At 41.1% G+C, this 44,355-nt stretch carries 43 protein-coding genes and 2 tRNA genes; 13 read left to right on the forward strand and 32 right to left on the reverse strand.

Going from position 1 to position 44,355, the window contains the following annotated elements; all coding sequences use genetic code 11:
* Both QZZ35_RS00690 and ileS read right to left on the reverse strand, forming a co-directional pair.
* Nucleotides 1–822: glycogen/starch/alpha-glucan phosphorylase (locus QZZ35_RS00690; RefSeq protein WP_291235695.1), on the reverse strand; the 822-nt coding region annotated here is incomplete at its 3' end.
* Between the two features lie 36 nt (nucleotides 823–858).
* Nucleotides 859–4,044, reverse strand: a complete 3,186-nt coding sequence (gene ileS, locus QZZ35_RS00695; protein WP_291235696.1) for an isoleucine--tRNA ligase — start codon at nucleotides 4,042–4,044, stop codon at nucleotides 859–861.
* A 462-nt stretch (nucleotides 4,045–4,506) separates the two neighbouring features.
* On the opposite strand from ileS, the gene QZZ35_RS00700 reads away from it, so the two are divergent.
* Genes QZZ35_RS00700 through QZZ35_RS00715 form a run of 4 tightly spaced genes read left to right on the forward strand, consistent with a single transcriptional unit; the run spans nucleotide 4,507 to nucleotide 9,241 of the window.
* The gene (locus tag QZZ35_RS00700; protein ID WP_291235697.1) at nucleotides 4,507–5,724 is read left to right on the forward strand and encodes an efflux RND transporter periplasmic adaptor subunit; all 1,218 of its coding nucleotides are present in this window, start codon (nucleotides 4,507–4,509) and stop codon (nucleotides 5,722–5,724) included.
* Nucleotides 5,721–6,428 carry an ABC transporter ATP-binding protein gene (locus QZZ35_RS00705; RefSeq protein ID WP_291235698.1) on the forward strand — a complete coding sequence of 236 codons (708 nt, stop codon included), beginning with the start codon at nucleotides 5,721–5,723 and terminating at the stop codon, nucleotides 6,426–6,428. Before QZZ35_RS00700 ends, QZZ35_RS00705 begins: the two co-directional genes overlap by 4 nt.
* Nucleotides 6,400–7,974, forward strand: a complete 1,575-nt coding sequence (locus QZZ35_RS00710; protein ID WP_291235699.1) for an efflux RND transporter periplasmic adaptor subunit — start codon at nucleotides 6,400–6,402, stop codon at nucleotides 7,972–7,974. Before QZZ35_RS00705 ends, QZZ35_RS00710 begins: the two co-directional genes overlap by 29 nt.
* Before the next feature lie 13 nt (nucleotides 7,975–7,987).
* Nucleotides 7,988–9,241 (forward strand): ABC transporter permease, encoded by a 1,254-nt coding sequence (locus QZZ35_RS00715; RefSeq protein ID WP_291235700.1) that lies wholly within the window; start codon nucleotides 7,988–7,990, stop codon nucleotides 9,239–9,241.
* Nucleotides 9,242–9,290: 49 nt separating this feature from the next.
* Here the strand turns inward: QZZ35_RS00715 and selD are convergent, their stop codons facing one another.
* From selD to yedE, 4 genes are read right to left on the reverse strand one after another with little or no spacing between them, the layout of a single operon-like run.
* Entirely contained in the window at nucleotides 9,291–10,328 is a 1,038-nt protein-coding gene (gene selD, locus QZZ35_RS00720) for a selenide, water dikinase SelD (RefSeq protein ID WP_291235701.1), read from the reverse strand.
* Nucleotides 10,329–10,343: 15 nt separating this feature from the next.
* Nucleotides 10,344–10,622, reverse strand: coding sequence for a DUF3343 domain-containing protein (locus QZZ35_RS00725; RefSeq protein WP_330635418.1), 279 nt, complete (start codon nucleotides 10,620–10,622; stop codon nucleotides 10,344–10,346).
* Complete coding sequence (locus QZZ35_RS00730; RefSeq protein ID WP_291235702.1) at nucleotides 10,591–10,797, reverse strand: sulfurtransferase TusA family protein; 207 nt, start codon at nucleotides 10,795–10,797, stop codon at nucleotides 10,591–10,593. Before QZZ35_RS00730 ends, QZZ35_RS00725 begins: the two co-directional genes overlap by 32 nt.
* A 13-nt stretch (nucleotides 10,798–10,810) precedes the next feature.
* Entirely contained in the window at nucleotides 10,811–11,899 is a 1,089-nt protein-coding gene (yedE, locus tag QZZ35_RS00735; RefSeq protein ID WP_291235703.1) for a YedE family putative selenium transporter, read from the reverse strand.
* A 162-nt stretch (nucleotides 11,900–12,061) separates the two neighbouring features.
* Between yedE and QZZ35_RS00740 the strand changes: the two genes are divergently transcribed.
* Both QZZ35_RS00740 and QZZ35_RS00745 read left to right on the forward strand, forming a co-directional pair.
* Complete coding sequence (locus tag QZZ35_RS00740) at nucleotides 12,062–13,225, forward strand: aminotransferase class V-fold PLP-dependent enzyme (RefSeq protein WP_291235704.1); 1,164 nt, start codon at nucleotides 12,062–12,064, stop codon at nucleotides 13,223–13,225.
* Complete coding sequence (locus QZZ35_RS00745; RefSeq protein WP_291235705.1) at nucleotides 13,215–14,111, forward strand: selenium metabolism-associated LysR family transcriptional regulator; 897 nt, start codon at nucleotides 13,215–13,217, stop codon at nucleotides 14,109–14,111. Before QZZ35_RS00740 ends, QZZ35_RS00745 begins: the two co-directional genes overlap by 11 nt.
* Nucleotides 14,112–14,180: 69 nt before the next feature.
* Here QZZ35_RS00745 and QZZ35_RS00750 read toward each other — a convergent pair whose 3' ends face one another.
* Complete coding sequence (locus QZZ35_RS00750; protein WP_291235706.1) at nucleotides 14,181–15,890, reverse strand: glycosyl hydrolase family 18 protein; 1,710 nt, start codon at nucleotides 15,888–15,890, stop codon at nucleotides 14,181–14,183.
* A gap of 25 nt (nucleotides 15,891–15,915) precedes the next feature.
* A complete protein-coding gene (locus QZZ35_RS00755; protein ID WP_291235707.1) occupies nucleotides 15,916–16,509 on the reverse strand; it encodes a hypothetical protein in 594 nt (197 codons plus the stop codon).
* A 399-nt stretch (nucleotides 16,510–16,908) separates the two neighbouring features.
* On the opposite strand from QZZ35_RS00755, the gene QZZ35_RS00760 reads away from it, so the two are divergent.
* Nucleotides 16,909–17,685, forward strand: coding sequence for an adaptor protein MecA (locus QZZ35_RS00760; protein WP_291235708.1), 777 nt, complete (start codon nucleotides 16,909–16,911; stop codon nucleotides 17,683–17,685).
* A gap of 51 nt (nucleotides 17,686–17,736) precedes the next feature.
* Here QZZ35_RS00760 and QZZ35_RS00765 read toward each other — a convergent pair whose 3' ends face one another.
* Nucleotides 17,737–17,943, reverse strand: a complete 207-nt coding sequence (locus tag QZZ35_RS00765) for a DUF1858 domain-containing protein (protein WP_291234383.1) — start codon at nucleotides 17,941–17,943, stop codon at nucleotides 17,737–17,739.
* 195 nt (nucleotides 17,944–18,138) lie between these two features.
* Here QZZ35_RS00765 and QZZ35_RS00770 point away from each other — a divergent pair, with 195 nt between their 5' ends.
* Nucleotides 18,139–18,312: a DUF362 domain-containing protein gene (locus QZZ35_RS00770; RefSeq protein WP_291235709.1), complete on the forward strand. Its 174-nt coding sequence runs from the start codon at nucleotides 18,139–18,141 to the stop codon at nucleotides 18,310–18,312.
* Between the two features lie 119 nt (nucleotides 18,313–18,431).
* Here the strand turns inward: QZZ35_RS00770 and QZZ35_RS00775 are convergent, their stop codons facing one another.
* From QZZ35_RS00775 to QZZ35_RS00790, 4 genes are all read right to left on the reverse strand, one after another.
* Entirely contained in the window at nucleotides 18,432–19,109 is a 678-nt protein-coding gene (locus QZZ35_RS00775; RefSeq protein ID WP_291235710.1) for a helix-turn-helix domain-containing protein, read from the reverse strand.
* Nucleotides 19,110–19,277: 168 nt separating this feature from the next.
* A complete protein-coding gene (gene dnaB, locus QZZ35_RS00780; protein ID WP_291234393.1) occupies nucleotides 19,278–20,612 on the reverse strand; it encodes a replicative DNA helicase in 1,335 nt (444 codons plus the stop codon).
* 7 nt (nucleotides 20,613–20,619) lie between these two features.
* Nucleotides 20,620–21,066, reverse strand: a complete 447-nt coding sequence (rplI, locus tag QZZ35_RS00785; RefSeq protein ID WP_291234380.1) for a 50S ribosomal protein L9 — start codon at nucleotides 21,064–21,066, stop codon at nucleotides 20,620–20,622.
* Nucleotides 21,067–23,115 (reverse strand): DHH family phosphoesterase, encoded by a 2,049-nt coding sequence (locus tag QZZ35_RS00790; protein ID WP_291235711.1) that lies wholly within the window; start codon nucleotides 23,113–23,115, stop codon nucleotides 21,067–21,069.
* A gap of 192 nt (nucleotides 23,116–23,307) precedes the next feature.
* On the opposite strand from QZZ35_RS00790, the gene QZZ35_RS00795 reads away from it, so the two are divergent.
* Both QZZ35_RS00795 and QZZ35_RS00800 read left to right on the forward strand, forming a co-directional pair.
* Nucleotides 23,308–23,859 (forward strand): DJ-1 family glyoxalase III, encoded by a 552-nt coding sequence (locus QZZ35_RS00795; RefSeq protein WP_291235712.1) that lies wholly within the window; start codon nucleotides 23,308–23,310, stop codon nucleotides 23,857–23,859.
* Nucleotides 23,860–23,889: 30 nt separating this feature from the next.
* Entirely contained in the window at nucleotides 23,890–24,300 is a 411-nt protein-coding gene (locus QZZ35_RS00800; protein ID WP_291235713.1) for a C-GCAxxG-C-C family protein, read from the forward strand.
* A gap of 91 nt (nucleotides 24,301–24,391) precedes the next feature.
* Here the strand turns inward: QZZ35_RS00800 and QZZ35_RS00805 are convergent, their stop codons facing one another.
* From QZZ35_RS00805 to QZZ35_RS00850, 10 genes are all read right to left on the reverse strand, one after another.
* On the reverse strand, nucleotides 24,392–25,279 hold the full coding sequence (locus tag QZZ35_RS00805; protein ID WP_291235714.1) for a MetQ/NlpA family ABC transporter substrate-binding protein: 888 nt from the start codon (nucleotides 25,277–25,279) through the stop codon (nucleotides 24,392–24,394).
* Nucleotides 25,280–25,484: 205 nt separating this feature from the next.
* Nucleotides 25,485–27,167, reverse strand: a complete 1,683-nt coding sequence (locus tag QZZ35_RS00810; protein WP_291235715.1) for an L-lactate permease — start codon at nucleotides 27,165–27,167, stop codon at nucleotides 25,485–25,487.
* Between the two features lie 455 nt (nucleotides 27,168–27,622).
* Nucleotides 27,623–27,886, reverse strand: coding sequence for a 30S ribosomal protein S18 (gene rpsR / locus QZZ35_RS00815; RefSeq protein ID WP_291234610.1), 264 nt, complete (start codon nucleotides 27,884–27,886; stop codon nucleotides 27,623–27,625).
* A gap of 45 nt (nucleotides 27,887–27,931) precedes the next feature.
* Complete coding sequence (locus QZZ35_RS00820; RefSeq protein WP_291234611.1) at nucleotides 27,932–28,372, reverse strand: single-stranded DNA-binding protein; 441 nt, start codon at nucleotides 28,370–28,372, stop codon at nucleotides 27,932–27,934.
* A gap of 24 nt (nucleotides 28,373–28,396) precedes the next feature.
* On the reverse strand, nucleotides 28,397–28,684 hold the full coding sequence (gene rpsF / locus QZZ35_RS00825) for a 30S ribosomal protein S6 (RefSeq protein WP_291234612.1): 288 nt from the start codon (nucleotides 28,682–28,684) through the stop codon (nucleotides 28,397–28,399).
* 105 nt (nucleotides 28,685–28,789) lie between these two features.
* Nucleotides 28,790–28,972: a DUF951 domain-containing protein gene (locus tag QZZ35_RS00830; protein WP_291235716.1), complete on the reverse strand. Its 183-nt coding sequence runs from the start codon at nucleotides 28,970–28,972 to the stop codon at nucleotides 28,790–28,792.
* A gap of 65 nt (nucleotides 28,973–29,037) precedes the next feature.
* Nucleotides 29,038–29,110 (reverse strand) — tRNA-Thr (locus tag QZZ35_RS00835).
* 75 nt (nucleotides 29,111–29,185) lie between these two features.
* Nucleotides 29,186–30,484 carry a pyrimidine-nucleoside phosphorylase gene (locus tag QZZ35_RS00840; RefSeq protein WP_291235717.1) on the reverse strand — a complete coding sequence of 433 codons (1,299 nt, stop codon included), beginning with the start codon at nucleotides 30,482–30,484 and terminating at the stop codon, nucleotides 29,186–29,188.
* 15 nt (nucleotides 30,485–30,499) lie between these two features.
* A complete protein-coding gene (locus QZZ35_RS00845) occupies nucleotides 30,500–31,102 on the reverse strand; it encodes a GDSL-type esterase/lipase family protein (protein WP_291235718.1) in 603 nt (200 codons plus the stop codon).
* Nucleotides 31,103–31,226: 124 nt separating this feature from the next.
* On the reverse strand, nucleotides 31,227–32,438 hold the full coding sequence (locus QZZ35_RS00850) for a L,D-transpeptidase family protein (RefSeq protein WP_291235719.1): 1,212 nt from the start codon (nucleotides 32,436–32,438) through the stop codon (nucleotides 31,227–31,229).
* A 289-nt stretch (nucleotides 32,439–32,727) separates the two neighbouring features.
* On the opposite strand from QZZ35_RS00850, the gene QZZ35_RS00855 reads away from it, so the two are divergent.
* Nucleotides 32,728–32,889, forward strand: a complete 162-nt coding sequence (locus QZZ35_RS00855; RefSeq protein WP_291235720.1) for a DUF1540 domain-containing protein — start codon at nucleotides 32,728–32,730, stop codon at nucleotides 32,887–32,889.
* Nucleotides 32,890–32,933: 44 nt separating this feature from the next.
* Here the strand turns inward: QZZ35_RS00855 and QZZ35_RS00860 are convergent, their stop codons facing one another.
* The 9 genes from QZZ35_RS00860 to QZZ35_RS00900 form a co-directional block, all read right to left on the reverse strand.
* Nucleotides 32,934–33,842: an aldose 1-epimerase family protein gene (locus QZZ35_RS00860; RefSeq protein WP_291235721.1), complete on the reverse strand. Its 909-nt coding sequence runs from the start codon at nucleotides 33,840–33,842 to the stop codon at nucleotides 32,934–32,936.
* A 324-nt stretch (nucleotides 33,843–34,166) separates the two neighbouring features.
* A complete protein-coding gene (locus QZZ35_RS00865) occupies nucleotides 34,167–35,189 on the reverse strand; it encodes a LysR family transcriptional regulator (RefSeq protein ID WP_291235722.1) in 1,023 nt (340 codons plus the stop codon).
* A 39-nt stretch (nucleotides 35,190–35,228) separates the two neighbouring features.
* Complete coding sequence (glf, locus tag QZZ35_RS00870) at nucleotides 35,229–36,326, reverse strand: UDP-galactopyranose mutase (RefSeq protein WP_291235723.1); 1,098 nt, start codon at nucleotides 36,324–36,326, stop codon at nucleotides 35,229–35,231.
* A gap of 21 nt (nucleotides 36,327–36,347) precedes the next feature.
* Complete coding sequence (locus tag QZZ35_RS00875; RefSeq protein ID WP_291235724.1) at nucleotides 36,348–37,313, reverse strand: glycosyltransferase family 2 protein; 966 nt, start codon at nucleotides 37,311–37,313, stop codon at nucleotides 36,348–36,350.
* Nucleotides 37,286–38,485, reverse strand: coding sequence for a glycosyltransferase (locus QZZ35_RS00880; RefSeq protein ID WP_291235725.1), 1,200 nt, complete (start codon nucleotides 38,483–38,485; stop codon nucleotides 37,286–37,288). Before QZZ35_RS00880 ends, QZZ35_RS00875 begins: the two co-directional genes overlap by 28 nt.
* A gap of 1 nt (nucleotide 38,486) precedes the next feature.
* Nucleotides 38,487–40,283: a glycosyltransferase gene (locus QZZ35_RS00885; protein ID WP_291235726.1), complete on the reverse strand. Its 1,797-nt coding sequence runs from the start codon at nucleotides 40,281–40,283 to the stop codon at nucleotides 38,487–38,489.
* Between the two features lie 17 nt (nucleotides 40,284–40,300).
* Nucleotides 40,301–41,041: an ABC transporter ATP-binding protein gene (locus QZZ35_RS00890; RefSeq protein ID WP_291235727.1), complete on the reverse strand. Its 741-nt coding sequence runs from the start codon at nucleotides 41,039–41,041 to the stop codon at nucleotides 40,301–40,303.
* A gap of 11 nt (nucleotides 41,042–41,052) precedes the next feature.
* Complete coding sequence (locus tag QZZ35_RS00895) at nucleotides 41,053–41,841, reverse strand: ABC transporter permease (protein WP_291235728.1); 789 nt, start codon at nucleotides 41,839–41,841, stop codon at nucleotides 41,053–41,055.
* A 44-nt stretch (nucleotides 41,842–41,885) separates the two neighbouring features.
* Nucleotides 41,886–42,890, reverse strand: coding sequence for a glycosyltransferase family 2 protein (locus QZZ35_RS00900; RefSeq protein ID WP_291235729.1), 1,005 nt, complete (start codon nucleotides 42,888–42,890; stop codon nucleotides 41,886–41,888).
* A gap of 173 nt (nucleotides 42,891–43,063) precedes the next feature.
* Here QZZ35_RS00900 and QZZ35_RS00905 point away from each other — a divergent pair, with 173 nt between their 5' ends.
* A complete protein-coding gene (locus QZZ35_RS00905; protein WP_291235730.1) occupies nucleotides 43,064–44,080 on the forward strand; it encodes a glycosyltransferase family 2 protein in 1,017 nt (338 codons plus the stop codon).
* A gap of 95 nt (nucleotides 44,081–44,175) precedes the next feature.
* Nucleotides 44,176–44,249 (forward strand) — tRNA-Pro (locus QZZ35_RS00910).
* Nucleotides 44,250–44,355 lie beyond the last annotated feature (106 nt).

Consider the following 44,355-nt stretch of genomic DNA (forward strand, 5'->3'; position numbering starts at 1 on the left):
TCTGGCCAGATTCTCCTGCTCAACGGACTGACGATAATCACCCATGCCAAACTTTTCAAGATTAAATTCCTGAATCGGCTTCGCATCCCAGATTCTCAATGCATTTACCACATTATTGCCATATCCAACAACAGGAATATCATATGGCACCGCACGAATAGCATTATAACCGTCATGAATAAAATTATTTCTGTTTTTCTGAGCATCCCATTCGATACGTACATATCCTCCGAATTTAACTATCTGAGTATATTCTCCACGTTTTATTTCAAAAGGATTGCCGTTTTCAAGCCAGTTATCCGGCTCCTCCTCCTGATAACCATTACGGATCACCTGTTTAAACATACCATATTTATAACGAATACCGCAGCCATAAACCGGATAATTTAATGTAGATAAGGATTCGATAAAGCAGGCTGCCAGACGACCAAGACCGCCATTTCCGAGAGCTGCATCCGGTTCTTCATCCTCAATGACATTCAGGTCAAATCCAAGTTCCTCAAGAACCTCTGCTACTTCGTTGTAGCAGCAAAGGTTGATGAGATTATTTCCTAAGGCTCTTCCCATTAAAAATTCCATGGACAGATAATAAACATATTTTGGATCCTGCTTTTTGTATGCATCCTGTGTAGCGATCCAACGGTCAACGATAAAATCTTTTGCAGCCAGTGCAACTGCCTGAAAAACTTCCTGCTTTGTCGCTTTATCAAGGGTCTTACGAAACATTACTTTAAGATTACTCAAAATTTCTTTTTTTAAAGTTTCTTTATCGAAGCTTCGACCTTCCTGTGTCTGAATAGCACTTACCATTCTTTCTTCCATCTTAAATTCCCTCCTTTGTTTAAAAAACAGATAACATCAGGCTTTTTTTACACCCATCGTCACTGCTTCGCCATTAATATTCCATTCTTTGATATAACCATCTGTACTTCCGAAGACAATATCTTCAGCAAGTACATCTTTCTTTACATCTTCTGAATTCTTCTCTGCGATGGCTTTAAGTTTATCATTGCCTTCCATGAAAACAATAATGTGATCTGTCACTTCAAAGTCTGCCTCTTTACGCATTGTCTGAACCTTTGAAATAATTTCACGGACAAATCCTTCTTCGATCAGCTCTTCTGTGAGATTTGTATCCAGAACAACTGTCACATTTCTGTCGTTGACAGATACATAGCCTTCTGTCTGAGCAGCATCAATAAGAAGGTCTTCCTCTGCCAGAACAACATTTTCTCCATTGACTTCAAAGGAAATATGTCCTTCAGATTTTAATTCTGCCATTGCTTTATTGCCATCAACGTTTCCAAGATACTGTTTAATGCCACCAAGCAGCTTACCGTATTTTGGTCCCACAGTACGAAGCTGTGGTTTAAATGTATAAGATGTAAATGCACTGACATCCTGAGTGAATTCCATACGCTTAACGTTCAGCTCTTCTTCAACGATCTCCTGATAGAATTCCGGAAGCTCTACTTCTGATTTTACATACATCTTGCCGATTGGCTGACGGTTTTTAATATTCGCTGTATTACGTCCCGCACGACCGGCAACAACAATCTGAAGTACCAGTTCCATGTTCGCTTCCAGTTCAGCATCAATAAATGCCTCATTTGCCACAGGAAAATCACAAAGATGAATACTTTCCGGTGCGGAGTCATCAATGCTGCGAACAAGATTCTGATAAATATCTTCTGTCATAAACGGAATCATCGGCGCAGCCACTTTACATACTGTCACAAGGGCAGTGTATAAGGTCATATAAGCATTGATCTTATCCTGAAGCATACCTTTTGCCCAGAAACGTTCACGGCTGCGGCGTACATACCAGTTACTCATATCGTCGACAAACTCCTGAAGTGCACGGCCTGCTTCCGGAATGCGATAGTTTCCGAGATCTTCATCTACTTCTTTGATAAGAGAATTTAATTTTGACAGAAGCCATTTATCCATAACGGATAATTTATCATACTCTAAAGTATATTTTGTTGCGTCAAATTCATCAATATTTGCGTAAAGAACAAAAAATGCATAGGTATTCCATAATGTACCCATAAATTTACGCTGACCTTCCATAACCGCTTTGCCATGGAAACGGTTTGGCAGCCATGGTGCGGAGTTTACATAGAAATACCAGCGGATCGCATCTGCACCGTAAGTTTCAAGTGCTTTAAACGGATCAACCGCATTACCTTTGGATTTACTCATCTTCTGTCCGTTTTCATCCTGAACATGACCAAGCACGATAACATTCTTATATGGTGCCTGATTAAAAAGCAGTGTAGAAATTGCCAGCAGTGAATAGAACCATCCACGTGTCTGGTCAACAGCCTCGGAAATAAAGTCAGCAGGGAACTGGGCTTTGAATTTATCCTCATTTTCAAACGGATAATGATGCTGTGCAAATGGCATGGAACCGGAATCAAACCAGCAGTCAATAACTTCCGGAACACGTTTCATCTGTTTGCCGCAGTGTGGACATGTGATCGTGATCTCATCAATATACGGGCGGTGTAATTCCACTGTCTTTGCCGCCTCATTGCCGCTCATCTCAAAAAGTTCCTGACGGCTTCCGATCGAATGCATATGTCCGCATTCACATTCCCATACATTTAATGGTGTTCCCCAGTAACGGTTACGGCTGATACCCCAGTCCTGAACGTTTTCAAGCCAGTCACCAAAACGGCCTTTACCAATGCTTTCCGGAATCCAGTTGATCGTATTATTGTTGCGGATCAGGTCATCTTTAACCTTTGTCATCTCGATAAACCAGGATTCTCTTGCATAATAGATAAGCGGTGTATCGCATCTCCAGCAATGTGGATAGTCGTGTTCAAATTTTGGCGCTTCAAACAGAAGTGTTCTTGCTTCAAGATCTTTTAACACTTCCGGATCCGCACTGATCGCTCCGGCCGCCATCTCTTTCTCTGTTGGTTTTGCACGCATGCCGGCAAATGGTGTTTCATCTGTCATGCAGCCTTTTTCATCAACAAATTTAACAACAGGAAGATTATATTTACGTCCGACACGACCGTCGTCTTCACCAAATGCAGGTGCGATATGAACGATACCTGTACCATCTGACATCGTAACATAACTGTCACATACAACGTAGTGTGCTTTTTTGCGCTGTTTTGCAGCCTCTGCTGCTGTACATTCATATAATGCAACATATTCTTTGCCTTCAAGATCTGTTCCTTTAAATGTATCAAGAACTTCATAGGCCGGTGTGTCCTCTGCCGCAAGTTTGCCAAGAACTTTTTCAAGCAGTGCTTCTGCCATATAATAAGTATATCCGTCTGCTGCTTTTACTTTGCAGTAAGTATCATCCGGATTCACACAAAGTGCCACGTTAGAAGGCAGTGTCCAAGGTGTTGTTGTCCATGCCAGGAAATAAGCATCCTCTCCAACAACCTGGAAACGAACAACTGCTGAACGTTCTTTTACTGTCTTGTAACCCTGAGCTACTTCCTGAGCCGAAAGCGGTGTACCGCAGCGCGGACAATAAGGCACAACTTTGTAACCCTTATATAAAAGGCCTCTATCCCAGATCGTCTTTAATGCCCACCATTCAGATTCGATATAATCATCATGATATGTGACATATGGATTTTCCATATCTGCCCAGAATCCAACGGTTCCTGAGAAGTCTTCCCACATACCTTTATATTTCCATACACTTTCCTTACACTTATCAATAAAAGGAATGAGTCCATATTCTTCAATCTGTTCTTTGCCGTCGAGTCCAAGCATCTTCTCAACTTCCAGCTCTACCGGAAGACCATGTGTATCCCATCCGGCCTTTCTAGGCACCTGGTATCCTTTCATTGTCCGGTATCTCGGAATCATATCTTTAATAACACGTGTCAGCACATGTCCGATATGAGGTTTTCCGTTGGCTGTAGGCGGTCCGTCATAAAATGTATATTCCGGTGCCTTTTTACGAGAATCAATACTTTTCTCAAAAATATTATTGTCATTCCAGAACTTCTCAACTTTTTTTTCTCTTTCTACAAAGTTCATATTAGTAGAAACCTTTTCGTACACAACTATTCCTCCATTTCTTTCGCTGCATCTGGTAATCTAACACTTGATCCTGATAAAGAAAAAGACCCTCACCCGCAAAGGATGAAAGCCTGAAAAAACAATCATTATACCACCTGTGCAACATACTATCATATGCTCTCCCGATAACGGCGGGATGCCGGTTTTCTTACTTGCCTGAAAGCTTTGGGTCCACAACTCCAGAGTGATATTCATTCTGATCTACTGATATCCGTTTTCCACCATCCCGGACTCTCTGTGAATCTTCAAACAGAACTACTGTCTCCTTCTTCGTATTTAGCATTTTTTATCATATTATAAATTTTTTCGACTGTCAACTCTCCAATTTCATATTCTTCAGAAATTCTTAAGTTTTTCTTTTCTTTTTCTTAGTGTAAAAGCCTTCATCTTAGTGTATGATGGAATATATGATGCTATCTAAAATAAAATCAGGAGGATTTACACATGACTCGAAAGAAAACAATTATTCTTGCCATCATTGCCGCAGTCATCCTGCTCTTTGGCATATTGATGTGGATGCTTTTTAAGAAGCCTTCCAATACAGCTTCTGATCCGGAAGTTTACACAACCCGTGTTTCACTTTTATCCACATCCTCTTCAGGTATTGTCAACCGGTTTGCCGGTGTTGTCGAACCTCAAAAAACAGTAAAAATACAAAAAGCCACAGATCGTCAGGTAAAAGAACTCTTTGTCAAAGAGGGAGATACTGTCTCTAAAGGTACCCCCTTATTTTCCTATGATGTGGATGAGATGCAATTAAAGCTCAGCAGTGCCGAACTTGAATTCGAGCGTATTACCAACGAGATTGCGACTCTGAATGATCAGATCAAGCTCCTTCAAAGTGAAAAGGAGAAGGCTCCGGAGAGTGAAATATTCTCATACACGACTCAGATTCTGACAGCACAAAATGACGTTAAACGTGCAGAATATAATCAGAAGAGTAAAGCTGTTGAAATTGAACAGATCCGCAAGTCTATGGATAACACGACTGTCACCAGTGAAATTGACGGTGTTGTTAAATCCATCAATGACGGCTCATCCACAAATTACTATGACGACGGAACAGACACTGCTTACATAACCATTCTGTCCAACAATGAATACCGGATCAAAGGAACGATCAATGAACAGAATATGTCCTCCATCAGTGTGGGACAACCAATGATCATCCACTCAAGAGTCGATGAAACGCTTGCATGGACAGGCACTGTCACAGAGATTGATACAGAATCTCCGGTCAACAGTAACTCAAACATGTATATGAGCAGCAATGACAACAGCACGGTCTCCTCATCCTATAATTTTTATGTTGAGATCAATGAAACTGCTCCGCTGATGCTCGGACAACATGTATTTATGGAACCGGATGTGGGCCAGAATACGGTCAAAGAAGGACTATGGCTTCCTTCCTATTATATTTGTCTTGATGAAAAAGAACCTTATGTATGGGCAGCCGACAAAAAAGAACGTTTAGAAAAACGGACCATCTCTCTCGGAAACTACGACGAAACTACAGATGAGTATGAAATTGTTTCCGGACTGAGCCCGGAAGACTTCATTGCCTTTCCTGAAGAAACTCTGGAAGAAGGCATGAACTGCAGCATGTTTTCCGGTTCTTCAGAGGACATGAGTGATGGTGCCTCGGGGGATATGATACAATGATCATGGAATTAAAACATATTTATAAAGACTATCTTCAGGGAAAAATGACAGTTCCTATTCTTAAGGATATCTCCCTCTCCGTGGAAAAAGGGGAATATCTGGCCATCATGGGACCATCCGGATCCGGCAAGACAACTCTGATGAACGTGATCGGATGCCTGGACAAACCGACTTCCGGCTCTTATTTCTTAAATGGAAAAGATATTTTTTCCTGCTCAGAGAATGAATTATCCGATACACGGCTTTATAATATCGGTTTTGTCTTTCAGAGCTTTAACCTTCTTCCGAAGCAAAGTGCATTGGAAAATGTTTATCTGCCTCTGATCTACGCCGGCATTTCAAAAAAAGAACGTATTGAACTTGCCACAAAAGCACTGGAAAGAGTCGGTCTTGGTGATCGGATCCATTTTAAGCCGACTCAGCTTTCCGGCGGTCAGCAGCAGCGTGTAGCTATTGCCCGTGCCATTGTCAATCGTCCGACGATTCTTCTCGCCGATGAACCTACAGGTGCACTGGACAGCAGCTCCGGAAAGCAGATCATGGAACTTTTCCAGACACTGAACGATGAAGGTATGACGATCATTATGATTACACACGACGCGGATATTGCCGCCCATGCCAAACGGCTTGCAATCATACGCGACGGAATTCTGACAGAAAAAGGAGGAACATCCGATGAAAAAGCCATTACTCATTCTAACTAGCACATTAACTGCGGTGGCTGTTATCGCAGTCGGAATTGCAGGATACAATTTTTATAAAAATGCCAACACCCGTGTTCAGGTTTTTCCTGTATCCATGATTTCCACTGCCCCATGGGGAAGTGACGATTCATCCTACGGCATCATAACAACCGATCTTACCCAGGATATTTACCTCAAAGAGAATCAGATACTTGAACATATACTTGTTCACGAAGGAGATACCGTATCCGTAGGAACACCGCTCCTTCAACTGGACAATACACTTGCAAATCTTGATCTTGAAATGCAGGCACTGTCCATTGACAATATTGATCTTCAGATTGAATCGGTCAACCGGGACATCCACTATCTTGAAACAGCCGCTCCGGTAAATCAGAATGATTTAAATATTCTGGACAGTCTTAATGTGTCACTCCAGCCCCAGAAACGTATCCTGCTCTCCTCTCCGGGGACAGAACTCTCAGATCCGGATGCCATCGTCTACCGTCTGGACAATCAGACAGTCCTTTTTTTAAAGGATGGTACACGCAACATTTATACCGTAAAGTGTGCCCCGGAAACGATAATTACATCCGAGTTTTTATATCGTATCATGAATATTGACCCGGAGACAGGACGCAAACTTGGAGAACCGCTTGTACTTTTTCTCCAGATTCCTTCCATGGATAAACGTATTTATCTGGATGGCTATACTTTCCGTATTCCTGAAGAATTCTATGAGATGACACTTTATGACTTTATGCAGCTTCCGGATATCCCGGTTACTGAAAGTTCATCCGAATCTTACAGCGAATCCAATCCTTATAACGGGATTTCATCTTCCGAACGGGATAAGCAGCTTAAAGAAAAGAAAAATCAGCTGACCAATCTGACAATTGACCGCAAGGAAGCCGTATTAAAATACGAAAAAATGCGCCGTGAAGTTTCCTCCGGAACAATTTTGAGTACTGTCAACGGTCAGGTTAAAATTACCGGAGATGTTGAAAATGTCGTCAACGCTTCCGTTCCTCTGATCACTGTAACAAGCCAGGATGGTTTCTATTTAAAAGGAACCGTCAATGAACTGAAACTGGATCAGATCGAGGTTGGTCACACAGTTACTGTCACCAATATGGAAACCGGAATGATCGCAGAAGCAAAAATTACTTCTATATCCGATTATCCTGTATCCGACAACAATAATTCCTACGGTACAAATCCGAATACTTCCAATTATCCGTTTACAGCCTATCTGGAAGAAACCGCAGGATTTAAAAATAATCAGTCTGTCAGTATATCCGTTCAGACCGGTGAAACATCTTCCACATCGGCGATCTATATTCCCCTGGCTTATATCCGGGATGAGGGCGGTGAAACATTTGTATATATTGCAGATGAAAATAATCGACTGAAAAAACAAGTTGTGGATACCGGTGCTATTTTATATGGATACTATCAGGAAATCAAATCCGGGCTTACATCCGAAGATCTCATCACCTTCCCTTATGGAAAAAATGTGAAGGAAGGTGTTAAAACAGAAACTGTTGACAGCCCATCCATGTATTAAAGGAGACAAAATCATGTTAGAAAATATCAGACTTTCTATTCAGGGAATCTGGTCCCACAAGATGCGTTCCTTCCTGACCATGCTGGGAATCATTATCGGTATTGCTGCCATTATCTCTATCGTTTCAACGATCAAAGGAACCAATGAACAGATCAAACAGAACCTGATCGGTTCGGGAAATAATACCGTAGAAATAAAACTGTACCAAAATGAATGGGAATATGAGCCCGCCTACAATGGTCTGCCCCAGGGTGTTCCTGTCATTACAGAGGAAACCATCAATGAGATACTTGAAATCGACGGTGTCGATGCAGCTTCTCTGTATCTTGCCCGCAATTATGCCGAGGGTATATATTATAACGGCACCGCTTTAAACGGTGGAAGAGTTTACGGAATCGACTCCCGATACTTTTCAACTTGTGGATATCAGCTTCAAAAAGGCAGGGGATTTGTGGATAAAGACTACTCCGGTTTTCGAAAAGTAGCGATTATTGATACTTCAGCAGCAAAATCACTCTTTGGAGGTACAAATCCTCTTGGAAAAACGCTGGAATTAAACAAGGAAGTTTTTACAATTATCGGTGTGTGCGAGAAATCCAACACATTCAAACCGGTTATAAACTCTATGGAAGATTACTACAACTATACTTCTTCTACAGGAAACACCGGCATTGTATTTATTCCAAATACGGACTGGCCAATCGTTTATAATTACGATGAACCACAAAATCTCATCATCCGTGCATCCAGCACAGACGATATGAGTTCCGCCGGACGACAGTGTGCAGATATCCTAAATGCATATATCACTGCATCAGATATTCAATATAAGGCATCCGACCTTCTTGAACAGGCCAAACATCTTCAGGATCTGAGTGCATCCACCAATCAGCAGCTGATCTGGATTGCCAGCATCTCTCTCCTCGTCGGAGGCATCGGTGTTATGAATATCATGCTTGTATCTGTCACAGAACGTACACGGGAAATTGGCTTAAAAAAAGCTATCGGTGCAAAAAAAAGCCGTATTCTCGGTCAATTTCTTACAGAAGCAGCTGTACTGACAAGTCTCGGAGGCCTCATTGGTGTTGTCGCAGGTATTATCCTTGCTCAGGTCATATCCCGGATCTCCCAGACACCGTCGGCCATCAGCCTGCCTGCAATTATATTCTCTGTCATTTTCTCAATGGCGATCGGTATCCTGTTTGGTCTTCTTCCTTCAATTAAAGCAGCAAATCTGAATCCAATCGACGCCCTTCGTCACGAATAAAAAAATCCCGATGGATGATCAAATACGGATCATCCATTGGGATTTTCTTTTACTCAAGATAAATATAGGCATCCATTTTTTCTGTTACATAGCCAATGATCGCAGCCTGAGGTATAACTTTTCTCATTTCATCAAGACACTGTTCGGCTTCTTTGGCATCCAGGGCAATCATAAGACCGCCGCTCGTCTGCGGATCATAAAAAATATCCTGGAGTGCCCGACTCACATTGGATATGTTTTTGACACCGGCCTCTGCATATTCGCGGTTACGATAAGCTCCTGCCGGTATAAAGCCCATCTCTGCCAGTTCATAAGCCTCTGAATGAAATGGTACATTTTGACTCTGAATATGAATCGTGCATCCACTTCCCTGGGCCATCTCAAAACTATGCCCCATAAGTGCAAAGCCCGTCACATCTGTACAACTGTGTACATGATATTTTACCATAATATCCCGGGCCGCTTTATTAAGCGTTGCCATCTGATTGTAAATCCGATCCAACACCTCCCGGTCAACCATATCCGCTTTCGCTGATGTTGTCAGGATACCTATGCCTAAAGGTTTGGTCAGAATAAGCTTATCTCCCGGACGGGCACCACTGTTGGTCAAAACCTTTTTCGGATGAACAAAGCCGGACACTGCAAGGCCGTAAATAGGTTCTGCTCCCTGAATCGTGTGACCGCCTGTAATGATAGCTCCTGCCTCATAAGCTTTGTCATATCCCCCGCGCAAAATTTCCTGAACTGTCTCTTTGCCCATCGACTCCGAAAGACACATAATATTCAAAGCAAGTTTCGGTTCACCGCCCATGGCATAAACATCACTTAAAGCGTTAGCTGCCGCAATCTGCCCGTACAAAAAAGGGTCATCCACGATCGGAGGAAAAAAATCTGTCGTCTGAACAAGTGCTGTATTATCATCAATCACGTAGACACTGGCATCATCACTTTTATCATACCCCACGATCAGCCTCGGATCTGTATGTGTTTTAAATCCTTCCAGCATGTGCACCAGTGTACCCGCACCTACTTTTGCACCGCAGCCGGCACAACTGGCCAATTTTGTCAGCTTTACATCTGTCTCCATCTGTTCTTTCACCCCTTAACTGTTTTCTGCGCGAAACACAGAAACATATCCCTTTTCTGTAACTTCAACGACCTGCTCCACTTCTTCTGTAAGGTCCGCGACCGGACAGCCCTCGTTACTTTCAAATCGAACACATGTGCCGCAGCTGCTGCTCAAATTTCTCGGCACAGGCATAACTTTGGCTGCCATTCCCTTTCCTTCACAAAATTTTTTAAAACGTATAGCCCCAAAATGGGAATAAAATGTAGCTATATAAATCATATTACTTACGAATCGAGAGTGTATACTCTCCATTGTTCTCACTTACTGTCACCTTGTATCCCTGATGTTCGGCAAAACGGGTCACATTTTCCCGGGATACCACATTATCAACGACTATTTGATACTCCGTATCTTTGCTCATCATTGCCTTTCTCATAATGATTACCGGTTCAGGACAAGATAAGCCTCTTGCATCTAAAACTTTCATATACTGCCTCCTTTTAAGCTTCCTCTTTACTGAATGTATTTATACACGCAATGGCTGTAACCACAACAATACCAATGATGACAGCAATTTTTCCATTTGCTGTCGGTCCTTCGCCGCTGGAAGCCAAGCCAAAATTATGGGCAAATGCAGCTCCGACCATCAAACCGATCACTGTCACAGCACTGTCTGTGTTTCCCTCTCCTGAAAGAACAAGCTGACGCAGCGGACAGCCCCCCAAAAGAACACAGCCAAAACCTGCCAGCAACATTCCAAGGCCATTCCAGAGACCATCCATATGTGCCACCGGCTGACCTGCCATACCGATCTGGAAAAATGTGCCTCCGGTCACACTTCCAAGAATCAGATTCGTAATGAGTGCACTGATCAAGATGGCCACGAACCCAAATAATAATTTCCACTCACGGAACAGTACAACATCACGGATACCGCCGACCATACATAAGCGGGTGTTCTGCGCCAATGCACCGACAATAAGTCCTGCAGCCAGACTGATAATAACAGCTGCATGCTTTGCACCAGGGCCGGCACCTTCCTCAGAAAACCGTATGAATGCCGGTGCCGCAACGAGCAATGCCAGAAATACTGCCTGAACAGCCGGAAACAGGATACCTTCTGCTTTTGGCAGTTTATATGTACGTTTCAGAGAATAACCTCTGTTTAAGAAAAATACACCGCACAAAATACCTGCTGCAAATCCAACAAGTCCAAAAATCGCATTCAGATCACCGCCGGCAAGACGTAAAATCATACGAAACGGGCAGCCAAGGAACATAAGGCAGCCAATCATTACAAAAAATCCGAGCATAAAACGGGTCATCGGTGAACTGCCGCCCCGCGGTGCAAATTCCTTTCTGAAAACTGCCAGAAGAAAACTTCCCAATACAAGACCTATAATTTCAGGACGTATATACTGGACAGCCCCGGCGGAATGAAGTCCGAGAGCTCCTGACGTATCTCTTAAAAAACAGGCAATACAAAATCCCATATTAGCCGGATTTCCAAAAAATACAAGCAATGAAGCAATGACTCCGATAATAAGACCAGCGATAATGATCATTGTCTTTTCTTTTTTCATATTCATCTTTTTCCTCTCCCATACTGTATATTTTCTAATTCTGAGTATATCATGACATCCTTTTTCCATCCAATTGTATTTATTAATTATCATGATTAATTTATTTGTATTTTAAATAAATATATGTTAATATTTTTTTAAGAACATATGGATTCGAGGTTAGATGCTATGAAAAAAATTTATCTGGATAATGCCAGCACAACTTTTCCAAAACCTTCCGAAGTAGCTGATAGTGTCTATCGTTACATGACAGATATCGGAAGCAACATTAACCGGGGATGCTACGACAGTGCCTATCAGGTCGAAGAAATTGTTTATGAAACACGTCAGCTCTTATGCGAACTTTTTAACGGACCTGACTGTAAAAATACAGTATTTACAAAAAATGTCACTGAAAGCCTGAACATCATTTTAAAAGGCTTTTTAAAACCCGGAGATCATATTCTTGTGTCTTCCATGGAGCATAATGCTGTTATGCGTCCTCTCGTTCAACTCGAAAAGCAGGGCTGTTCCTTCACAAGAGTTCCCTGCAGCATTACGGGTGAGCTGCAAATTGACGCTATGGAAAAATGCCTGAAAAAAGAGACAAAGGCTGTTGTCATGACGCATGCAAGCAATGTATGCGGAACACTCATGCCCATTGCCCAGGTCGGTGAATTCTGCTGCAAACATAACTTAAAATTTTTTGTAGACTCGGCTCAGACCGGCGGAATATGGCCAATCGACATGGAAGCCATGCATATCGATGCTCTCGCCTTCACCGGTCACAAAGGGCTTCTCGGCCCTCAGGGCATTGGAGGATTTATACTGAAACCGGATATGGTTTCTCTGATCGAACCGCTTCTTTCCGGCGGTACCGGAAGCATCAGCCATCAGGAAGAAATTCCGGATTTTATGCCGGATCGATTTGAACCCGGCACGATGAATCTCCCCGGCATTATCGGTCTCCACGCCGGTCTGCTCTGGCTCAAAAAAACAGGTATAAACACAGTAGCCGAACATGAACTTATGCTTACCAAATCCTTTATTGACGGTCTGCTTCCTCTTGAAGAACGTGGCCTTATAAAAATTCTGGGAAAGAAAAATATAAAAGGACGCACCGGCGTTGTATCCATTCAGACTCTGAATAAAGATATTTCTGAGGCAGCCTTTGAACTGGATGATACCTATGGCATTATGACCCGTGTCGGACTTCATTGTGCGCCATCTGCTCATCAAACACTCGGTACCTATCCGATCGGTACGATTCGTTTTTCTTTCGGATGGTGGAACAAGCCGGAAGATGTCGAACACGCTTTAAAAGCGCTGGAGGAAGTGTGCCATGGAATTTAAACAGTTGCAATCCTTTACTGCCGTCGTCAAATATAACAGCTTTACAATTGCAGCCGAGAAACTTTTTATCTCCCAGCCCACTATAAGTGCTCACATAAGACAGCTGGAAGATGAACTGAACATACGACTGATCAGCCGAACAACCAAAAATATTGAAATCACCCCAAAGGGCAGAGAATTCTATGAATATGCTGTAAATATACTGGATTTACGTGACAGGATGATTGAACAGTGTTCTTCAAACACAAAAAAAATCATACATCTTGGTGCCTCCACGATCCCATCAGCCTATATTCTTCCGGAAATACTTCCCGAATTTGGCAGGCACTATCCGGATACGTATTTTATCATTCATCAGAATGACAGCCACGGAATTATAGAAAGTCTTCTGGATGGTGTGTTCAATGTCGGCCTGATCGGTATGCCCTGCGAAAAAGAATCTCTGACCTGCATTCCTTTTTGTCAGGATCATATGATCATTATTACGCCTGTAAATGAATATTTTTTAAAACTTCAGGAATCGGCTGAAAATCCCTTTCACGAACTCCTCAAGTCACCAATAATCCTTCGTGAAAAAGGAAGCGGCAGCAAAAAAAGTATTGATATATTTCTTGAAAAAATGGAAATTCACGAGAAAGATCTTCACGTTACGGCAAGGATCAATGATCAGGAAGCGATAAAAAATCTTGTAGCAGGAGGTCTGGGCATATCCATCATCTCCGAAAGAGCCGCCCGAAACTTTATCAAAGAAAAGCGCCTTCTTTGTTTTGAACTTCCGGAATATATAAAACACCGAAATTTATATCTTGCCTATCGCTCCGACTTTATTATGAAAAGCCATGTTCAGGATTTCATCAACTTTATACAAAAACACTATCAAACTTAAAAAGGCCCCCGGGAAAAGATGCCAAGTCGCATCTTTTCTCTGAGGGCACTTCTTATACATATCTTTTAATTAATTCATATAACTTGCAATAATCTGCCAGATCTCCGGACCGCTTTCCCATCCGATACACCAGCTTGCCACGCCAGCCAGATCATATTCCCGGATCATCTCCATACGGGTTCTGATCGAATCCTGGTCTTCAAGCCATATCTGATATAATCTTCCGTCCACATCGGATGTGTACTCCCCGTAATTCTGACCGGAAGCTTCATCATAAACAGGCACTATGCCCTTGGCATCAAGATATCCCCTGGCTTCTGTCATCCCCACATTAAAGGATTCTACATTGCCGCTGCCATCCGTCGCCCATACGCGGGTAAAGAGCGGAATCGCATTAATCACCTTCTCTTTCGGGATCATAGACAGCATATCTTCAATACCCTGACGAACAAATCCCATAGATGCTACAGATCCGGCAACATTCGATCCTGTATGATGCTCATCATACCCCATCATGATCACATAATCTGCAAAAATGCCTTCTTCTTTGTGATTGTAATGTTTCCAGTACATAGGCACATAGTTGTCCAGCGAGAAAACGATTTGTTTTCTTCTGCACAAATCGGACATCTCTCTGACAAACTGAATATAATTGTCCGCACCGGACTCACCGATCATCTCAAAATCCATATTGATGCCGTCCAGACCATAGGCATCAATATATGCTTCCAGCTGGTCGAGCACATGCTGACGTTTTGCTCTGGATGAAAGAATCTCGTTTGTCATCTCGCCATCAAAATTAATAAATTCATTTGAAAACATAGCCCATACTTCAATCCCGGCAGCATGTGCTTTATTAACATAGTCTGCACTGCCCAGAGTATTGAGATCACCTTCCGTATTTTCAAAATAAAACCAGCGCGGACTGATCGTATTAATACCCGGTGTTTCCGCAAGAATCTGTTCTAACTCCTCATTGGCCGCCGTACTATACACACCATGCCATGCCAGATTAATCTTATAATCTTTCGAAATACTCTCAAATACAGGTTCTTCAAAATCAGGCTCCGGAAGTTCTTCTTCCGTCGGCGTATCTATATTGCTGTTCTTTACCCAACCGTAGTAGCCGTCTTCACTGACAACAAGTGCCCATTCATCACCGGCACCGTCATCGATCACATAGAGTTTCTCACCCTTCGTAAGCTTTCTGAAAATCGGGCTTTTAATTCCACCCTGATAGCGAATATCTGCCTTCTTGGCTGTTACCGTGGCCACAGACGCTGTTCCCCATTTCGTACGAATAACAAGACGATTTGGATCTGTATATACTTCACAATCCATCTTCGTATTCTCTTTTATAAAATCCATAGAAATGTAAAGCATTCCATCCCTGTCAATGACAACTGGAATCTCACTTGTCAAAATTGACGTACCTACTGTGTAATCTGTAGATCCCGGTGTGTACTCAGCCATACCTTCCGGTGTCGCATATAAAATCGTATTCGTATCCTGCTCCCAATAAATTCTGGAATTAAAACGGCTGTTGGCTGTATTCACGTCCATATAGACATGACCCTGACCATCATCAATTGCCCGCAGATCTGTCAGCTCATTATTCAGCATCACTGTATATTCTCCGTCCGAAAGATTATAAACTTCATTATAATCCACAACACTTGTCTCGGTCCGGAGCTCATCAATGATATCACACCCACCCAGAATACAAAGGAAGCATACAGAAATAAGGAGTAATCCCATAAATCTTCTTATCTTGTCCATGTGTTTTACCTAACCTTCCTTTTCTCTAACATTTACGAGTTAATAATCTGCCAGCGACAAAACAGCCCACTGCGGCACAAAGTGCAATTGCATAATATAAAATGTCCCGTTCTCTATCCGTAGCATAGGTCATAAGAACTTTATCTGACAGAGAATATTTTTCAATATAACTTTCCTTTGTCATTCCCTCTCTATCTGCGGCGTTATCAACAACAGACAGATCTTTTGCTATCTGTGCCGTAAATTTCGTATCCTCAAGATCTGTCATCGTCTGTGACAAGCCCGTATCTCCCTTCCGTGCTGGAATTTCAACAAACCACGACGTCTCTCCGATTTTTCCGATATAATAATAACCGCAGATCTCCTGTTTCCCGTTCACCGTATAAAAACCAGTAAACCGAAGATCCATATGCTCTACCTGAACATAGTCTCCAATCTGTGTCCGCCGAATAGATGCGGCTTCATCCGATGCATCCACCTTCTGTACCATAAAAGGATTCCGCCAGAATATCAGCCCGGCAATCATAAGGCATAAAACGAGCACACCACAACCGTACAAAATATATGGGATAACTCGCATGCCTCTTTCTGTGCAGCTTTCTGTCATTTGTTTTTCCATATTAATAGACTCCTATGCAGATTATGTATCCTATTATACTACACAGGAGCCTATCAGGCAAATGTTTATGGAAATGCCACCCACTTTTAAGGAGATGCAGCTCAAAAAAATGTAATGATATCCCACATTTGACATATAATAAGACTATCTAAGCATAATTATGCCACTTGTTTTTTATCGCAGAGAAAAATGGGAAAATTAAAAAGAAATGAATTAGAAGGTCAGGCACATTATCCTAGAAATCTTATATATTTTATTATATCAAAGGAATTTTTTCGGTTCAACGCTAATGTTTCGACACCATTTTCGTAAAATTTAATATTTTAATGTCTTTACAGTTTCTTTGGCTATGGGTATACTGTAGATAAACTCAATCCGGCATTGAAAGGAGTGATTTCCATGAAGATTGAGAAACTGAATGAAAACCAGATTCGCTGTACATTGAATAAAGATGATCTTGCCAAGCGCCAGATCAAATTAAGTGAACTTGCTTACGGTTCTGATAAGGCCAAACGGCTTTTTCGTGATATGATGATTCAGGCTTCTACGGAAGTAGGCTTCGAAGCGAATGATATCCCATTAGTCATCGAAGCAATTCCTGTATCCAGTGACTGCATCGTATTGATCGTGACAAAAGTTGAAGATCCGGAAGAACTTGATACCCGCTTCTCCAAGTTTTCACCGACCAATATTTCTCTGGATGATGATATCGACACGGATGCACCTTCCGAACAATCTCCTGCACATCACAGTGCGGCTGATATTCTGGATCTGTTCAAGAAGATCAGTGAAGGACTGCTTAACAAAGAAGCGGAATCCGACACAGCACAGACAAATCCAAGTTCCGACTTTTCCGCCAAACCGGAGGTATCCGCCCCTGTGGATATGACTAAGATCTTCCGTTTTGGTCAGTTAGACGATGTGTGCAGGTATGCTTCGATTATCTATCCGAGATATACCAGCCCAAACTCTCTCTATAAAGATCCGAAATCCAGAAACTTCTACCTTGTTCTTACAAAAGGTAATGCAAGCCCGGAACTCTATAATAAAGTTTGTAATATTGCTGTTGAATACGGAGAATTTATTCCAACTTCATCAACATCTGTTGCTTACTACAACGAACACTTTACCCTGATGATAAAAAACAGGGCTGTACAGAAACTTGCGAATCTGTAAAAAAAAACAGCGAGAAGAATCCTCTCTTCCCGCTGTTTTTTGTTTATACAATTACTTATTCTTTTCAAGGAAATTATTAATTTCTGCAACTAATGCTTCCGGATCAATTCCGTGTACCATAGCTGCTTCTGCAATCGTTTCTCCCTGAGAAGATGGACAACCCAGACAATGCATACCAATGCTCATTAAAATAGGTGCTACACCTGCATCAATTCTTAATAAATCGCCAATCATAGTATCTTTTGTTACCTGTGCCATGATAAAGCCCTCCTTCTTAAATTTTAATTACTGCTTATTATAATACATTCCTTCAACCTTTGCAAGAGTCTGCGTCAACCAAAAATCCTTCATCTTTTCTTGATTTTATACTTGTCTAATCGAGAGTTTTGTATTACAATAATGACGTACAACTTACGTACGATTATTATTTATACTTATAAGGAGGTAACTATCATGGCATATGTAATTTCTTCTGAATGTATCTCTTGTGGTTCTTGTGCAGGCGAATGTCCTACAGGTGCTATCAAAGAAGGAGACGGTCAGTTCGTAATCAACGCTGACGAATGCATCGATTGCGGAACATGCGCAGGTGCATGCCCAACAGGTGCTATTTCTCAGGCTGACTAATTGAGAGATTCAATTCTGAAATGATAAAAGTGAGGCGTCCAGGTTTTCCTGGCGTCTTTCTTTTTTACTCACCGCTAAAAAGTGCTCTTCCAGTATAAACTATCAGAGCACTTTTTTATTTACTTTCTAAATAATCCGAATCGTCGTTTATTCATCTTTGTAGGTGTATACGGCGGTAGTTTTGCGGCAGCCACTTCCTGGTACCCGCGCTGTCTTCCCCGAATTGTCTCATCCAGCTTGCGAAATCTGAGTTCTTCTTTTTCCTCCCGTTCCTGTTCCATTGTGTCCATCTCATTTAAAAGATGTCCCACAATAGCCTCTTCCAACCTTAAATTATTCTCTTGAAGTGCCTGAGCAACGATATTATCCATAATATATTTAAAATGGCGCATTTTTTCCTCAGAACTTACTCTCTGTGTATCCGATTCCACCGATATGGACACCGGTGATTTCACAAGTACACTCTCTTTATTTTCTTTTTCTTCCACCTCTTCCGCACTCTTTTTTTCATCATTCTCATAATTCTGCCGAATGTTATCCAGTGAAATAATATTTGTTTCCTCTTTCTGTCCGGACATAATCTCCAGAACATCCTTGATCGCCTTTAACTGAAGGCCTCTGTCCTTTAATGCTCGTATCTGACAGAAAATATCGATTTCACGCTGTGTATAATAACGATGGCCCATTTCATTTCTGGGTATTTCCAATGCCAGCTCATCTTCCCAGTAGCGCAATACATGCGATTCAACTTTTACCATTTTTGCTGCATCCGATATTGTATATCGCATCTCGTCCATAGAATACCTCCAATTACCTTCTCGTTATCTGACAATAAAATTATAGCAGACAGCCATAATTTTTCAATTTTACAGCCTAACAACTTGTCGACATTCCATTCTCAAAAAAAGAAAAAGCCGGTCGCTTTATCCGCTACCGGCTCTTCATTTGGTTAAAAATGCGATATTTTATCTTTTTGATTTATTGGCAAATTTTGTATAATTCGGCAGCCATACAAGCTCTACCGTACCAATCGGACCATTACGCTGTTTGGCAATAATAATCTCTGAAATATTTTTCTTTTCTGTATCTTTATTATAATAATCATCTCTATAAATAAACATAACCACATCCGCATCCTGCTCAATGGCTCCTGATTCACGCAGATCCGATAAAATCGGACGATGATCCGGTCGGGTCTCACAAGCACGGGACAGCTGGGACAGAGCAATGACCGGCGCATTGATCTCTCTTGCAAGCGCCTTTAAAGAACGGGATATCTCCGAAATCTCCTGCTGTCTGGAATCGCTTCGTTTACTTCCGCCGCTCATGAGCTGCAGATAATCAATAATGACAAGTCCAAGATCATTCTCCAGTTTGAACTTCCTGCATTTAGATCGAAGTTCTGAAATGGAAATTCCCGGTGTATCATCAATGATCAGTGGTGCCTTACTTATATCCCCGGCACTTTCAATAAGCTTTTCCCAGTCATTGGCACTTAAATTACCCGTACGGATAAGCTGAGAATCAACTTTGGACTCCATAGAAAGAATACGATTCACAAGCTGATCCTTCGACATCTCCAAACTGAAAATGGCCGTCGTCACATGATTTTTCACAGCAATATACTGGGCCAGGTTCAGAACAAAGGCTGTCTTTCCCATAGAAGGACGTGCTGCGATCAGAATAAGATCAGAGGGCTGAAATCCGGATGTTTTATAATCCAGATCATAAAATCCGGTAGCCAGTCCGGTAACTGTTCCTTTATGTTTTGCAGCCGCTTCAATACGGTCAATGACACTCAAAACTACATCTTTGATCGGTACAAAATCATCCGAACTTTTCCTCTGAAGAAGATCAAATATTTTTTTCTCTGTATCCTCAAGAATCTGATCTACAGGTTCTTTTCCCAGATAACAGGTATTGGCAAGTTCTTCATGGGTACGGATCATGCGCCTGAGCAGTGCTTTCTCCGCAACTACTTCCGCATAATTTTTAACATTCGCAGATGTCGGTACACCATTGATAATGCCGCTGATAAATTCCACACTGGACAGTTCCGGAGGCACATCTTTATTTTTCAGACGTTCCTGAAGCGTTACCAGGTCCACCGCCTTGTCATCCTGATAAAGTTCTGTGACAACTTCAAAAAGAATGCCATACTGCCTCTGATAAAAATCATCTGCACTGATAATCTCAGAAGCTGTCACAATCGCATCCTGATCCATCAGCATTGACCCCACAACAGCTCTTTCAGCTTCATCACTGTGAGGCAATATTCTCTTGATCAACGCTTCTTCCATCGCCATATCAGGCCTCCACTACCTTCACTTTCAATTCACCTGTTACCTGCGGATGAACTTTATATGGAACAATAACGGTTCCCACCATACGGATCGGTTCCTGAAGATTTAATTTTTTCTTATCAATATCGAGGTTAAGCTGACTCTTTGCCGCTGCAGCTATCTCCTTTGTAGATACAGAACCAAAGACTCTTCCGCCTTCACCTGTCTTAATCTTTACAGTAACAACTTTTTCTTTCAATTCTTCCGCAAAAACTTTTGCAGCTTCCAACTGTTCTTTGGCAACCTTCTCCGCATTCGCTTTTTTAAGCTTGAGATCGTTCAAATTCTTAGCTGTTGCCTCTAATCCAAGTTTTTTCTTCAAAATAAAGTTTCTTGCATAGCCTTCATTAACCTCTACAAGTTCACCTTTTTTTCCAAGCGCTTTTACATCTTCTAATAATATAACTTTCATCTATATCGCTCCTTCTCTTTGCATATTTAAAATTGTCCGTTTAACCAAAGCCATTGCCTGATTTTCGCTCATATTCTGAATCTGTGCTCCGGCAATCGTTCCATGACCGCCGCCGCCGATTCTCTCCATAACAAGCTGTACATTCAAACCGTCTGTGCCCTCCGTCGAGCGCGCACTGACATAAATGGTATCCTTGACACGCGTAAATACAAATGATGCCCGAATACCTGTAATATTCAGAAGCTCATTCGCAACCTGAGCTCCGACAATCGTCGGACTCTCAAGTCCTTCCGCAGGACATACTGCATAAGCCATGCCATTGTCCATACTCGCATGCCGCACCGCCTCTGCACGTGCACGATAAATCTCCATACTGTCTCTGAATGCCAGATGAACACGGGTAATATCCGCCCCGCTCTTTTTAAGAAATGCAGCAGCTTCAAATGTACGAACACCCGTCTTACTTGAAAAATTATTCGTATCGATCATCAATCCGGCAAACATGGCATCTGCTTCAATCGGCCGGAGTTTCACGCCGTCTGCAATATACTGCAGAATTTCCGCAACCATCTCACACGCAGAAGACGCATAAGGCTCAATATAAGACAGGACAGGGCTTTCTATGGACTCGCTGCTCTGACGATGATGATCGAGTATAACGACCGTCTTCGTACGATTCAAAAGTTCAGGTCCCTCTGTATAAGACGGACGATTGACATCTACAACAATGAGGGCCGTCTCCATATTGATAATGGATGCCGCTTCACTGCTTTTCAGAAACATATCCGGTTCATAATCCGGATTATTCTTAAAATTATTAATAATCGGACGGACAGATGTTGTAACTTCATTGATAACAATATGTGCAGGTTTATTCAAAGTTTTCGCAGCACGATATACACCGATTGCAGAGCCAAAAGAATCCACATCACCGATCTTATGTCCCATGATCACAACCTGATCTTTTCCCATAATAATCTGCTTCAGAGCATGGGCCTTAACACGCGCTTTAACACGCGTTCCTTTCTCAACCTGTTTTGTCTTACCGCCATAATAAGAAATCTTATCACCGGCCTTTACGACAGCCTGATCACCGCCGCGTCCCAGAGCAAGGTCAATCGCATTCTGGGCCCACGTATAAGATTGTCCATAGGAAATAGCATTCATTCCCACACCGATGCACAATGTAACCGACATTTCATTACCAATGTTGATCTCACGCACCTCATCCAGAATGGAAAACCTGCTGGATTGAATGGCTGACATATGTTTATGATTAATAACAAAGGTATATCTGTCTTTCTCAACCTTCGTAATGATCGCGTCGTAGGACTGCATATATTTTGTTATCTTACGTTCGATCAAAGCTGCCAGAAGCGAACGCCGTACTTCTTCCGTACTGCTCATGGCCTCCTCAAAATTATCAATAAAAATAATTCCCGCAACAAGCTTCTGTTCCTGATTCTCACGAATGTAACGACGAATATCCGTCTCATCAAACATGAACATGGCAATCAGAACATTCTCCGGATGATCAAACACCACCATATCATTATGCTCGGAAAAATCTTCCACATGCATACGGCAAAACTCTGCCCTGTAAATACGTTCCTCATGTATAACTTCAATACAACACTTCTCCTCCATCTCCTGAATCTTCTTGAGATTCACCGAAGGAAAAATGCTCTGAATATTGCGATGCACTGTAACATTACCTACTAATTTTGTCAGTGCGTCATTCTCCCACATCATCTTTCCGGAACTGTCCAATACGCCATAGGGTATTTCCAGTTCATGCAGGAGTTTTTTCTGTATCTGCCCGTACTGCAGTCCAAAATTAATCAACTCTTCCATAATTGCCGGTTTCGAATAAAAAGAAACAACAACTGAAAAAATAAGATGTACAAGAAAGAATACACCCATAAGCCCCCCGGCTTTGTGATCAATAAGGACAACACCAAGTGTCATGATTCCGACAATGATGTTCAGTATGATCGGCCATCGCAGATACCATTTTAAACGGCCTTTGACTTCCATATCATTCCTCATTATATTACCTCTTTTTCTGATCAATTCTCACAACACAGATAAAGCAACTTTATCATGTATTATATCATTTTAGTATCTTCTGGTAAATACTTTTCTCCGATTAAGATTTTATGGTATACTCTACCTGTACACAATATCAGGTTCAGAACATCCTTATCCTGATATTTAAATAAGAAAAGGAAGGTGACCAAAATGAGTCAAGTATGTATTTTTTTCGCTCCGGGCTTTGAGGAAATTGAAGCTTTAACTGTTGTTGATCTGATGCGCCGTGTCAATATTCCGATCACTATGGTCTCAATCACTGAGTCCTTAAATGTAACAGGAGCCCATGGTATTACAATTACAGCAGATTCACTTATGCGTACTATGGATTTTTCAAACACAGATATGCTCGTTCTTCCCGGAGGTGCTCCCGGAACATGTAATTTAAATTCCTGTGAACCTCTCAAAGAACTCCTTCGCGATTTTTATTCCAAAGAAAAATATATCGGTGCCATCTGTGCAGCTCCGATGGTACTCGGACATCTGGGATTTCTTGAGAATCGCAAAGCAACGTGCTATCCCGGCTTTGAAAAGGATCTGATCGGTGCAGATTATGTTGCGGTCCCTGCCGTGGTTGACGGACATATTATTACAAGCCGAGGTCTCGGAACTGCCATCGAATTTGCAGGTGAACTGATCGCGTTGCTCAAAGACAGAGCTGTATCGGATGCTGTCAAAAAAGAAGTTATTTATTCCGCTTAATCAAAATCACTTTTACAAAGGAGAAATCATATGTCAGACAGAGTTTCAAAAGCACTTGAAAACCATTCAAAAGGCTATAACTGCTGCCAGTCTGTAGCCTGTGCCTACTGTGATCTGGTAGGTATCAAAGAGGAAGATATGTTTAAAATAGGCGAAGCTTTCGGCCTGGGCATGGGATGTATGGACGGCACTTGTGGCGCTGTTACCGGAGCCGTTATTCTTGCCGGTCTAAAAAACAGTACAGCGAATCTGGATCATCCTGATTCAAAAGGAGATACTTACAAGCTGTCTGCAGCTATCATGAATAATTTTCAGGCCAAAAACGGCGCTACCATATGCAGAGAATTAAAAGGCGCCGATAAAGGCAAGGTCCTTCGTTCCTGCAATGGATGTATCGAGGACGCAGCACTTATTGTTGAAGATATTTTACATTTAGGATAAATGATAAAACAGGGACGGATCCACTAACAGAACCCGTCCCTGCTTTATTATTATAATGTTTTAGTCAAAATCCCTTTTCCTTAGCTCACCATTATTCAACTGGTAATACAGCACCTTCATAAGTAGATTCGATAAAGGATTTAATGTCATCGCTCTTTAACACTTCAATAAGTGTCTGAATGTCAGCTCTTGTTTCATCACCTTCACGAACAGCTACAATATTCGCATATGTCTGTGCTGCTTCAGAATCTGCTTCTTCTTTTGCCAGAGCATCTTTTTCAACACTGAAATTTGCCTGAAGTGCATAGTTTCCATTCAGTACAAGGAAATCTGCATCCTCTGCTGCTCTTGCAACCTGCTCTGCAGCAAGTTCGACGATAACTACATTGTAAGGATTCTCTGCAATATCATTAACTGTTGCATTTAATCCGGCATCTTCTTTTAATGTGATGATGCCATTTGCTTCAAGAAGGAGTAATGCTCTTGCTTCGTTTGTTGCATCATTTGGAACGGCAATCTCCGCACCTTCCTGAATATTGGACAGATCGCTGGATTTTCCAGGATAAATTCCCAGAGGCTCATAATGAATAGAACCTGCAGAAACAAGCTTTGTTCCCTGCTCTTCATTAAAGTTGTCAAGATATGGTGTGTGCTGGAAATAGTTTGCATCAATGTCACCAGCATCAACAACTTTATTCGGCTGAACGTAATCTGTAAATTCAACAACTTCCAGTTCAATACCTTTTTCTTTTAAAATATCTTTCGCTGCATTTAAAATTTCTGCATGCGGTGTAGGGGAAGCTGCAACTGTCAGTTTTGTCGTTTCTCCTGATGCCTGTGTTTCTTCAGCTGCCTGTGTTTCTGCTGTTGTCTCTGCCTTTGTTTCTGCGGCTTTTGTTTCTGTTTTTGAACTTCCGCATCCTGTCAGTGCTGCAAGGCAGAAGGCTGCTGTAAGTACGAATGCTAATCCTTTTTTCATAGTTCTCTCTTCCTTTCTTATTTAATCATACTCATCCGCTATGTTTTGTATGATAGGATATTTTTCTATATTTGTCAAGTCTTTTTACAATCTTTTCTATTCACCCGTTTTTTCTCAAAGCAGAAGCCCCCTGAGGTTGGGGTTAAATCTCAGGGGGCCCCTAATATATATTCAATTATAGCTTTTTATTTAAGCAAAATCAAATTTATGCTATTGGATTAAATCCTGCTAAAATTAATCCGCCGAGAATCAGAACTGTGAGTGCTGCATAAATAAGACAAGGAACTACATTCGATCTCATTAAACGTCCCTCTGCACCGATTGTACCACAAGTTGCACAAGCGGATACGATATTATTTACACATACCATGTTACCCATAGCACCACCCATAACCTGCATAGCAAGAATGAGCATTGTAGGAAGACCAAGTCTTAATGCTGCTGCATACTGTAATGTAGAGAACAATGTACAGGATACAGTTGCGGAACCGGAGATAAATGCTCCGATAACACCGATGATTGGTGCAACGATGATATATGCTTTACCAAAGAGATCAGCTAAACCATTAGCCATAACGATCAGCATACTGTCCATACCGCTGTTGTTGAACTGCGCACCGGACATCTTGAATAACTGAACCATCGCAATACCGAATAACAATGCGATTGCAGCACCGCCAACCATAGAGAATGTTGTCTTCCATGCTGCCTTAACCTGTTCGCCTTTCATCTTATGCAGAGGAATGATCAACAATGCAACAAGGATGAATGGAAGAACACCCGGGTTCCATGCCCACTTCCATGCCCAGTTAACTTCTACACCGAAGATATGGCTGATAGAAATTGCCCATGGAGCTGTTGTAACATTCAAAATACCTTTAATACCGATCTGTGGTATACGTGTTACTACAAGGATAACAGCGATAATACCATATGGTACCCAAGCCATAACAGGAGACATTGTTGTCTGAACCTTCATAGATTCATCTTCTTTAACATCCTGTGTAGATTTCCAGTAATCTGCCCATGTGGAACGTTCCGGGAATTCAAATTTGGACTTCGGAACTAAAATACCCTTCTGTGCTGCAACAACACAGATAACCAATGCGATCAGAGCACCGATCAGAGATGGGAATTCCGGTCCAAGGAAAGCTGCACAAATCAAATAAGGAATACAGAATGCAACTGCAGACATCAGAATGTATGGGATAACTTCAATTGCATATTTTGTGGATTTGTCTTTACCAAACATCTTAATCATCATAAATACAGTGATAAAGATGATAATCGGACAAATAATTGCACTAGGAATAGCAACCCACTTTGTAAGACCTAATTTCCATGCTTCATTGTCTGTGATACCTGCTGCTGCAAGTTCGGAACTTACCATGTTAAATGCTGTATTCGTAGGTGTACCAACAGCACCGTAAGCAACAGGTGTACTGTTAAGAATCAATGCACACATTGCTGCACAAAGTGGTGGGAAACCTAATCCGATCAGCAACGGAGCTGCAAGAGCTGCAGGTGTACCAAATCCGGCAGCGCCTTCGATAAATGCACCAAACATGAATCCGATGATAACCATCTGGATACGAGGGTCATCACTTACGTTTGTAAACATACGGTTGATAACACCCATACCACCTGACTGTTTTAACGTATTCATAATCAGGATGGCACCAAAGATAATAACGATGGTATCAATAGAACCTAAGAAACCTGCAATCGTCTGTGCTGCGATTGTAATAATATCCATCTTCCATGCTGCAAAACAAACAATAGCTGTAATAAGCCATGCCAGCGGAAGTGCGATCTTAGCCGGCCAGTTAAATCCGGCCATTACGATGATAGTAACAATAATGGGTATAAACGCGATTATAGCATACATGTAAAATCCTCCTTTTTAACCCCTCCTCAACCCCACTCAGGAGTTACTATGTTCACGAGTTCCTATTTATGTTTATGTTAATAATATTACAATCTTTCCGTTTCGTCAATAGATTTTTATACAAATAGCATAATTTTTTTATTTAATTTTATTATATTTTGTTAAACTTGTATCATTTTATATTTTTTTAATATTTTATTTATAAGTTTTTTCCATTTTTGTTTGTGCATTAAGTATGTTTTTATGCATTTTTTTATGTATTATTGCACATATTTTTATGCACATTGTCATTTTCCGAATCATTGGTCGAACCATTAAGCGAATATTTTTCTATTGGTCAGACCATATTACACAATCTTTTTTGCACTTTTTGTTATTTTTTTAACTATATTTTTCAATATAAAAAGAGAGAGGTCTGAAACCTCTCTCGATTTTCCCATTATAAAATATGCCAATTACTCTACGATATAAGGCATAAGTGCGATATGTCTTGCTCTCTTAATAGCAACTGTAAGTGCTCTCTGATGTTTTGCACAGTTTCCTGTGATTCTTCTAGGAAGAATTTTACCTCTTTCAGAGATATATCTTTTTAATTTATTTACATCTTTGTAATCAATTACAGCGTTTTTATCTGCACAATAAACGCAAACTTTTTTTCTTCTGCGTCCACCACGTCTCTTCATTGGAGAATCGTTTCTTTTTTCTCTATCGAATGCCATGATCATAACCTCCTAATCCTAATTCTAATTTATGGAATCTAACATTTAGCTGAAAGGCAATTCCTCATCCAGACCATCCGGAATATTCATGAATCCATCGCCTACCGGCGCACTTGGAGCTGCTGCCGGACGCGCACCATAAGCGGATGCTGACTGTTCACTGGCTGCTTTGCTCTCTGCAAATTCCTGCTCCTCAACAATGACATCTGTCGTATAGACTTTCACGCCATCACGATTCGTATAACTGCCTGTCTGGATTCTTCCGGATACAACGATTCGGATACCCTGTCTGAAATACTTTTCTGCAAATTCTGCACTGCGTCCGAAAGTAACACAGTTAATAAAATCCGCATCCGGCTCTCCCGCTCTTTTAAATGTCCGGTTTACAGCCAGTGTATATCTGGCAACAGCTGTCGGACGTTCGCCCTGAGAATACCGTACTTCAGGATCTCTTGTTAATCTTCCCATCAAAATAACTTTATTCATTTAGACTTACACCTCTTTCTGAAATTAAGCGTCCTGTCTAATGCATAAATATCTAATTACATTTTCCATGATGCGAACACGCTGTTCAACTTCATTTGGACAATTAGAATCAGATTCGAAAGTGATGAAATAATAGAAGCCTTCTTTCATCTTCTGAATTTCGTAAGCTAACTTTCTCTTACCCCATTCATCTACGTTTGTCACATTACCACCGAAACGTTCGATAATAGCCTTAACTTTTTCAATTGTTGCAGCTCTTTCTTCGTCTTCGATCTTAGTTGTAACAACAACGCATAATTCGTACTTTTTCATGCTGCTGCACCTCCTTCTGGTCTTCTGGCCCTTTGCTCCAGGCAAAGAGCAAGGAAATTTTAAAAACATATCACAAGTCGATATGATAACATAAAAAAAGACTTGTTACAAGCCCCTTTTTAAATTTCTAATATTTTTTTCTACAATTTTACGTGAAATCATAATCTGGTGATCACATCCAACACATCTGAGCCGGAAATCAGCACCTACTCTTAACACTTCCCACTCGAAACTTCCGCACGGATGTTTCTTTTTTAATTTTACAATATCTCCAACCTGAATATCCATCCAAACACATCTCCCAGATAATGATCCACTCTTCAGTATTTCGACTTTTTTGTATAAAAAAAGCGAGCTACTGAGGGGAATCGAACCCCTGACCTACGCATTACGAGTGCGTCGCTCTACCGACTGAGCCACAGTAGCCTGCTTTTCTATTATACCAAATTAATATATTTTGTCCAGTACTAATCTTAATATTTATTTCTTATCGCGGATTTCTTACATAATTTTATAGATCAACTGTTTTCCCGACACCCGTTCATCTTTAATATCAAACGCGGCATACATCCGTTCCTTCCACCCGTTTTCCAACGGCCGATTATGATGTACCCATGCCAGCACGTCCCCTTTTTCTACAAAATCTCCTGTCTTTTTTTCAAGTACAATTCCGACTTCCGGTTCAATCACATCTTCCTTATCTGCTCTTCCTGCCCCGATTTCCATAGCAAGCCTTCCAAGTTCCCAGGCTCTCTCTGCACAAACAAAACCTGTTTTCTCTGACTTAACCGGTGTTATGAAAGAAGCCTCAGGAAACATGTCCAGATTTTCTATCTGAGCCACATCACCGTTTTGAGCTTTTACCATAGCCTTAAACTTTTCAAAAGCTGTTCCGTCTGCAATCACCTCTGACATTTTTCTCCGTCCATCATCCATATCTAAGGCAATATCCGCATTTACAAGAATTGATGCTCCTCCCGTAAGAACAAGTTCTGTGAGATCTTTTGGTCCCCGTCCCCGTAGCGTCTCTACGGCCTCTTTGACCTCAAGCATATTGCCGATTGCCATTCCCAGCGGCTCATTCATATCTGTTATCATTGCACTGACCTTTTTGCCGCAGGCCTTTCCGAGTCGAATCATCATATCTGCCAGTATTTCTGCATCTTCCGGTGTCTTCATAAATGCACCGTCCCCGCATTTGACATCCAGTTCAATAATCTGTGCACCTGCTGCCAGCTTTTTAGACATCACACTGGAAGCAATAAGCGGTACAGAAATAACCGTACCGGTCACATCCCTCAGGGCATACAGCTTTTTATCGGCAGGAACAAGATCCTTTGTCTGTCCGACAATGGCAATACCGATATCCTTTACCTGCTTCATAAATTTATCCTTTTCCAGATAACAGTCAAATCCCCTTATCGATTCCAGTTTATCCAGTGTTCCTCCCGTTGCTCCAAGCCCTCGCCCTGACATTTTTGCCACTTTCACACCACAGGCTGCCAGCATAGGCCCCAAAACAAGCGTCGTCTTATCTCCAACACCACCTGTCGAATGCTTATCCACTGTAATGCCGTCAATTCCCGATAAATCCATGACTTCACCGCTATGGAGCATCGCCATCGTCAGCAGTTGTGTTTCTCTGACAGACATTCCTTTTAAAGTAATCGCCATCAATAAGGCACTCACCTGATAATCCGGAATATTTCCAGAAACATATTGGGTGATCCACCATTGAATCTCTTCTTGTGTCAATTCACCGCCCCATCGTTTTTTCTCGATTATATCCACAAAACGCATACTCAATCGCCTCCTTTATTCACATACTCCCTTCATCTTTTGATACTCATCGCAAAATATATCTGCCAGAACGCTATAACCTTCACGCGTTGGATGAACTCCGTCCTGATAGGCACGTCCGATGCCCCGTTTTCGTATATATTCCGGAAAGAGGTTTTGAAAATCAATATAGGAAATCCCCTTTTCCCGACAATATCCACGCAGCCATTCACCGTATTTTTGAAACAAATTCATTGTATCCTCAATACTGAAAAAGCTGTACCAGCATTTTTTCAACATCTCGCCATCCACCTGAATCGGAATACCCACTATGGGTATGATTCCCGCAGCCAATGCCTTCTCTATCATCAGGTCAATATTCTCACACGTGTATCTTAATGCTGTTCCCATAAGAATGTCATTTGCCCCGGCCATGATGAAGACTTCCTTCGGATGATTCCATACAACATCTTCCATGAATCTTGCATTCATCCCTGCTGAAGTATCACCATTTTCCCCTTTATTCATTATGCTCAATCCTAAACGTTCAGATGCCAGATAGGGCCAGGCATTCCGATAATCCACACCATACCCATATACAATACTATCACCAAGACATACCATATCCAACATACTCATAAGTATCCCCTTTCACAAAAACCAATGGGGACGGAGTTTATGGCTTTGTTATTGTCCCCTATGTTTTTTTCGGTTTTACAATAACAATATACTCACGTGAGCCAAAAACTCCGTCCCCATTGGTTTAATAATACATAATGACCGGTGTTCCCACCTCAACATTCCAGAAAAGGCTCTGCACTGCATCATACGGCGTATTGATGCATCCATGAGAACCATTATTCAGATACTCGGTTCCGCCGTAATTGTAACGCCATTTTGAATCATGTATTCCGACGCCGCCCACGACCTGCATCCAGAAATCTACCGGCTGACGATAATCATCGCCCACGAGGATCGTATTCTGAAGCCGGTTATGAATGTAGTATACACCTGAAGGTGTTCCGTGACCGGTGCTCATCGTTCCCGAAGTGATCGGTGTTGACAAAAACAGTGAGCCGTCTTTATAGTACCATAAATACTGCCCGGACAAATCAATCTCTATATATGTAAATCCGATATCATCCGGAGAGTTCGGATCCAGATAATCATAAGGTGTCATATAATAGGCCGGCTGGCGGCTTGTCACACGATGATTTTTTATATCATCTATGAGAAGATCTGTCTCCTCAGATACATCCGTTCCCCATCCATAGGATCCCGGCTCTAAAGTGATCTCATAACCTCTGGAGGATTGAAAGGTTCTGTAAGAATTAACGGTGTCATACTTGTCTGCCAGACTATCCAGATAGTCATAAGCTGCCTCCCAGGATACGTACAGTTCTCCGTCGTCATCCTTTCTTACCCATTTTCGAATCTGATCCTTTCCAATCTTCTCCTCGTTACCGTGAAAATCATAGACTACTTCTGCATTACACAGTTCATCCACCTTCTTAAGCTGATCCTGGATCTCCGGAGAGTTTACCGTAACCTGAGGTTTTTCATAACATCCTTCTTCATCAAGAATCAGTTTGGTCTCTCCTGAAGTGACCGTCTTCGTTACAGCCTCTTCAACCTTATCCTTCTTCACTGTGTTTCCCACAACTTCTTCCGTAAGATGAAAACCCTCTTCGTTAATCGTTAAAGAAGCATCTTTCGGTGCTGTCATCTCCTGAGTCATGCATAGGAGCTGATTCACTTTTTCATCCAGTTTGGCCTGATTCCACTTAGCATCCGGCGAGACCTGATAGTCGGTTTTACGAAACATTTTTAACGGCCACTGCCATCCCTGCTCTTCTTTTTTTAATTCTTCAACAGAAGTATATTCATATTCAAAATCGAACTCACTGCCTTTGATTACTTCTTCGCTGTCAACAGACACAACTGTGATTTCATAATCCTTGAGTGATTCCTCCATTAACTTTCGTACTTCAGAGGGATCCTGTCCTGAAACATCCATCCCGTTAATAAATGTATTCGGGTAAAATACCCGATAAAAATATAGCGAAACACCTATATAACATATGCACAAAAAGCAGAATATACATCCCGCTGTAATAATTATCTTTCCTTTTTTTCTCATTTTATGCCTTTCTGCATTCAAAAGAATTTATCTGTTACAATCTTTTTCGAATAAAAATCAAATAATACCACATACTAACGTCTGTAAACCTTTACAGTTTTTAAATTTGAAAGGAGTTTGAATTATGGGTAAAAATTCATGTATCCAGTGTTCAATCAAAGAATGTAAACACCATGACATGGCTGAAAACTACTGCACATTAAATCAGATTAAAGTTGGAACCCATGAAACCCATCCGACAAAGATCGAATGTACAGACTGTGAATCTTTCATTTTCCGCGGCTGATAAAAAAATCATAAGTGGGCAGTTTCGGCTGCCCACTTTTTAATTTATGAAAATTCAATAAAATAAGCGGCTTCAAATACTTCTCCCGGCAAAAGGCTCTGTATCCACTCCTTTTCCGACAATTCCCCATTAAATCCTTCTCCGTCACTGCTTCCATACCAGGGTTCAATGCACACAAACGGTGCATGTTTATCTGACGGCGACCAGATACTCATAATAGGTGAAGCTGAAGTAACCGTTACATAAGGACGTTTATTCGGCCGCATCAAATATACTCTGGTTGTCTGTTTTTCAAAAATCATCGTATCCTTCTGAAATGTTCCTTCATTCAGTCTATAAAGTCCCTTTTCAAGCGGAAGCTCATACTCCTGCGGACTATAAAGTCCTCTCCTGTTAAGGGTATGATATTTCGGATTACCTCGTCCTTCCATATCAAATCCCAGATAGTAATCCGACTGACGTTCATCCTCTTTCAACGGGCATCGAAAAGCCGGATGCCCTCCGATTGAAAAATACATCGTTTCTTTATCTTTATTCGTCACTACCCACTTCACTTGGAGAAAATGTCCCCTCAAACGGTAACATACTGCCAAATGGAAATCGAAAGGATATTGTTTCTTTGTCTCAGCATTCGAATCAAGGACAAACCATAACTGATCCTCTGTTTCAGCACTTTTAGTGAAGAACATATCATGGGCAAAGCCATGTCTCGGCATACGATACTCTTTGCCGTTATGACGATAGGTTTCACCGTTCAAAGAGCCAACAAAAGGAAACAAGATCGGAGCCCGACGCTCCCAATAATCCGGATCACCATTCCATATATATTCTGTCTTATTCGCCACACCCTTAACAGATACGAGTTCGGCGCCTTTATTATTGATATAGACGACAAGTTCCCCATTCCTCAGAAGATAGAAACGGGGCATTTGTTTTCTTTTAAAAAGACCCATCAATTCCACCCCCGACATACATTGTTTCAAACTATTTACATTTTATCACAATAGAAATAATATCTCAATGCAGATTTACGGACTTTTTTAGTAATTTTCCACGTGATAACCAAAAGTTATTATCATAATAAAAAATATGTATTTTACATTTTTCTCCAACTGCCTATAATAAGAACTAAGGTTATATTATTTTTGGGAACCTACATAAAGCCCTCAATACAAAAAGAAGCATCACTTCAATTTCGTCCTTGCCTGAGTGATACTTCTTTTTTTATCTCTTAACGCAACTGATGCCGGGAACAAAACTCCCGGCATCAGGTACATTTATTCTTCTTTATTTTCCTCTATCTTTTCTCTGGATTCTTCCGATTTCCATCTTCCAGTCCATTCCAAAGGCGTATCCGCAAAATATATATAATGAAAATCCTTATGCTCCCTCAAATACTGTCGGGTAAATTCAATAAATTTATCCATTGCATGCGTCAGCGGTCGATTTTTCAAAAGAAAAAATCCGATATCCCAGTTAAAACCTTCTTTAATCTTCAAAGGCTTAATATTTCTCAGTTGATTTTTTTCCATCAGCGGTCTTGGCAATATGGACACGCCAAAATTCGAATCCACCATTTTCAGTAAAAAATCCCACTGACTGCTTTTGGCCATGACCTTCGGTGTAAATCCTTCCTGCATGCACAGTTGCATAATATCATCATAAAGCAGATACTGCTCATTTATAAGAAGAAAATTTTCATCCTTAATATCCCGGATACTGATCGTATCCATAGCCGCATAGGCTTTACTCTTATTGGCAACGATCACGCCTTCATCGTGAGTCAATGGTATAACTCTCAGATTTCTCGCAATCGGTACATTTTCCGAGAGCATCCCCAATCCCAGATCAATGCGTTCTTCGCTGAGTGCCGCATTAATATCTTTTGTTCCCTCACCGGAAACCGATATATGTATCCCCGGATACTTCTTCTGAAAATCACAGATCAAATCAAAATAACATAAATATCCTAAAATATTCGGTATTCCAATTTTAATTTCTCCTTCATTTGAGAGGCGTACATCTTCAATTGTTTTATAAATATCCTGAAACTGCTGAATCAAAAAAACGGATTTTTGCAGTAATGCCTGACCTGTATCTGTTAACTCAAAACTTTTATTTGTTCGTTCAATCAAGACTGTATTCAATTCCGCTTCCAGAAGGCGAATACTCTTGCTCAATGCCGGCTGGGACAGATGCAAGTGTTCAGATGCCTTACGGAAATTTCTTGTCTTGGCTAATTCCACAAAATACTCTAATTGTCGAATATCCAATGGCTTCACTCCTTTGCAGTAAAACATCCAGATACTGCCGCCCTCTTTCAGCAGTTCCGCATAACTTTATAATTCTTTTTCAACAAGATTAAGTGCTGCTTCAATAACCTTGTCCATATCATAATACTGGTAATTTCCCAGGCGGCCTCCGAAAATTACATTTTCTTCTTTTGCGGCCAGTTTTTTATATTCCTCAAACAACTGATTATTCTGATCATTATTAACCGGATAATATGGCTCCATTCCCACCTTCCATTCGGAGGAATATTCTCTCGAAATCACTGTTTTTTCCTGTGTACCAAACTCAAAATGCTTGTGTTCAATGATTCGTGTATATGGCACTTCTCTCTCTGTATAATTGACAACCGCATTTCCCTGATAATTATCACAGTCCAGTACTTCTGTTTCAAAGCGTACAGAGCGATATTCCAACGCTCCCAGCTTATAATCATAAAATTCATCAATCATGCCTGTAAACAGTATTTTATCGGCAACAGACGGATTCTCCTTAATAAACTCAAAATAATCTGTATTCACACGAACATCAATGCCGTCCAGCATCTTCTCAATGATTTTTGTATAACCGCCCATTGGGATTCCCTGGAACCGGTCATTAAAATAATTATTGTCATATGTGAAGCGAAGCGGAAGACGTTTAATGATAAATGCAGGTAATTCTGTACAATCACGTCCCCACTGCTTCTCCGTATAGCCTTTGACAAGTTTTTCATAGACATCCCGGCCTGCCAGTGAAAGTGCCTGCTCCTCCAGATTTTTTGGTTCTTCAATATGAAGTTCCCTGATCTGTGCCGCTATAATATCTTTTGCCTCCTGTGGTGTACGAATATTCCACATTTTACTGAAAGTATTCATATTAAAAGGAAGATTATACAGTTCATCTTTATAAACAGCCACCGGCGAATTGATATAATTATTAAATTCAGCAAACTGATTGACGTACTCCCATATTTTCTTATTCGATGTGTGGAAAATATGTGCACCGTATTTATGCACATTAATTCCTTCAATCTCTTCACAATAAACATTGCCCCCGATATGCGGCCGCTTATCGATCACAAGACATGTCTTTCCCCGTTTTTTTGCCTCATATGCAAAAACCGATCCGAAAAGGCCTGCACCTACAACTAAATAATCGTACTTCACCCTAACTCCTCCCATCATCTACTATTTTACCTTTGCCATCCGAATGAGGCGGCGGTATTTCTCTCGAAATTCAAACTTTGCCTTCTTCTTCCATTCATTTACACCATACCGGTTCATGATCTTTAATGCAGCTCTGGCAAGCTTATCTCTGTTTTCGCCTTCATACTGAATCAGATCAGGCACAATAAATGAGATAAACCACTCAAAGTAGTCTTTTCCCCATTTAGCGATCCAACCCCTTTTATACCAGTAGGCCGTAATAATCCCCATATTCCGTATATGCTGACGCATCTTTTTTTCAATCTCGCCATTATATCGGAACATAAGTGAGCCCTGACGAAAACATTGATAAAAATGTAGTTTGTCTTCAATAAACTGAATACTGTTTGCCTGCGGTGTCGCCTCAAACAAAAAGACAATATCCTCACCAAACAGAACATCTTCAGGAAACTTCAAATGATTTTTCACAAGGAAATCCCCTGCAAAAGCTCTGTTCCAGGCAAAAGGAAGCCCGCATGGTTCTTTAAAAAGAACATCCGTCTCAAATTCCGGATAAAAAATATCATGACAGTTCAATTTCCATACAACCCATTCATCCGGTTCCGGAATCTCAGGAAATGGCGTGGATCCAAACACAATAATATCGGCTCCATGATTCAGGTATTCTTCATAAATACGCTCACAGGCATTTTCAGCAAGATAATCATCTGAATCCAAAAATAAAACAATCTCTCCGGAAGCCACCTTTAATCCGGCATTGCGGGCAGAAGCAAGACCGCCGTTTTCCTTTTCTACAAGAGAAATCCGATGATCTAATGCCATATATTCACGGATGATCTGAACAGAGTTATCCTTTGTTCCATCATTGACACCGATGATCTCAATATCAAGAAGGGTCTGATTCACAACACTTTCAAGGCATCTGCTCAAATAGCTCTCAACATTATAAATTGGTATGATTACCGAGACTTTCGGTCTTTTATCCATGATAAACCTCCTGCAATCTTTTTGCATCCAAGTTTAAATGTATAGATAACACCATCATCTTTAATGCTCTGGATGCCTCCCAAAAACTTACGTGGAAAAAATGTCACCAGACGTCCAATCTTATAGGACCAGGAATTCTTGATCTCTCTCAGTTCCTTTGTTGAATATCCAGGCTGATTTAAAGCTTTTTCTGTGTAATATCCAATCGGATCTTCCACCAGCTTTTTCACATCCTCCCATTTGTATTTTTCAAAATACCGTGGATTCATCGTACCTTTTTCAAAATCGTCTTTGAACTCTTCGGCAGCCCGTTCTAAAAACAAATATTTATATTTTTTAGCCAGACGGTTAAAATTCCAGATATAACTATCGTATTTGATACGCTTACATACACATTCAAGTTCACCACGATTCATCGGGTTTGTATCGAGAAATCTCTGCATCTCCGCATACTCATCACAGACGCAGAACACTTTTCCCGGAGAATTGACCGATGAATTTTCATTATCCTGACGATAATGGAGAAATGCATCCTGAATCAGCTGTACGCGTTTTGCCTGTGCCATAACTTTAAAATTAAAACTTGCATCCTGGAAAGAAGCACCCGGCGTTTCATTAAACCGAATATTGTATTCACGTATAAAATCTTTTCTATAGATCGCGGACCAGATTGTCGGCTTAATATTAAAGAATTCTACCATCTCCATCGGTGCCCTGAAATCTGTTGCCGGGCAAAAAGTTACACCTGCTCTTGTTTTGGACACGATCTCAACTTTTTCATTCTTTTCCTTTGGTACAGAGAAATAGTAATAAAACCCGGATTTAACAACATCCAGTTTATTCTCTTTCGCAATACGGTATAAAGTTTCAAACATCTCAGGATCTGCATAATCATCCGACTCCACAATGCCGATATATTCTCCTTCTGCCATGTCAAAGCCCCGGTTCATAGAGTTTCCATAACCGCTGTTTGGTTTTGTGATCACTTTAACTCTCGGGTCTTTAGCCATGTATTCTCTGATGATCTCCGGAGATGAATCTGTAGATCCGTCATCCACACAAATGATTTCAATATCTTTGAGCGTCTGATGGATAATACTGTCCAGACATTGACGTAAATATTTTTCCACATTATATATTGGAACTACAATCGAAACTTTTGGTATTTCCATGTTAATCCTCCTCAGTTATATTCAAATATTTATTCCAAAATTCTCTGCTGATCAATTGATCATAGTTTTCTCTGTACCCACGACAGGCATCATCAAACTGCCGGTCAATCATACGAAAAACTTTAAAAAGCTGAATATAGGCACGAATGAGATTTTTCCTGCTTCGCTTTACCCCTGTGCCATTTCCGTTATTATCAACATAGATAACTTCTTTTTTACGATACAGCTCATATATATTCGGCCACGGAATGACCACCGCCGGTTTCTTTCCTTTAGACGGAAAGAATGTGCCATTCATTGAAGCAATTCGGAACAGTCGGACAAGGAGCGGCGGAACAGCCTCTTCCTCTGTATAATTTTCCAGATCATTTCTATCCAATCCGTGATATCCGACATAATCCATCACCGGCCTGGATGTATAATTGTACCTTGCAAGTTCTTTATGGATTTCTATCGTATCCGCTTTTGAAAACCATTCGTATCCTTTCAGAAAATCCACTGCCCCCTTCAGGTTCAGACTCACATATTTATACCGGTACTTGCCTATATTACTGCTTACTGCAATAAACAGCTGTTTCTTAAAGGACTTTTTATCATAATCTGCATAATGAATTGCATTAATAATTCCCATATTTCGAATATCATAATATTCAACAACTCCGGGCAATTTATTTTGGAAGGATTCATGCCAGACACAAATACCATTTAACAAAATAAAGCCTTCTGCCCGAAGCCCATACTCAATATCATCACGATGAAGAAAAAGCGGAAGAGGAAGCTTGCTTTTTTCAATCTGCGAAACCGGTATACACGAATACCACCATCCGGTATACTCCACTCTCTCTTCTATCTCATTTTTAACAATATCCTTCACACAGCTAAGATCATAATCCATCTTGAGTGCCTGAATATCTCCTCTATTCCAGCGGGCACCGCTTTCATGCTGAATTGTCGGCTGATCCAGACGAATAAGAGCACCTCCCAGAACGTATTGCGCATACCGGGGCTTCAACAAAGTCAAAAATGTATACGTGCGTTCCAGTGATGCAGGAGAAATCATGGCATCATCATCCATCAAAAGCACATGGGTCAAAGTTTTTTCGCCATTCATGTGTTCAATGATGGTCCGGGTAAAGCCGCCCACACCGCCAAGGTTTTTATTCATTACAAGCCGTATATCCGGATGTTCAAATGTTTCTTTCGTAAGCGTCTGTGCATTATCCGCAATGCAGACAGTAAAATGTCCTCGCGATAAAGCTTCCGGGTTATCAAGGATCTGCGCCTTAAGAATCTGCATGTTCCGCTTCACATAAGCTTCCCTCTTAAACGTACAAATGCCGATTCCAATATGAACATCTTTAACATCAAGACGTTCCCTCGTTCCGTAAAAGCCCCCGAAAAAACAACTGTTATCCTGTTTTGATGTCAGAACAAAGCCAATAATCCCTTCTGACGGCAGACTGCCGATATACATCGTCTGACTTGTGCGCTCTTTTGACGACACATCCATACGGTAAATGATCCGCGAAACGATCGTACTGCCTACTTTCTTCTTATGATACACAGACACAGATATATGCCCGCAAAAATCAATCGTAAGATCAAGATGGGTAACTTTTGTGTATTTCCGCCATTTACCTGCGGAAAAACCATTAAAATAGGTGATCATATCCATCACGCCGTTCTGATTCATAACAAAGGTGTCTTCATCTGCTGCTGTATGAACACCATTGCCCCTGTAATACAGTTTCTCAGTCCCATCCTTTCTTTCAGGAAATACTATTTTTTGTAAAATCATATACTATCCTCAACTTATTATCTGTAGACCTGCATGTATTCACTGCAGACATCTTCTACAAGACCGCTTTTGACAACATGTCCCTTATCCAGCCAGATGGCATGATCACACAGCTTACGCACAGATTCAATATCATGCGACACATAAAGCAGTGTCGTACCGCCGGACAACATCTCTTCCATTCTCCGATAGCATTTTTGCTGAAACTGATAATCTCCTACAGATAAAATCTCATCTACCACTAAAATATCCGGGCGAACCATCGTAGCAATGGCAAACCCAAGACGTGCCTGCATACCGGATGAAAAATTTTTAATCGGCACATCCAGGAACTCATGAAGTTCTGCGAAATCCACAATCTCTTCAAAGTGCTCCTGCATAAATTTTCTTGAATGTCCAAGCACCGTGCCGTTCAGGAAGATATTCTCACGAGCTGTCATATTATAATCAAATCCCGCTCCCAACTCAATAAGCGGTGCAATATTGCCGTTGATCTTAATACTCCCCTTATAAGGTTTTAAAATACCGCAGGTAGATTTCAGCAGCGTCGACTTTCCGGAACCATTCACACCGATCAATCCCCAGGATTCCCCCCGTCTGACCTTCAAGGTTACATCCTGCAGTGCAAGAAATTCCTGAAACATTAATTCTCGTTTTACAAGCTTAATAAAATATTCTTTTAAATCACTGATCTTCTCCGATGCCAGATTAAACCGAATCGTCAAATTCTCAATATCTACAACATAATCCTGTTCCATCCCATGTTCTCCTATAAATATAAGATAAATTGATCCTGTGTTTTCTTAAACACGAACAGACCGGCCCCCAACATAATAAAAGCAAAAACCCATCCGCCCAAAAATACTCTCATTGACGGGAAACATCCGTATAAAACCAGATCTCTGAAATGTTCCACATAATAATATGCCGGATTCAGCCACTGTACAAGCGTTATCAGCCATGGCGGAAGTAACTCGATCGGATAAAAAAGCGGTGTCACATACTGCCATGCTACAAGAAATGCCCCGTAAATATATTGAATATCACGGAAAAACACATTGGCCGCCGAGAGAATGAAGCCCATACCGCAGGCAAATATATACACCTGAAGTACCAGGATCGGTGTTGCCAGAAGATATGGTGTGAAGGATGAACGTGTAACAAGCATAACCAGAACAAGCGCACCCAACGTAAATACAAAATCTACCATGGTACTTGTTATTTTAGACAATGTAAATATATACTTCGGAACATAAATTTTCTTAATCAGTGCTCCGTTATCCAATACCGAATACATAGCCATCGTTGTTGAATTTCTGATAAAATCAAAAACCGCCTGTCCGGATAACAAATACACCGGGAAATTTTCAATTCCGGCACGGAACATATGCGAAAATACGATTGTCATTACAATCATGATCAATAAGGGATTTAAAATACTCCAAAGATAACCGAGAACACTTCTCCGGTACTTTAACTTCAAATCCCGGACAACAAGTTCCCTCAATAAATCTTTGTACTTAAAAAACGTGTTTAACCGATCCTTCATCAGATCCATACTCCTAAACTCCTTATACTTTCTTTACTCTTTTTATCCTTAGTCTAATATAATGTGCGGCGAAACTTAAATGTGCCTACGGCAGCAGGAAAAAGAAGAAATTCTGAATATCTGAGCAGCCATACTGCTTTATTCTTCACACTTTTCCAGGCATCCGGATTGCGCTTCTTCATATAGGCATCCAGCGCCCTTGCTTCCTGCCATTTCCCGCTGTTGAGAGGAAAACTGATATAAATCTTCATCTGGCTTCCGATCATCCATCCGATAATATCATTTATATAAATACGCTGCGCTTCTGTCAGTCTTCCGGACATATGCTCCACATAACGCTCCAGCCGTAAAAGCACACGAAGATGATTCTTCATATTATCCTGCATTTTTTTGATCGACATACTCTGGTTCGGAAGTCCAAGACGGTATCGGTATACGGATGGCTCAAAAAATAAAAATGTATCTACATATGGTATCGGAAATGTAATATATTCCATGTCCACATAAAACATATGCTCATCCAGTTTAACTTTCATTCTTCTGAGCAGCTCTGTCTTAATCGTCATCGCATGCATCGGAACGCTCGTCTTGCCGGCGATGTCCTCCAAATGATAGACGCGTCCGTATTCCAATCCGTCAAAGGGATTCTCCTGAAGCTTTGCCGGACGGCGCGTCTCATGATCTATCATCGTATAATTACTTCCCACAACGTCCACATCCAGACGTTTGAGCAATTTGACCAGACGGCGAAAATTCTCCGTATCCACCCAGTCATCCCCATCCACAACTTTAAAATACTTTCCTTTTGCTTCACTGATTCCCCGGTTGATCGTCGATCCATGACCTCCGTTCTCCTTAGTGATCACACGAAAAGTTTCCGGATGATGGTCTTCAAACCACTTACCAATCTTCTCCGTATGATCCGAAGAGCCGTCATTGACAACCAATACTTCAATATCCCCCATTATATCCGGATGCACAAAACTGAGCAAAGTCTCCTCAAGATAGGCTTCCACATTATAACTCGGAACAACCACTGTTAATATCTTTTTATTCATAATAAGTTCTTCTTTCTATAATAAATGATAGTAGACATTTTTTTATATTTTAAAGCTTTTATACATGTTTGTCAACGAATTACCCACCTATGAGGCTTTGGCATATTCCTATTTGACTTCGGGCAATAATACTTTTATAATAAATTTCATAAAACAAATCAGGAGTATGCATGATGAAAACAACAAATTCTTTTTCCGATAATGCCCTGCCTTTCGTGACAGTGGTCATTCCGGTACGAAACGAACATCGATATATCCGTTCCTGTCTGGACTCTGTCCTGAGTCAGGACTACCCAGCCGATCGACTTGAAATCCTTCTCTGTGTCAGCCCTTCTGAAGATGACACAGAGGAAATTATTATGGAGTATCAGGAAAAATACAATCACATCCATATGCTGAAGAATCCAAAGGGAACGATTTCCTGCGGTGTTAATACGGGAATCCGTGCTGCCAAAGGTGATTATATTGTCCGTCTGGATGCTCATACAGAGTTTGCATCCGACTATATTTCCAAGTGTATCGAGTATCTCTTAAAAACCGATGCCGACAATGTGGGCGGCCCAACGATCGTAAAAGGAAAGACTCCGGTACAGCGCGCCGTAGCTGCAGCCTATTATTCTTCCTTTGCTCTCGGCGGCGGCAAACAGCATATTAAAGACTATGAAGGATACAGCGACACTGTATCTTTCGGTGCTTTTAAAAAATCCACGGCTGAATCTGTCGGTCTTTTTGACGAGAATCTTATTCTGAACGAAGATGACGATTTTAATTTCAAAATTTCTGAGGCCGGAGGCAAAATCTTTATCACACCAAAGATAAGAAGCTATTACTATCCCAGAGATACCTACACCGGCCTGATCCGTCAGTACTTTGGCTACGGACTCTGGAAAGTCGCTGTCATCAAAAAACACAAACGACCGGCACGTATGTCCCATCTTATCCCGATGCTTTTCGTCCTGTTTCTTATCCCGGGAGGACTGCTCTCTGTTTTCTCCAAACGGATTCGAAAGCTCTACCTTGGCATTCTCGGTCTCTATTTTGGATTAGATGCGGCCGCATCTTTCAGCCTGAAAGACGCAGACACACAGGATGGGCCTATGCTCCGTTTCCGTCTGATGCTTGTTCATTTTCTTCTTCATGTGTCCTACGGATGCGGATTCATTGCCGGAATTTTTAAATTTGTATTCTAAAAAGTGTTCACCTGGTATCATATAAAATTTTTTTCACAAAATAGAAAAAAACAGTTGCTTTTTTCTTTAAAAAGATATAGAATAGTGTGGTACTTCGAAGCGTGGCTCAGTTTGGTAGAGCGCTGCGTTCGGGACGCAGAGGTCGCGTGTTCGAATCACGTCGCTTCGACACTTTTAAAGATGCTTGGAATCTCAGGGTTCCAGGCATTTTTCTATTACTACAAATTAATTTTAACAATTTTTTCACATTTTCCCCACATACTTTTCACAGAACA

Origin of the sequence: Frisingicoccus sp., assembly GCA_016298055.1 — a bacterium.
In the GTDB taxonomy this organism is placed as follows: domain Bacteria; phylum Bacillota; class Clostridia; order Lachnospirales; family Lachnospiraceae; genus Frisingicoccus.

What these genes read in the sequence shown, in the direction of transcription:
- QZZ35_RS00700 (WP_291235697.1), top strand. Translation starts at nt 4,507, where the DNA reads ATGACTCGAAAGAAAACAATTATTCTTGCCATCATTGCCGCAGTCATC.
- QZZ35_RS00705 (WP_291235698.1), top strand. Translation starts at nt 5,721, where the DNA reads ATGATCATGGAATTAAAACATATTTATAAAGACTATCTTCAGGGAAAA.
- QZZ35_RS00710 (WP_291235699.1), top strand. Translation starts at nt 6,400, where the DNA reads ATGAAAAAGCCATTACTCATTCTAACTAGCACATTAACTGCGGTGGCT.
- QZZ35_RS00715 (WP_291235700.1), top strand. Translation starts at nt 7,988, where the DNA reads ATGTTAGAAAATATCAGACTTTCTATTCAGGGAATCTGGTCCCACAAG.
- selD (WP_291235701.1), bottom strand. Translation starts at nt 10,328, where the DNA reads ATGGAGACAGATGTAAAGCTGACAAAATTGGCCAGTTGTGCCGGCTGC.
- QZZ35_RS00725 (WP_330635418.1), bottom strand. Translation starts at nt 10,622, where the DNA reads ATGGAGAGTATACACTCTCGATTCGTAAGTAATATGATTTATATAGCT.
- QZZ35_RS00730 (WP_291235702.1), bottom strand. Translation starts at nt 10,797, where the DNA reads ATGAAAGTTTTAGATGCAAGAGGCTTATCTTGTCCTGAACCGGTAATC.
- yedE (WP_291235703.1), bottom strand. Translation starts at nt 11,899, where the DNA reads ATGAATATGAAAAAAGAAAAGACAATGATCATTATCGCTGGTCTTATT.
- QZZ35_RS00740 (WP_291235704.1), top strand. Translation starts at nt 12,062, where the DNA reads ATGAAAAAAATTTATCTGGATAATGCCAGCACAACTTTTCCAAAACCT.
- QZZ35_RS00745 (WP_291235705.1), top strand. Translation starts at nt 13,215, where the DNA reads ATGGAATTTAAACAGTTGCAATCCTTTACTGCCGTCGTCAAATATAAC.
- QZZ35_RS00750 (WP_291235706.1), bottom strand. Translation starts at nt 15,890, where the DNA reads ATGGACAAGATAAGAAGATTTATGGGATTACTCCTTATTTCTGTATGC.
- QZZ35_RS00755 (WP_291235707.1), bottom strand. Translation starts at nt 16,509, where the DNA reads ATGGAAAAACAAATGACAGAAAGCTGCACAGAAAGAGGCATGCGAGTT.
- QZZ35_RS00760 (WP_291235708.1), top strand. Translation starts at nt 16,909, where the DNA reads ATGAAGATTGAGAAACTGAATGAAAACCAGATTCGCTGTACATTGAAT.
- QZZ35_RS00765 (WP_291234383.1), bottom strand. Translation starts at nt 17,943, where the DNA reads ATGGCACAGGTAACAAAAGATACTATGATTGGCGATTTATTAAGAATT.
- QZZ35_RS00770 (WP_291235709.1), top strand. Translation starts at nt 18,139, where the DNA reads ATGGCATATGTAATTTCTTCTGAATGTATCTCTTGTGGTTCTTGTGCA.
- QZZ35_RS00775 (WP_291235710.1), bottom strand. Translation starts at nt 19,109, where the DNA reads ATGGACGAGATGCGATATACAATATCGGATGCAGCAAAAATGGTAAAA.
- dnaB (WP_291234393.1), bottom strand. Translation starts at nt 20,612, where the DNA reads ATGGAAGAAGCGTTGATCAAGAGAATATTGCCTCACAGTGATGAAGCT.
- rplI (WP_291234380.1), bottom strand. Translation starts at nt 21,066, where the DNA reads ATGAAAGTTATATTATTAGAAGATGTAAAAGCGCTTGGAAAAAAAGGT.
- QZZ35_RS00790 (WP_291235711.1), bottom strand. Translation starts at nt 23,115, where the DNA reads ATGAGGAATGATATGGAAGTCAAAGGCCGTTTAAAATGGTATCTGCGA.
- QZZ35_RS00795 (WP_291235712.1), top strand. Translation starts at nt 23,308, where the DNA reads ATGAGTCAAGTATGTATTTTTTTCGCTCCGGGCTTTGAGGAAATTGAA.
- QZZ35_RS00800 (WP_291235713.1), top strand. Translation starts at nt 23,890, where the DNA reads ATGTCAGACAGAGTTTCAAAAGCACTTGAAAACCATTCAAAAGGCTAT.
- QZZ35_RS00805 (WP_291235714.1), bottom strand. Translation starts at nt 25,279, where the DNA reads ATGAAAAAAGGATTAGCATTCGTACTTACAGCAGCCTTCTGCCTTGCA.
- QZZ35_RS00810 (WP_291235715.1), bottom strand. Translation starts at nt 27,167, where the DNA reads ATGTATGCTATAATCGCGTTTATACCCATTATTGTTACTATCATCGTA.
- rpsR (WP_291234610.1), bottom strand. Translation starts at nt 27,886, where the DNA reads ATGGCATTCGATAGAGAAAAAAGAAACGATTCTCCAATGAAGAGACGT.
- QZZ35_RS00820 (WP_291234611.1), bottom strand. Translation starts at nt 28,372, where the DNA reads ATGAATAAAGTTATTTTGATGGGAAGATTAACAAGAGATCCTGAAGTA.
- rpsF (WP_291234612.1), bottom strand. Translation starts at nt 28,684, where the DNA reads ATGAAAAAGTACGAATTATGCGTTGTTGTTACAACTAAGATCGAAGAC.
- QZZ35_RS00830 (WP_291235716.1), bottom strand. Translation starts at nt 28,972, where the DNA reads ATGGATATTCAGGTTGGAGATATTGTAAAATTAAAAAAGAAACATCCG.
- QZZ35_RS00840 (WP_291235717.1), bottom strand. Translation starts at nt 30,484, where the DNA reads ATGCGTTTTGTGGATATAATCGAGAAAAAACGATGGGGCGGTGAATTG.
- QZZ35_RS00845 (WP_291235718.1), bottom strand. Translation starts at nt 31,102, where the DNA reads ATGAGTATGTTGGATATGGTATGTCTTGGTGATAGTATTGTATATGGG.
- QZZ35_RS00850 (WP_291235719.1), bottom strand. Translation starts at nt 32,438, where the DNA reads ATGGAGGAATCACTCAAGGATTATGAAATCACAGTTGTGTCTGTTGAC.
- QZZ35_RS00855 (WP_291235720.1), top strand. Translation starts at nt 32,728, where the DNA reads ATGGGTAAAAATTCATGTATCCAGTGTTCAATCAAAGAATGTAAACAC.
- QZZ35_RS00860 (WP_291235721.1), bottom strand. Translation starts at nt 33,842, where the DNA reads ATGGGTCTTTTTAAAAGAAAACAAATGCCCCGTTTCTATCTTCTGAGG.
- QZZ35_RS00865 (WP_291235722.1), bottom strand. Translation starts at nt 35,189, where the DNA reads ATGTTTTACTGCAAAGGAGTGAAGCCATTGGATATTCGACAATTAGAG.
- QZZ35_RS00875 (WP_291235724.1), bottom strand. Translation starts at nt 37,313, where the DNA reads ATGGATAAAAGACCGAAAGTCTCGGTAATCATACCAATTTATAATGTT.
- QZZ35_RS00880 (WP_291235725.1), bottom strand. Translation starts at nt 38,485, where the DNA reads ATGGAAATACCAAAAGTTTCGATTGTAGTTCCAATATATAATGTGGAA.
- QZZ35_RS00885 (WP_291235726.1), bottom strand. Translation starts at nt 40,283, where the DNA reads ATGATTTTACAAAAAATAGTATTTCCTGAAAGAAAGGATGGGACTGAG.
- QZZ35_RS00890 (WP_291235727.1), bottom strand. Translation starts at nt 41,041, where the DNA reads ATGGAACAGGATTATGTTGTAGATATTGAGAATTTGACGATTCGGTTT.
- QZZ35_RS00895 (WP_291235728.1), bottom strand. Translation starts at nt 41,841, where the DNA reads ATGGATCTGATGAAGGATCGGTTAAACACGTTTTTTAAGTACAAAGAT.
- QZZ35_RS00900 (WP_291235729.1), bottom strand. Translation starts at nt 42,890, where the DNA reads ATGAATAAAAAGATATTAACAGTGGTTGTTCCGAGTTATAATGTGGAA.
- QZZ35_RS00905 (WP_291235730.1), top strand. Translation starts at nt 43,064, where the DNA reads ATGAAAACAACAAATTCTTTTTCCGATAATGCCCTGCCTTTCGTGACA.